The organism is Zongyangia hominis, from assembly GCF_014385095.1.
Lineage (GTDB): Bacteria > Bacillota > Clostridia > Oscillospirales > Ruminococcaceae > Zongyangia > Zongyangia hominis.
In genome coordinates, this window is sequence record NZ_JACRTC010000001.1 from 461,372 (window position 1) to 519,042 (window position 57,671).

Consider the following 57,671-nt stretch of genomic DNA (forward strand, 5'->3'; position numbering starts at 1 on the left):
GGCGAAGACCGGAATCATGCCGCCGGCGGCCAGTCCCCCCGCGAAGGTGAGGGCGTAGCCCTCGGCGATACCCACATCAAAGAAGCGGCTGGGAAACTTGGCGGCGAATTTGTGGAGCCCTGTGCCGTATTTCATGGCGGCGGTGATGGCGCAAATGCGCTCATCCTTATCCGCCAGCCGGGTAAGGCTCTCCCCAAAGGCGCTCGAAAAATTCATGCTGGGAGCGGCGTCGGGGTTGCCGGTGGAGACGTCGAATTTGGAGACGCCGTGATAGGCGCCGGGATTTTTCTCCGCGAAGAGGTAGCCCTTCCCCTTTTTGGTCTCCACATGGATGAGGACGGGTCGGGCCAAATCCTTGGCTCGCTGGAGGACCTCGCAGAGATTTTTGATGTTGTGTCCATTGACAGGACCCAAATAAGTAAAACCGAAATATTCGAAGAGGGTCGTTTTATAAAGGGCGCGTTTGAGGGCCTCTTTGGAGTGGAAAACCGCGTCGCGCAGCGGGGTACCCACCACGGGAATGGCCTTGAGACCCCGTTCCACCCGGTCCTTGGCCCTGAAATATTTGGGATTGGAGCGGATGGTCGACAGATACCGGGCCAGCGCCCCCACGTTTTTGGAGATCGACATTTCGTTGTCGTTGAGGATGACGATAATGCGGTCGTTACCGCGGGCGGCGTTGTTGAGCCCTTCGTAGGCCAGTCCCCCGGTCATGGCGCCGTCGCCGATGACGGCTAGCACATAGTCGTCATTACCCTTGAGGGTATTGGCCTTAGCGAGCCCCGTGGCTACGGCGATGGAGGTGCTGCTGTGGCCCGCGATAAAGCTGTCGCAATCGCTCTCGCACCGCTTGGGGAAGCCGGAGATACCGCCCTCTTTGCGGATGGTGTCGAACCGCTCGTTGCGGTGGGTGAGGATTTTGTGGGTGTAGCACTGATGCCCCACGTCCCAGACAAACTGATCCTTGGGGCAATCGAAGACCTTGTGCATGGCAACAGTCAGTTCCACAACGCCCAGGTTGGAGGCCAGATGGCCACCATTTTGTGAAATGACCTCGATGAGCCTGGCGCGAAGCTCGGCGCAAAGAAGATCCAGCTCGGAAAAACTCAGCTTTTTCAAATCCTCCGGGCCATGGATTCGACTGAGATACTCGTAATTTGGCATTGGGTTACAGTCCTTTTATAGAAGTTAAGAAAGGGGCATGAGGATGGCAATCAGGATACCGAGCAGAGCGCCCGCCAGAACTTGGAGCGGCGTATGCCCGATAAACTCCTTGAGAAGTTTGTCCTCATCCTCCAGCTCAGACTCCTCGTCGGCGATGTCGTCCGCCACCTCTTTGGTAAATTGTATGGCGTCGCCGTTTCCTAATTTCTTAAAATCGAAGACAATTTTGTTAATGACCTTGGCCTGTTCCCCGGCGGCCCGGCGCACGCCCATGGCGTCGTACATAACAATGGCCGCCAGCACAAAGGCCACGGCAAACATGGGGGAAGAAAATCCAAATTTCCGGGCCATGGCCACCGTCAGCCCCGCCACTGTCGCCGAGTGGGAACTTGGCATCCCTCCCGAGCCCACCAACCGCTCCAACACCAATTCCCGGGTGCGAATCATGGTGAAGATGGTTTTGAGAAGCTGGGCGGCAAACCAGGACAAAAGCGCTACATTTAAAGAATAGTTGCTGAAGAGCTGTTGCAGGACTCTCATGGTTCTCTCCTTACTATTTTTGTCTGTTTGCCAGCATGTCGGTCACTTCGTACAAGAAACGGTCGGAGGTTCCCCACGCGTCGAGGATGCCCTTGGCCTGGGATGACAGACGCTTTACTTCCGCCTGTGCCTCGGAGAGTCCAAGGAGAGTAACGAAGGTGGTCTTTTCATTTTCCCGATCGCTGCCCACCGGTTTGCCCAAGACTTCCGGAGAGCTAGTGACATCCAGCATATCGTCCACAATCTGAAATGCCAGTCCTATTTTTTCCGCGTACTGTTGTGCGAGCGCGAGCTGATCCTCGCTTCCCCGTCCGGCCAGCACGCCAAGCTGGGTGCTCGCTTTGATGAGCGCCCCGGTTTTGAGGGCGTGCATCTGCCGGATATGATCGAGGTCCACCGGCTGTCCCTCGCTCTCCAAGTCGATGACCTGGCCGCCGATCATGCCGCACACCCCCGCCGCCTCGGCTAGGACGCCGACAGCGCGCGCGATCTGTTCGCTGCCCACTTTTTTAGCGTCGGCCTTCGCGAGGGTCCCAAAGGCGAGGGTTAAGAGGCCGTCGCCCGCTAAAAGAGCCATGGCCTCCCCAAACTGGACGTGGCAGGAGGGCTTGCCCCGGCGCATATCGTCGTCGTCCATGCAGGGCAGGTCGTCATGGATGAGGGAGTAGGAATGAATCATCTCCACCGCGCAGGCAAAGGGAAGGGCGTCCTCCGCTTCCCCGCCGCACTGACGGCAAAACTCCATAGTAAGCACCGGTCGGATACGCTTCCCCCCGGCCATAGCGCTGTATTTCATCGCCTGCATCACACTCTTTTGCAGGCAGTCCTCCCCAGGCAGATAGGAAATAAGCGCCTGGTCGATTTGTGTACCGTATTCTTTTAGCCGTTCCTCCAAGAAATTCATGGAACGCTCCCATCCGCCGCGATCTGCGGCAATCTTATAAATTTTCCTGTTCTTCTTCTCCGCCATCCATGGGGAGAGCCTCTTTATCCGCAATACCGGCGGGAATCGTCAGCTTTTCTACCCGAAGCCTAGCATTTTCCAGCGTCTCATTGCAATAGGAAATGAGGGAAACGCCCTCCTCAAAGAGCTTGAGTGAGTCGTCTAAGGAAGCGTTATTTTGTTCGAGCAGCGCAACGATTTCTTCGAGACGCTGCATGGCGCTTTCAAAAGTCTGTTTCTTTTTCGGCACGTCACTTACTCCTTCTCTTGGCTTACCTGGATGATCCGAGCATCTACGCTCCCCTCACCCAGGCGGATCAGGACCTCATCGCCGTCGTACAGTTCTTTACTATGTTTGACGATTTGCCCCTGTTTATATACCACACTGTACCCCCGGGACAAAATCCCCAGGGGATTATAAGAATTGAGCAGCGCCGCCTGGTGGCTGAGCGCTGTCTCATGATTATTCATCTTGGACTGCATATTTTTACATATTGATTGTACCAAAAAATCCAGCCGCTGTCTATTTTTATCCACCAAAAATGTGGGAGACTTTATGCATTCTTTTTGTGAAAGTTGTTCGAGCCGGTGGATGCCGCCTTCAATTTTGGCGTCCATGGCCGCATAGAGCCGCACTTCGCCACCCGCCAATTGATAGGTCAAATCCACCTGGCTGGGTGAGACGAGCTCGGCAGCGGCCGACGGCGTCGGAGCACGCAGATCCGAAACAAAGTCGGCGATGGTGAAGTCCGTCTCGTGGCCCACGGCCGACACCACCGGCACCCGGCAGGCAAAGATGGCCCGGGCGAGCCGCTCGTCGTTAAACGCCCAAAGGTCCTCAATACTGCCGCCGCCCCGTCCGATGATGATGACGTCGGCCTGGCCGTACCGCTCCATAAGCTGTAAGGAGGCGATAAGATTCTCCGCCGCGTCTTCCCCTTGCACCTTGGAGGGGCAAAGCACCAAGCGGCACAGCGGATAGCGGCGGCCCAGGACGTTGCGGATGTCCTGGAGTACCGCGCCGGTCTCGGAGGTGATGACGCCCACCCGTTTGGGATAGGCGGGCAGCGGCTTTTTATACCGCTCGTCAAAGAGCCCCTCCGCCGCCAGCTTCGCTTTGAGCTGTTCATAGGCTAAATACAGCGCGCCCTTGCCCATGGGCTGCATGTCGTAGACATAAAGCTGATAGACGCCGTCCCGCTCAAATACGTCCACATCCCCCTTGACCACCACCTTCATGCCGTTTTGGGGGGCAAAACGGATGGAAGACGCGTAGCCGCGGAACATGACCGCCTTGACGGCGCACTTGCCGTCCTTGAGGGTGAAGTAAAAATGTCCGGATTTGACGTGGTTGACGAAGTTGGAAATCTCCCCTTCCACCAAAAGCCCGGAAAGTTGGGGATCTTCGACGAATTTGCCCTTGATGTAGTGGTTGAGCATGGAGACGGTCAAGACATTCATGGTTTCACCGCTTTCATGGAGGTTAAAATTGCCGTGCCGCAGGCGTTGTCGCTGGAAAAGGCGGGTGCTGCAAAGAAGGCGCCGTATCTTTTTTGCATGGCGTCCCGGATGATGGAATTGGACATGACGCCGCCGGCGCACAGGATGGGCAATTGCCCCACCTGGGAGAGGACGGCGTCCGCCATCCCCATGACGGCGGTTCCCACCGCCTCGATGCAGTATCGGGCCACCTGCTCGGGCGGCGCACCCTTGGAAAGAAGCTGCCTGCACTGATTTTCCACCCCCGAAAGGCAGCAGTCTGCCCCCTTCATGGTGGATCGCACCCGCACAGGCTCCCGCCAGCGAAGAGCCAGTTCCTCGAGCTGAGGGCCCGCCGGAAAGGAGAGGCCCAGCAGATGGCCCACCCGGTCCACGGCCTGCCCGGCCTTGAGATCCAGACTGGTGGCCATCAGCGTGATGTCAAAAATCCGCTCGGGATCCGGACGAATTAGCAGACACTCGGTGGTGCCCCCCGAAATGTGAAAAGCGAGGAAGGGGCGTTCGATGAGCGTCTTCTGTCCGGACGAAAAAACAGCGGCCATGATATGGCCGGCCTGATGGGAGAAAGAATAGAGCGGCACATGAAGGGCGCTCGCCACCGAGGTGGCCGACAGCTCCCCCACCAGGAAGCAGGGCATGTAAGATCCCTCCACATCCCGGGGACGGGCGGACACCCCCACCGCGCCAATTTTTTCGCACTCACGCGCAAAAAGCCGGGCAATGATGTCCGGCAGTTGCTTGACGTGGTGAAAGACCGCGTCGCTTTGTCTGAGCCCCACCTCGCCCTCTCGGACGGGAAGCAGCTTTTTTTCACTGAGGACCTCCCCGGTTTCCGCCCGGTAGAGAGCCGCCGAGGTGGTATAATTGCTGGTATCAATTCCTAAAAAACAGCTCATTCCTGTGATAGTTCCTCTTTGATTTTTTCTAGGTCTTTGGCCACAGCGCCCAGAACGCCGTTACAAAAAGAGGCGTCGTCCTCGGTGGCGTATTTTTTCGCAATCTCCACCGCTTCGTTGATGGAGACGCTCACCGGTACCTCTTCCATATAAAGCATTTCACTGATGGACATGCGCAGGATGGCCAAGGACACCTTGACAATCCGCTCCAGCTTCCACTTGGTGGAATATTTGTCGATGAGCGCGTCTACAGCCTCCAAATGGCCATAGACGGCCTCGGCGAGACGGTAGGAAAACTTGTCCACATTAAGGTCTCGGCCCGCCTGGGCGTTTTCGATGATGGTGTCAAGAGAGTCCTGCTGGTTGAAGGACTTTTCAAATACCAGGATAAAAGCCTGTTCTCTGGCTTCACTTCTCGTCATAATGCTACTCCATTCTGCCTCACAGCCGGAAAGGACAAGATAAGCTTGCCGGTTTCCGGAAGGGCATGGGATTTCCAGATGAATGTAAAGGATATATAGATTATTTTACCATAAAAACTACGGTGATTCCACTTGTTTTTCTCATCTTTTCTTCATTGCCTTCTTGCGGCGAAAAAAGCCCCCCGTCAAAAAAGACGGAGGGCAAAATAAGCTTACTGGGCGGCGGCTTCCTCAAAGACGATGCCGGCCACGGTGACATTGACCTTGGACACGGTGATGCCGGTCATGTTTTGGACCGACTCTTTGACGCCGGACTGAATCTGCTCCGCAACCTGGGGAACTTTGGCGCCAAACTTCAGATTAACGTTGAGGTCGATGACGGCGATGTCGTCGTTGAGCTCAATGCGGATGGCCTTTCCCTTGGCCGGATGAAATCCCTTGATGGGTGCCACAAAGGGCGCCAGGGACGCGACGCCTTCCACCTCGGTGGCGGCGAACTTTGCGATGGTGGCAAGTACGTCTTCCGATATTTTCAGGCTTCCGATCGCCTCTTTGTTTGGTCTTTGTTCCATAGTTGCGGCCTCCTTTGGTGTTGCGCCGGCACTGTGGCCCATCCGCACACCATCATGAAATTCCTTGTGGTGAAATTAGTACTATTATACCACAAAAAATGGATTTCACAACTATTTGACTTCGACTATCGAGATATTTTCTACCGGCACATCGGTCTCCTGCAACAGGATTTCCTTGATCTGCGCCGCTTCGTTTTCTAATAAGCCGTCGGTTTTGACGATGACGTTGGCCTTGTCGTCGTCAATGTAGGCGATGCAATCGGCAAAGCCTTTGGCTTTGATCAGGTTTTCAATCCGGCTTTCGGTTTCGATGGCGCTGGCGATCTGGGAAGCCTGGGCGGAGAGCGTCTCCTTCTGGTCCTCTTCGATGCTGGTGTCGGAAATCATGGTCTGGATGGTTTCCACCGCTTCATCTCTCGTCTTCTGGCGGCTGAGCTTGGCTTCGGCAAAATAGGTTTCCGCATCCTTTTCTTCCACGCCGTTTTGGTTGTCGACATACTGGGCGTCGCCATAGTTTTTCACATTGGACTCGGTCTGGCCGGTGACGGCCAAATCATTGCCGCTGGAAAACTGCCAATTGAGATAGATGGCGATGCCCAGCACCAGGATGAGGGATGCTAAGATGATCTGTCTTTTTCCAATAATCATATTCATGGTTGTTCCTCCTGAAGTCAGTTTGATTTTTCTATCATGCTCGCGGCGGAAAGGAGCTGCTTCCCGCCGCGCTAAGCCATGGAAACTCATCCGCCCAGCTTGGTGACGCACACTTTGCTGGCCGAGATGTCGAGGGCGACGGTGACCGCATCAATGACCCGCTGCTGTACGGCGATGCTGTCCCCGCCCTCACAGACCACCACCACGCCTTTGACCTTGGGTTCAATCTGCTTTTGAATCAGCGCTTGTTTTTGTCCATTTTCATCTTCTACCAAAATCAGATTGCTTTCCTTCACGTCCTTGGTCTGGGTCTTTTTCGACTCCCCGGAACCCACGTCCTCCGTACGGTCCCGGCTGTCCTTGGTTTCGCTGGCGTAGACATACTCCTCCGAGCTTGCCAGGGTCACCATGACCTTATTCTCCCCCACCCCCTCGATGGAGGAAACGATCTGGTCGATTTTCTCTTCCAGGGTTTCGGTGTAATTTGCCATCACCTGCTTGGAATCTATGTCGGCCGTCTGCGGTTTCTTTTGTGTCTTGGAGCCGCATTCGGAAAGAAGAATCATGAGAATGCCCGCGATGCCGATGAGCACTATCACTTTGACCTTGGTGTCCTTGCCAAAGAGCTTGGCGGCCCCGGCTTTAATTATCTGCCACGTGCTTTTAAAGTCCACCTCAATACACCTCCTTCACATAGGTGATCTCCGGCTTTTTCCCCAGATCCTTTTCGATTTGTCGGCTGATGGCCTGGTCTTGTGAAAGAAAGGCATCTGGGAGGGTAAGTTCTATTTGATTAATTACTATGCCGGACTTGTCGTCTACATTCATGTTTATGTTGATTTTGGACTGCTCAATGCCAAAACTTTTGAGGATGCTTTCGATGTGGGACTCGATGGTATCGGTCACGGTTTTGATCAGCTGTCCATTGATCGTCTCGTTTAAATCCGACGCGTGGTCCTGGGTTTTCTGCTCGAGTTCATCGGTGAGGACATCGTCAAAGCGCAGATTGCCAAAGGCAAAGGGGGTGATGATACAGCAGAGCATAAACAGAGACAGGGTAATCTTGAAGACCTTGGCGAGATTCTTTGACGGCGTGAGCATATAGATGAGGGACCCCGCCACCATGCAGCAGCAAAGGGAAAAGGCCCATTCTCTGATGACTTCCATATGTTATCCCCCCGTTCCCAGCATCATCATGATGGTGGTGGTAATGATGATGAGCATCATGAAGCAAAGGATGATGGAGAGAATGATGCTGATGACGCTGGAGGTGGCCTTGAGTACCGGCGCGATCCCCTCCACCCCGAGAAAGTCCGCCACGATCTGGGAGACCTTGGTCACCAGCAGCCAGGAGACGCTCTCGATGAGCAGCGGAAGGAAGGTAAGCACGGCGATGATAATGCCGTAGGCCCCCACCGAGGTCTTGAGGAGCTTGACGCAGCTTTGCACCGAGCCCAGCGCGTCGGAGAGAGCCCCGCCCACCACGGGGATCACGCTGCTGATGAGGAACTTGGTGGCCTTGAGGGACACGGTGTCCGCGCTGGAAGCGACGATGCCTTGGATGGAGAGAATGCCCACGAAGACGGTGAGTAGCCCGCCCAATGCCCAGCAGACAAAGGACTTGATGCTGTCTGCGATCTTATAAAGCTGAAATTCGGGGTTGATGGACGCGACGATGGCGATGGCTAGATAGATACCCAAGAAGGGTACGAGCGTCCGGGAAACGAGGACCGAGACAATCTCCGCCGCCCAGAAGAGAAAGATCTGGTAGGAGGTGGAGGTGACGATCTGTCCCCCGGCGGTCATCACCCCGGAAAGAACGGGGACAAAGCTGATGAGAAAATTGGAGCAGTCGAAGATGGTTTTCCCGGTCTTGGAGATGCAGTCGATGACCGGGGTGATGACCGCTGCGCAGATGCACAGGATGGACACCACGTGGAAAACTTCGTTGAGCCGGTTTTTGGCGATGGACTGCTTGAGGGTATTCATCAAAGCGCATAAAACAATGATGCCCACCACGATGGCCAGCAGCTTGATGGGGCGTACGACGATCCCCTTGATCTGGTCGACAAAGAAAGGGAGGAACTCTTTGGGCGATAAGGAGAGAATTTTCTGAAAGGAAATGGTGTCGAGCCCCAGGTCATAGAGGGACTCCTTGACCTCCTCCGGCGCGTTTTCGATGAGCTCATCGGCGCCTGACGACTGGAGCTGTTCGTCAAACTGCTCCTGGATGTCGGGACTTTGAGACTGACTTTCTCCCGAGGAAGCCGCGTGCACCGGGACGGTGAGAAGCACGAGCACCAATAGAAACAGCAGTATTTTTTTCATGGGCCATCCTCTTTTTTACACATCCGCCCTTTAGGCGTTAATCAGTTTGGAGGCGATGGAGAGCAGCACGTTAAACAGCGGCAGACTGACTAACAGCACGGCGACTCTGCCTGCGATCTCGATTTTGGAGGCGATGGCTGTCTGCCCGGCGTCCACGCAGGCGTCACTAGCCAGCTGGGTGACAAAGCAGATGCCCAGCGATTTAAATAGGATGCCGGTATACTCAAACTCCATGTTGATATTGGAAAAAAGGTCGCGGATCTGTTCAAAAATCGGAAGGGACTGTACCAGAACAACCAAAAATACGGTGACTCCCACCGCCAGGCTGACACCGATGGCATATTCGGGCTTGTACTGCTTGAGCAGCACCGCCAGCACCATGCCCACAATGCCGATGCCGATGATGGTGATGATATTCATAATCCGAAGACCGATTTGACCACAGTGAAGAGATTGCTGATTTCATAGACAATCATCATGAGCACCACAATGAGACCGGCAAGCGTCGTCATCATCGCCTGCTCTTCCCTGCCGGAGCGGATGAGCACCTGGTTGAGCACAGCCACTATAATTCCGATTGCCGCAATTTTAAAGATCAAATCCACATCCATAATTTTTCATCGTCCTTTCCTCCAAACTTGTCCTTTGCATTATAGATATGCCTGTCCTCTTCACTTCAGAACCACTTTTTGTCCGAAGTCCCCTTCCGCGGCAAAACGGGGCCTTTGTGTGCGACGCCTGCCGGGCCTGGGTGTATAGCACAAGAGGCATGTGCGCAAGCACCTCTTACCATAGACCCGAGTCTGAGCTCCTCCGTCGCTGCCTCGGTGGATTGATATATAAAAATCCGGGAAGGAAATCTTCTCGCTTTCCTTCCCGGATTTTTTTGGTTAAACGGTGAGCAGGATCAAAAAGACGCCGCTAAGCACTCCCAGGGTCCGATAGAGGCCGCCGTTTTGCCTTTTATACTCCTGGGCCTCGTTTAAGGTCTGACGCATCCTCTGCAGCGCCAGGGCGATGATGGCAAGCTGGCCCTCCACGTCGGTGCATCCGAGCTGCTCCCCCAGCTCATAGAGGGGGGCGAGGTCCTGTTTTTTAACCGCCAGCATGGGGAGGGCGTGGTCCAGCGACAGTTTCCAAGCCTCCGGAAAGGGGACATCCCGCCCCAGCAGCCCGGCGCACTCCTCTGGAAAGAGGAGATTCTGGCACGCGGTGTTCCCTTGTAGTTCCAAAAAGAGGGTGGGAAGGGGCGGCATGGTGTACCGAATTTGGGTGGACATCAGCTGCAGAAAGGTCATCACATCCTCAAGCTGAGCGACCCGCCGGGTCAGGGACTGGGAGGCCCTGTGTCCAGCATAGGCGCCAGCGGCGATCATACAAATCATTCCTAAGATTTTCAGCATCCTTTTCACCTGCCTGATAGATAGAATGGACCCGGCCCGGCTGGGAGGCATCCCCCAGGAAGCACAGGGTGGAAAAAGCGCCGGAATCGACGAGGGGTCGGATGGCGGTCCGGGAGAACAGCTCCTCCATGGAACCGGCGTGGACGGTGGCGATCATGGTGACGCCGGCATAGACGCTGGCCATGAGCCCCGCGGCATCCCGCTCGTCCCCAATCTCGTCGCAGAGGATATAATCAGGAGAGAGGGTGCGTATGGCCTGGAGGATGGCATCCCCTTTGGGATAGCCGCTGAGAACGTCGCAGCAGTAGCCCAGATTATTTTGCGGCACGCCGCCGCTCATGGCCGCCAGCTCCCCCCGCTCGTCGATAACGGTGGTTTTGAATATTTGCCCCAGTGAGCCGTCCCCCAGCTGACGGGCCAAATCCCGCAGGACGGTGGTCTTGCCGCACCCGGGAACCCCGGCGAGCAGCGTTCCGCCCACCCTGCCCCCCAGCGCCTGGACGAGAGGCCCCGCGGCGCCGGTTACCTCCCTGGCGACGCGAATATTGAGGGAGGAGATGTCTCTTACCCCGGCGATCTCCCCCGCCTCGCAGACACAGGTACCGCAGATACCCACCCGATGTCCGCCGGGCAGGGTGATGAAGCCCCGGCGCAAATCCTCCTGGTGGGCGTGGACGCTGTATCCGCACACGGTGCGAAAGCATTCGGTGAGCAGTGGGCGGTCCACCACCAGCGCGTCGTCAGAGGGTTGTCCCGTGAGAAGGCCCGAAGCGGCGAGAAAGAAATGTCCTTTTCCAGTGCACAGATGTATGGGAAGTCCCGCTCGGATGCGGATTTCCCGGATTTGCCGCTTCTCCTGTGGGGGGAGGGCGAGGAGCAGCGCTCGTATGCGCGCGGGCAGCACGGCGGCCGCCTGGTCGAACTTTTTGTCTGTGGGAAGAAATGCCATACTGTCACCTTCTTTTTTCTATCTCTATGCGCTGGGTGGACAAGATATGTCCGCGGACAATAGAAAAGGCGCCGTCCCTTTTGGGACGACGCCATCAACAGTAAGATTACGCAATCATATTTAAAAATTCAGTTTCTGTAAGAATGGTCACACCCAGCTCCTGGGCTTTCACGAGCTTGCTGCCCGCCTCCTCGCCAGCCACCACATAGGTGGTCTTTTTGGAGACGCTGGAGGAGACCTTGCCGCCCAGCTTTTCGATGGCGGCCTTGGCCTCGCTGCGGGTCATCTGGGAGAGAGTGCCGGTCAAAACGAAGGTGGACCCCGCCAAGCGGGATTCGGTGACCACCTTGGTGTTTTCCATGAGGACTCCGGCTTCTTTGAGCTTGGAGATTTCCTCCATTGTGGTATCCATCGCAAAAAAGCGGATGAGGCTCTCGGCCATGATCATGCCGAAGCCGTCGATGGCGGCCACCTCCTCCGCTGTGGCGACCATCACAGCATCCAGGGTGCCGAATTTTATAGCCAGCAGATCGGCGGCCTTTTGTCCGATGTTGCGGATGCCAAAGGCAAAGAGCAGCCGGGCAAGCCCCGCCTTCTTCGATTTTTCCAGGGAGTTCATCAGATTCTGGGCCGACTTTTCCCCCATCCGTTCCATATCCTTGACGTCGTCCTTTTTTAAGGAGTAGAGGTCGCAGGCGCCTTTGATTAACCCTTTGTCGATGAGGGCTTCAATGATGGCGGGGCCCAGGCCCTCGATGTCCATGGCGTCCCGGGAAGCGAAGTGGATCACGGTCCGAAGGAGCTGGGCCGGACATTCGGGGTTAATACAGCGCAGGGCCGCTTCGTCCTCCTCCCGTACCGCTGTACTGCCGCAGGAGGGGCAGACGATAGGTATCTGATAAACCTGGGAACCCTCGCAGTGGCGGGCTACGGCCACCACCTCCGGGATGATATCCCCGGCCTTGCGCACCACAATGGTGTCCCCGATCCCGATTTCCTTCTCATCAATGAAGTCCTGGTTGTGGAGGACGGCCCGGCTGACGGTGGTCCCCGCCAGAGGGATGGGGTCAAAGATGGCGGTGGGGGTCAGCACGCCGGTGCGCCCCACCTTGATCTGGATTTCCTTAAGGGTGGTCTCCTTTTCCTCGGGTGGGAACTTGAAGGCCACCGCCCAGCGCGGATATTTGGCCGTGGAACCCAAGAGTTCCCGCTGGGAAAAGTCGTTGACCTTGATGACCGCGCCGTCGATGTCATAGGGGTAGTTCCCCCGCATGGAGCCGATGTGCTCCACCTCTCGGATGGCGTCCTCGATGTTGTCAAACATCTGGAAGGTGGGTATCACCTTGAAGCCAAGCTCGGAGAGCAGGACCAGGGAATCATAGTGGTTCTGGATGTCGATGCCCTCGATCTGCTGGACGTTGAAGACAAAGATGTCCAGCCGCCGTTTGGCGGTGATCTTGGGGTCCTTCTGCCGCAGGCTCCCGGCGGCCGCGTTGCGGGGATTTTTAAAGGGCTGTTCCCCGCCCACTTCCTGCTGGGCCACCAGCTCCAAGAAGTTCTGGCGGGGCATATAGACTTCCCCCCGCACTTCCAGCCGCGCCACCTCCCGGCGCAGCCGCATGGGGATGGAGGGCACCGTCTTTAGATTCTGGGTCACGTCTTCCCCCACCAGACCGTCCCCACGGGTGGAGCCGCGGACAAATTTGGATTTTTCATATTCCAGCGAGACGGAGAGCCCGTCAATTTTGGGCTCTACCACATAGAGGGGGTTTTCGATGCTCTCCCGCACCTTTTCGTCAAAGGCGGTGAGCTCCGCCGTATCAAAAACGTCCCGCAGGCTCCCCATCTGCACGGTATGGGTCACGCTTTCAAAGGTGTTGAGCGCCATGCCCCCCACCCGCACGGTGGGGGAATCGTCGGTCCGGTATGCGGGGAACTGCTCCTCCAAGTCCATCAGCTCATGGAGCATCTGGTCGTATTGATAGTCCTCCACCGTGGGCCGGTCCAGTACATAATATTGATAGCTGAGCTCCTCCAAAACGGCGCGCAGTTCTTCGATTCTTTTTTTCGCCTCAGATTGTTCCATCAAAAACTATAACCTCTTCCCTTTTGCGTCCTGCCGGGAAACATCTTCCCGGCGGCCTCCCTCATTCCCGACGAAGGAGGAAGATGACATTATTATACCATAAATTAGTCCAAAATATCATCCATAGAATGTTTAATGCGGTTGTCGTTGGCATTATAGTCATTGATGTCGGACATGTTGACATTGCTCCCGTCCTCCACATTGGTGTAGGCTTCGGGGATGGGGCCGACAATGATGGTCTCCGCGATGCAAAAGTTGGTGGACGCCGAAAACTCGGTGGAAAAGCCGGGAATGACGGCGGTAAACTGTACGTCGATATCCAGCATGATCTGGTGGCGGGTCTGGTTGATGCCGGCGCTGTCAAACTGGTTTTGGAGGCTCGTATGGACGCTTCCCACCGGGATCAGCCGGAAATTGATATTGGGCCCATAGCCGGAAATCCACTTACTCCCCAGCACGGTACCAAGCGGTATCCCTATGGCCTGGAAGCCTGGCGTCTGGAGCTGCTCATCCACCGCATCGGAAATGCGGGCCTTGAGACGGCTGATGGCCAGCGCATCCGTTTCAATGGCGCTGACCTGGCTGTCCTCCCCCTTTTGCAGGGTCACCAAATCGTCGTAGGAAAGGTCCTGCTGTTCCAGCTCTTCCAATACGGCGGCATTGAGAGCCCGGCTGGCATAGATCTTCATTTGATAGTTAACGACGGTGGAGATGGTCTGCTGGAGCTTCCCATCCAAGTACCAGCAGATGGCCCCCAAAATGACGGCAACCGTCAGACATTTGACGGCGATTCCCTTTTTGGCTCTCCGTCGCCGCAGCTTTGTCATCGCCATCTCCCCTTTCTTCCATCTCAGCATTTTATGCGTTTTGGAAGGAAAACGTTCTCCTATCACAGAAAAAAGATAAGAAAACACGCAGTTTTGACGATTGCTTAAAGTCTGCACACCATGCTCTTTCAAATGGAAAGCGGCCGAAAGAAGGCTTAAGAAAAAAAGCCCGCCAGGCCGATGGGCCAGGCGGGCAAAGAAAATGCCGATCTTCGGAATGTAGCGAAGGGCGCGGTAAAACCTCCCCCATAAAAAACAGCCGCGTAAAAGCGGCTGTTTTACTTTAATGATTGTCGTTATTGCGGATATCAACACGCTTGATCTTGCCGCTGATGGTCTTGGGCAGATCGTCGACAAATTCCACGATACGGGGATATTTATAAGGGGCGGTCTGTTTCTTGACGTACTGCTGCAGCTCCTTGACCAGCTCATCGGAGGGCTGGTGATTCTTTGTCAGCACGATGGTGGCCTTAACCACCTGGCCGCGGACGGGATCGGGCGCGCCGGTGACGGCACATTCCAGCACTGCGGGGTGCTCCATCAGGACGCTTTCGATCTCGAAAGGCCCGATGCGGTAACCGGAAGCCTTGATGACGTCGTCGGTGCGGCCGACATACCAATAGAAGCCGTCCTCGTCCTTCCACGCCGTGTCGCCGGTGTGATAGAGGCCGTCGTGCCAGGCCTCCCGGGTCTTATCCTCATTGCGGTAGTAGCTGCAGAAAAGGCCCGGCTGTTTTTTGCCTTCCTCGGTGCGGACACAGATTTCTCCCACCTCGCCGGGGGCCACCGTGTTGCCGTCCTCGTCAAAGAGGTCCACATTATAAAGCGGCGACGGCTTGCCCATGGAGCCGGGTTTGGGCTCGGTGCCGTGGAGGTTTGCCAGAAGTAGGGTGGTTTCGGTCTGGCCGAAGCCCTCCATCAGCTTGAGGCCGGTGTATTCATAGAAGCGGTTGTAGACCTCGGGGTTGAGTGCCTCGCCCGCCGTGGTGGCATAGCGCAGGCTGGACAGGTCGTAGTTGCCCATGCCCTCCTTGATGAAGAAGCGGTAGATGGTGGGCGGCGCGCAGAAGGTGGTGATGCGGTGCTCCTCGATCATGTGCAGCAGGTCCGCGGGGACGAATTTCCCGGCAAAATCATAGACAAAGATGCAGCTGGCCGCAAACCATTGGCCGTAGAGCTTGCCCCAGACCGCTTTGCCCCATCCAGTCTCGGAGACGGTGAGATGGACGTCGTCGGCGTGAATATTATGCCAGTGCTTGGCGGTGATGATGTGGCCCAGCGCATAGTAGTGGTCGTGGATGACCATCTTGGGGTAGCCGGTGGTGCCGGAAGTGAAGTAAAGGAGCATGTAATCGGTGACCTTGGTCTCCACCCGTTCCAGATGCTCGTCGGCCTTCTCCACCTCTGCGTCGAAGTTAAACCAGCCCTCCCGCTCGCCGTTGGCTACGAATTTGGCCTGCATGCCGTGATATTTTTCGCAGGCTTCGTCAGTGTATTTGGTCACGTCGCCGGCGCCGGTTGCTACGATGGCCTTGATGTCAGCCGCCTCAAAGCGATAGACCAAATCCTTGGTGGTCAGCAGATTGGTGGCCGGGATGGTGACGGCGCCGATTTTGTGCAGGGCCAGGATGGCGATCCAAAACTGATAGTGGCGTTTGAGGATGAGCATGACCATGTCGCCCTTGCCAATGCCGTGGCTGAGAAACATATTGGCCGCTTTATCGCTCAGGCGCTTGAGATCGGAGAAGGTGAAGACTCTCTCCGCTCCGGAGTCGTCGCACCAAATCATGGCGCGGCGGTCGGGTTCCAGCCGGGCAATCTCGTCGATGACGTCATAACCGAAGTTAAAATTGTCGGCGCAGGTAATTTCAAACTGGTCCAAAACGCCGTGTTCATCAAAATGCTCCTTGCAAAAACGCTGATAAAAATGTTCCATATTATCCATAGGTCTATTCCTCCGAAGTATCAGTTTTATTCTTGATCACCTTTTTTGAGCACCACCGCCAGGAAGACGCACTCCTTGCCGCCGGTGGCTATCATGCCGTGGCCGTGGCCGGAATCGTAGTAGATGGCGTCCCCTTCGTGTAAAACCTCGATGTGGTCCTCCATGGCAACCTTTAAGCTGCCGCTGATGATATAGTCAAATTCCTGTCCCTCGTGGGTGGAGAGCTTGATGGGAGCCGTCTGCTCCTCCTCAAAGTAGGGCGCTGTAACAAGGAAGGGTTCGGCTACCTTGCTACGGAATCTCGATGCCATGTGCTGGTAGTTAAAGCCCTTTCTGCGCTTGATGGGAAGACCCTTGCCGCTGCGGGTGATGGAGTAGAAGGAGAGCTTCGGGCGGTCGCCGGTGAGAATCTCCACAATGTCCACACCGAACATTTCCGCACATTTATAGAGGAAAGTGAAGGAGAAATCGGACTTTCCCGCTTCCATATCGGCGTATTCTTCCGCCGTTACCCCTGTGCCCTCGGCCATCTGTTCCACACTAAAGCCCATAATGTCACGGAGTGTTTTTATTCTCTCTGCGATTTCAAAGATCTGAGTTTCCATGGTATCGTCCCCTTTTCATGGTTTTTGCCTGTTTTTGGCCCAATGATACAGTTTGCTACGGCAAAGAAAAAATAAAAAAGCTCGTCCCAATCATAAAGATTGGGACGAGCTTGTAAACAAAACCCGCGGTACCACCCAAATTGCATTGCTGCCGCTTTAGCAGGATTCCAACAAATCCCCGACCTTAACGCGGTCCAACGGGAGAACCCTACTCGCATTCCGCTTTCAGGACCCGGCTCAGAAGTGATATCCTTGTCTCCACCTTTTCCGGTTCACACCAACCACCGGCTCTCTGCAAAAGGCTGCGGATACAGGACGCCTTCATCGACGCTTTTGACTTTGTGGCTTTTATGATAGTCCAATTGGAACACTTTGTCAATAGGTTCTTTTTGATTTTTTTGAAAGAATTTTTATGAGCCTACCGCTCTTCTCGAGTTTCCTCTTGTCTATCCCTACAAAAACGGAACGTTTTCCCCGTCAAAACGACGACGAATTCTCCATTTTTAAAGTAGACCAAGGATTTCTTGCGGCGTGCCGACGATGGCGTCGGCGCCATTTTCTCTGAGCTCCTCCGGCGCGCGGAATCCCCAGGACACGCCGATGGTGTAGCAGCCGGCGTTCTTTCCCGTCTGCATATCCACGCCGGAATCCCCCACATAGATGCTTTCTTTGGCGCTCACCCCCACCCGGTCGAGCGCTTCAAACACGGCGGTGGGATCTGGCTTTTTGGGCACGTCGTCCCGCTGGCCCAAAATCACGTCGAAGACGCCGGGGAAGATGCTCTCGATGAGCTGTACCACAAAGTTGTGGGCTTTGTTGGAGACAACAATCATTTTGATGCCCTTTTCCCTGCACCGTCCCAGCATATCCTCAATGCCGTCATAGGGCTTCGTATAGTCCACGGTGTGCGCGGCATAGTAGGCGTCGAATTCGGCCTTGATTTTGGCTCTGATTTCTTCGTCCTGGGCGTCGGCGGGTAAGATGCGCTTGACCAGGTTATAGACTCCATTGCCCACAAAGAGCTTGTAGGCCTCCACCTCATGGGTGGGATAGCCGTAGACTTCCAGCGCGTGGTTACAGCTGACGGCCAAGTCGGTCAGCGTATTGAGGAGCGTCCCATCTAAATCGAATATCGCAGCTTTTTTCAAAAATACTTCCTCCCCCGGTTTCTGAGTTACTAGCATAAAAAACTGATGCGCAGGAGTATCCGCGCTATGCGCTTCACTCCTCACGCGTGAAGATAACCAATAGCTATTTTTAGTCCATACAGACTATTTTCATTATAGTGACTCCCCCACTCTTGTCAAGCAGAAGGGCCCCAAAACCCAACAGAATTACCAAAGAACCGGTCGGATTTTATCGAACCGGTCCTATTTTCTTTTGCGGGTGGGTAGGGTATAATAAAGTGAGAAAATGGGAGAATGGAGGCAGGAGCATTGCGTCAGGATTTCACGGAGCTGTTGGAGGGCTCCCCCATCATCGCCGCGGTCAAGGACTTTCACGGACTAGAAGTGTGCATGACATCGGAGTGCCGGGTGGTCTTTGTCCTCTTTGGGGACATCTGCAACATCGCCCAGATCGTCCACACCATCAAAGCCGGGGGCAAGACCGCCATCGTCCATATCGACCTCATCGACGGGCTTTCTTCCAAGGATGTGGCGGTACGCTTCCTCAGGGAAAACACCGAGGCGGACGGCATCATCAGCACCCGGACCAATCTGATCAAGCTCGCCCATGAGCAGGGATTTCTCACCATCCAGCGCTTCTTCCTCATCGATTCCATCGCCCTTGCCAACGTGCGCAAGACCATGGACGGAGGCGTAGCCGACTTTGTGGAGATCCTGCCCGGCGTTATGCCCAAGATCGTCCGCCGCATCGCCTCTTATAGCGCCGCCCCCCTCATCGCGGGCGGGCTCATCTCCGACAAGGAGGATGTCATTTCCATCCTGCAGGCGGGGGCCACGGCCATATCCACCACCTGTGCGGATTGTTGGTTTATGTAAGATTTCCAGAAAGAAGGAGAGAAAATGAAGCAGTACGTCATCGCTTTAGACCAGGGTACCACCAGCTCCCGCGCTATCATCTTTGACAAGGAGCAGAATATCATCGGCATGGCCCAGAAGGAGTTTACCCAGCATTATCCCAAGGAAGGCTGGGTGGAGCACGACCCCATGGAGATCTATGCTTCCCAGTACGGCGTCCTCATCGAGGTCCTGGTCAAAAGCGGCGTCAAGCCCGAGGAAATCGCCGCCATCGGCATCACCAACCAGCGGGAAACCGCCATCGTCTGGGACAAGAACACCGGTCGACCGGTCTGCAACGCCATCGTCTGGCAGTGCCGCCGCACCGCGGATATTTGCGAGGACTTAAAGGCCAGGGGCCTGACCGATTACATACGGGAGACCACGGGACTGGTGGTGGACGCCTATTTCTCCGGCACCAAGATCAAATGGATTCTCGACAACGTGCCCGGCGCCCGGGAAAAGGCGGAGCGGGGCGATTTACTTTTCGGCACGGTGGACACCTGGCTCATCTGGAAGCTGACGGAGGGAAAAGTCCACGTCACCGATTACACCAACGCCTCCCGCACCATGATCTATAATATCAAGGATCTGTGCTGGGACGAAAGGATGCTCAAAGAGCTGGACATTCCGGCCTCCATGCTCCCCGAGGTTCACGATTGCAGCGAGGTCTACGGCACCGTCAACATCTCCGGCGTCCCGGTCCCCATCGCGGGCATTGCGGGCGACCAGCAGGCGGCCCTCTTCGGCCAAACCTGCTTTGAGAAGGGCGACGCCAAGAACACCTACGGCACCGGCTGCTTTTTGCTGATGAACACCGGCGAGGAAATGTACTTAAGCAAAAACGGGATGCTCACCACCATCGCCATCGGACTAGACGGCAAGGTAAGCTATGCCATCGAGGGCAGCGTCTTTGTTGGCGGCGCCGTCATCCAGTGGCTGCGGGATGAGCTGCGTTTCATCGTGGAGTCCAAGGACTCCGAATATTTCGCGGAAAAGGTCCCCGACAACGGCGGGGTCTATGTGGTGCCCGCCTTCACCGGCCTCGGCGCGCCTCACTGGGATATGTACGCCCGCGGCTCCATCTTCGGACTGACCCGCGGCTCCAACCGCAACCACATTATCCGCGCTTCTTTGGAGTCCATCGCCTATCAATCCCGGGATCTGCTGACGGCCATCATCGCGGACACCGGCATTGACGTGAGCGAACTCAAGGTGGACGGCGGGGCCTCAGCCAATAACTTCCTCATGCAGTTTCAGGCCGACATCATCGGCAAGCGGGTCCGCCGCCCCATGATCCGGGAGACCACCGCCCTGGGAGCCGCCTATCTGGCGGGGCTAGCCGTGGGGCTCTGGAAGGACTTGGACGAGATCAAAAACAACTGGACCCTCGACAAGGTCTATGAGCCCGAGATGGGCGCCGCCACCCGGGAGCGGCTGGTGGCCGGCTGGGACAAAGCCATCGGACGCAGCAAAGACTGGGCCAGATAGGATAAATATTTTGGAATCGTAATTGCAAAAACCAAGCGAATTTGCTATAATAAAACTGTACTAAAATGTCGGAGTGAAAGAGTCGATACATTTTAGGCGTGCTTTTGCATGACCTAATGTGGATCGGCTCTTTTTGTTTTGCTCCCAGTGCGAGGAAGACGCCAAGAAACGGCATCATCCCATCTTCGTCAAGAAAGGATGTCATTATGGTTGATGTAGTCATCATCGGCGCAGGCATCGTGGGCTGCAGCCTGGCTTATGAGCTGTCCAAATACCAGCTCTCCACCTTAGTCTTAGAAAAGGAAAACGACGTGGCCTGCGGCACCACCAAGGCAAACAGCGCCATTGTCCACGCGGGATACGATCCCCACCCCGGAACCAAGATGGCAAAATACAATGTGGAAGGAAACCGGCTTATCGAGGAGCTGGCAAAAAAGCTGAGCGTACCCTACAAAAAGGTGGGCTCCTTTGTGTTGGCCTTTGACGATGCCGATATGGACACCGTCCGGGACCTTTATGACCGGGGCGTCAAAAACGGCGTGCCCGATCTGCAGATTCTTTCCGCTGCGGAGACGCTCGCCCTGGAGCCCAATCTCAACCCCCAGATCAAGGGCGCCCTCTACGCCCCCTCCGCGGGCATCGTCTCCCCTTGGGAGCTGGCCATCGCCATGATGGACACGGCCATGAAAAACGGCGTGCAGCTGCGCAAGAGCTGTGAGGTCACCGGCATGGAGAAGACGGAGGAAGGTTTCCTCCTCCACACCGGCACCGGCGACATCGCCGCCCGGTATGTGGTCAACGCCGCCGGGCTTTATTCCGACGAGGTCCACAACATGGTTTCCGCCCCCAGCTTCACCATCACCGCCAACAGAGGGCAATACTATCTCCTCGACAAAAACCAGGGTGATGTTGTCCATCACGTCATCTTCCAGTGCCCCTCCAAGGTGGGAAAAGGGGTGCTTGTCTCCCCCACCGTCCACGGCAACCTGATTGTGGGGCCCGACGCCAACGACGTCAGCGGCCGGGACGACGTGAGCACCACCCGGGAGGGCCTCGACTTTGTTATGCAGGCGGCTTCCCGCTCCTGCGACAAGGTCAACTACCGCCAGTCCATCCGCAACTTCGCGGGCAACCGGGCGCTGAGTGAAATCGACGACTTTATCATCGGGGAGGCCCCCGACGCCAAGGGCTTCTTCGACATCGCGGGCATCAAGTCCCCCGGCCTCACCTCCGCCCCCGCCATCGCGGTGGACGTGGTGCGGATGCTGGGCGGCGCAGGGCTTCCCCTCACCCCCCGGGACCAGGTGGTGGACCGTCGGGAAAAGATCACCTTCCGGGAGCTTTCCCCCAAGGAGCGGGCGGCGCTCATCGCCAAGGACCCCCGGTACGGCACCATCATCTGCCGGTGTGAGACGGTGACGGAGGGCGAAATCATTGACGCCATCCACACCCCCACCGCGCCCCGCTCGGTGGACGCCGTCAAACGGCGCTGCAACGCCGGTATGGGACGGTGTCAGGGCGGCTTCTGCGGCCCCAGGGTGCTGGAAATTCTCAGCCGGGAACTGCAGCTCGACCCCCGGGAGATTCCCCAGGACAAGGCCGGCTCCGCCATCGTCATCGGCGAGACAAAAGTGAGGGAGGACATCCACTGATGAAATACGATCTGGTAGTGGTCGGCGGCGGACCTGCCGGCCTGGCGGCGGCGCTGTCCGCCCATGAAAACGGCGCGCAAAAAATTCTGATCATCGAGCGAGACCGGGAGCTGGGCGGCATCCTCAACCAGTGCATCCACAACGGCTTCGGCCTGCACTATTTTAAAGAGGAGCTCACCGGCCCCGAATATGCCCTGCGTTTTATCAAGATGCTCAAAGACACCGGCATCGAGATAAAGCTCGGCACCATGGTTCTAGATATCTCCGAGGATCGTGTCATCCAGGCCATGAACAGCGCCGACGGCTATATGGTCATCGAGGCGGGCGCTATCATTCTGGCCATGGGCTGCCGGGAGCGGACCCGGGGCGCCATCGCCATTCCCGGCGACCGCCCCGCCGGCATCTTTACAGCCGGGGCGGCCCAGCGGTATCTCAACATGGAAGGCTATATGGTGGGCAAACGGGTGCTGATTTTAGGCTCCGGCGACATCGGCCTCATCATGGCCCGCCGGATGACGTTAGAGGGCGCCAAGGTCCTGGCTGTGGTGGAACTCATGCCCTATTCCAACGGCCTCAACCGCAACATTGTCCAGTGCCTCCACGACTATGACATCCCCCTCTATCTCTCCCACACCATTACCGATATCAAAGGCCATGAACGGGTGGAAAAGGTCATTGTCTCCAAGGTGGACGAAAAGAGGCGTCCCATCCCCGGCAGTGAAATTGAGTTTGACTGCGACACCATTCTCCTCTCGGTGGGACTCATCCCGGAAAATGAGCTCTCCCGTGGCGTGGGCCTCCAAATCGACCCGCGCACCAGCGGTCCGGTGGTCTATGAGAACATGGAGACCTCTATGGAGGGCATCTTCGCCTGCGGCAATGTGGTCCATGTCCACGATCTGGTGGACTTTGTCACCCAGGAAAGCACCCGTGCCGGACGGGCCGCCGCCCGCTACCTCAAGGAGGGCGCGGCTGGCAAGGAACAGGTGCTGCCTGTCAAAAACGGCTCTCACGTCAACTACACGGTGCCCCAGCACATCCGTCCCGCCAATGTGGAAAAATTCGTGGAGGTCTTCTTCCGGGTGGACAATGTCTACCGCGATATGAAAATTGTAGTCACGTCCGGGGACAAGGAGCTCTGCTCCTTCAAACGGGAGCACATGGCCCCCGGCGAGATGGAAAAGATCGTCCTGCCCAAGAAATTTTTGGATGCGGCGGGACAGGAACCCATCACCATTGCAGTCGTCAGTCAGGAGGGAGAACATTGAAAGAACTTATTTGCATTGTCTGCCCCAAGGGCTGCCACCTGCGGGTGGACGAGGAAAATGGCTACGCAGTGACGGGTCACAGCTGCCCCAAGGGACAGGACTACGGCTACAAGGAGCTGACCAACCCCACCCGCGTCATCACTTCCACCGTCAAAATTGACGGCGGCATCCATCGGAGGCTTCCGGTCAAAACCAACCGGGACATTCCCAAGGGCAAAATCTTCGATGTGGTCAAAGCCCTGGACGCGGTGGAGGTCTCCTCCCCTATCCAGGTGGGCGACGTCATCGTCAAAAATATACTGGACACAGGCGCCGATATAGTTGCAACTCGGGATATGTAAAGACATAATAAACGGATTTTATGTCGAATTAAGGTGATTGTTCCTGATCCATTCCATGATTTGTTGTTTTTGCTACTTTTAATCCGAAAAATTACCCATATTTTGTGACGTGTTACACCAAAATTTCTTAAAAAACACTTGTATTTTACTAGTGTCTGGACTATAATAATGATGGTACTTGTTTCAGAATAAAAAGCAAGTCCGTTTACAATTGATTACTTCTTATTTCTTCTTCTCATTAAAAGGAGCCGGGTGTATATAATCACTGCGGCTCCTTTTAATTTTGCATGATTTTGATTCTTTTTGCTTTATTATCAAAGTAAAGCAAAATCAGGGATGACGTCACAAAACCCAGCCGCATGAGTGCGGCTGGGTTTTGTGATGATGGGAACCTCTTTCCCCGATGGCGTTATTTGGCGCCCCAAATGGACAATCCGAAGAAGTCGGACTTGACGTAGGCCGTTTTGAGCGTAGACTTTTGCAAAAGCACCTGTACCTCTTGGATGGTATAGGAGGCATGGAGGGAAGTAAGAAGCCCCGGGCGCATCGCTTTGGGCTTTGTGGATAGGTAGACGAACCACTTTTTCCACAGCGCCGCGTCCCGCCGCAGGTCGGTGATGCAGTAGCGTCCGCCGGGCCGCAACACCCGGTCGATTTCGTCGAAGACTCGAACCGGATCCTCCCACTCGTGGAGGGAACCGTTGGAGATGACATTGTCAAAGCTCTCATCCGGCAGGGGCATGTCCATGGCGTTTCCCTCCACATAGGTGGCGGGGATGCGGTAACTTTCGGCGTTGTTACGGGCCAAGCGTATCATGGCGGGGCTAATTTCACACCCGGTCAGTGTGACGTTTCCCAGCTGCTTGGCCACCTCCAGGCCGACATAGCCAGGACCCGGCCCAATTTCCAGCAATTCGCCGCCGTTGATGCCCGTGGCAATCATGTCCTCCACCCCGTTCCAGCCTTTATCCCGCATATCACGCGCGAACTGATCAAACACTGCGACGGTCATCTCTTCTTGGATTCCAACATTAGTCTCAGTGACTCTCGGCTTCGTCATCGTTTCTTCCCTCCTTCATTTGTTCGATGGCCTGTTCCGCCCAGCTGCGCTCCGCCTGATAGTGGAGCTCATGGTGGGCAAAAATGAGGGCCGCCGCCCCGCGCATGTTCTCTGGGATGGCGGAGAGCACCTGCTCCCGGTGGACCGCGATGCGCTCCAGCGACTCTGTTTGATTGGCCGCGTGGCACTGGAGGGCCGCGATAAAATCTCCCCGATCCACATAGTCGGAAAAGAAGAGGGCGGCGTCCACGTCAAAGGTGGGCCGGTATTCCATCTCCAGAGTCTGGCGGAGCAGTTCTAAGAACCTTTCATTCCCCTGGTTGGTGACATGATAGACCCGCTTCTCCGGCCGTACTCCCTCTTTGACGTGCTGCGCCGCAATGATTCCGGTGGCCTCCATCTTTTCCAGGTGGTAGTAGATAGTGGGCAGCTTGATGTCCGTAAAGTCCGCCATCTGCTCCATGAGCATCTTCTTGATCTGATAGCCGTGCTGGGGTCCAAACCGCGTGAGTATTCCCAAGATATACAGTGGAATCATAGAATTGCCCTCCTTTTCATTACTCAGCACTGACTATAATTATAGTCAGCACTGAGTAATTGTCAAGTGCCATATACAAAAAAGCCCCAGGGGAATTTCCCCTGGGGCTTTTCATGTTCCATGCGATGAAAGACATCCACGTCCTCATCAAAGCGAATATGTTATTTTTTCTGTCCGTAGTAAGCGTTTTTGCCGTGCTTTCTCAGATAGTGTTTATCTAACAGTGTTTGCTGCATGGCGGGATACCCTTCTCCTGCCAGCATCTGGGTGTGCCAAGCCATCATTGCCACCTGCTCGAGCACCACGGCATTGTGAACCGCTTCCACCGGCGTTTTGCCCCAGGTAAAGGGTCCGTGGCTGTGCACCAGCACCGCCGGCACCATGTTGGGGTCGATGCCCCGGGTCCTAAAGGACTCCACAATGATTTTTCCGGTTTCCAGCTCATATTCCCCCTGAATTTCCTGGTCGCTCATCCGGTCCGTGCAGGGAACCGCGCCGTAGATATAATCGCCGTGGGTGGTACCATAGGCGGGAATGTCCTTCCCCGCCTGGGCCCAGATCGTCGCCCAGGGAGAATGGGTGTGGACAATGGCGCCGATATCGGGAAACTGGCGGTACAGTTCCAGATGGGTCGGCGTATCCGACGAGGGGTTGAGTTCCCCCTCCACAACATTGCCTTTGAGATCCAGCACCACCATGTCCTCCGGCTTCATGACGTCGTACTCCACACCGGAGGGCTTGATGACCACCAGTCCCTTTTTGCGGTTGATGGCGGATACATTGCCCCAGGTGAAGGTGATGAGGTTGTAGGCGGGCAGCAGCATATTGGCTTCATACACTTGTTTTTTCAGCGTTTTGAGCATAATTGCCTCTTTTCTACCGGTCCACAGATTTTTTGATGTTTTTGAGCCGCTTCATCACATCGTTGCCACCCTTGCCGAAGTAGTCGTGCAGGATGGAATATTCGGCGTACAGTTTGTCGTAGACAGCCACATTTTCCGGGATGGGGGTATACACCACGTCCTTGAGCTTGCCCATGACTTTGGCCGCGTCAAAGATGCTGTCGTAGCCGCCGTTATCCTTGCCAGCCGCCACGGCTCCAAAGATGGCGGAACCCAGCGCCGGACCCTGGGTGCTGCCCGCGATTTTGATGGGCATATTGATGATATCGGCGTAAATCTGCATGACCATGGGGCTCTTCTGGGCGATGCCGCCGGAAGCATAAAATTCGTTGACCGCGACACCGCTCTCCCGGAAGGTCTCGATGATCTTGCGGGTGCCGTAGGCGGTGGCCTCCACCAGCGCCCGGTAGATTTCCTCGGCGGTGGTGGCGAGCGTCATGCCCACCATCATGCCGGTCAGGTCCACGTCCACGAGGCAGGAGCGGTTGCCATTCCACCAGTCCAGGGCCACCAGGCCGCTCTGGCCGGGCTTGAGGGCGCTTGCCTTCTCTTCCACAAAGTTATAGATATTCTTGCCTTCTGCCTTGGCCTGGGTGTAGTAATCGGCGGGCAGGCAGTTCTCCATAAACCAGGCAAAGTGGTCGCCCACACAGGACTGTCCCGCCTCATAGCCATAGTATCCGGGCAGGATACCGTCCTCGACGACACCGCACATGCCGGGGACCTCCTTCTCCACCTCGGAGAGGAGCATGTGGCAGGTAGAGGTGCCCATGATGGCCAACATCTTGTCAGGGCCATCTATTTTGACCGCAGGGACGCAGACATGGGCGTCCACGTTACCGACGGCTACCGCTGTCCCCACCTGGAGACCGGTGAGTTTTGCGGCGGCTTCGGTGATCTCCCCCGCCTTCTGTCCCAGCGGTGTGATGTCACAGCCCAACTTCTCTTCCACAAAGTTTTCCAAGCGCGGGTCCAGAGCCTTAAAGAACTCCTTGGAAGGATAACCCTTCTGTTTGTGCCAGATTGCCTTGTAGCCGGCGGTACAGGAGTTTCTGGTCTGCACCCCGGTCAGCTGCCAAATGACCCAGTCGGCCGCCTCCACGATGAAATCGGTGGCCGCATACACTTCCGGCGCCTCGTCCAAAATCTGCCAGACTTTGGGTACCACCCACTCGGAGGAAATTTTGCCGCCGTAACGTGGAAGCCAGTCCTCACCGCGCTGCGCGGCTATTTCATTGAGTTTGTTGGCCTTATCCTGAGCCGCGTGATGCTTCCACAGCTTGATGTAGGCATTGGGATTGGATTTGAATTCCTCTAAAAAGCATAGCGGCGTCCCATCCGCCTTAACCGGCAGAATGGTGCAGGCGGTAAAATCGATGCCGACGCCGATGACGTCCTCCGCTTTGACCCCGGTTTCTTTTAAAACCGCGGGTATCGCGTTTGCAAAGACGTCCAGATAGTCCTGAGGATGCTGAAGCGCCCAGTCCACGCCCAGCTTGGTTCCATCGGGCAGGGTTTCGTCCATCACCGCGTGGGGATATTCGTAGACACTGCTGCCCAGTTCATCGCCGGTGGCAACATCCACCAGCACTGCCCGTCCGGAAAGAGTGCCGAAATCAACGCCGATTGTATACTTGCCCATAGTAGCCTCCTTTGGCGGCAGCGCCGCCCTTTTCTCTGTCATAACTACAATGTTGTACGTACAACTATTGATATCTACTATTTTATAGAAAAGAATGAGAAATAGCAATCGGGAGAATAGATAAAATTCATACCTGTTTTTTGAAGTCTTAAATGATCTTGACCGTATCTCTCTCGACAAGCTGTGGTTTGATGATGAGAGTCTGGTCCTCTTCCGGGTTTTCAATGAGTTTGATGATACGGTCGGCCGCCTGTTCCCCCAGATGGGAACCCGCATGGGCTACCGAAGTAATGCCCACCGATTGGAGGGTGGCTAAGTTAGAGTCGTCAAAGCTGACAAGGGACATATCCTCCGGCACGCTCTTTTCATTGCGGGAGAGCATGTCCATAAACTTGAGCGCGATCTGGTCGTTGTAGCACACGACGCCGGTGCAGCGACTGAGGCGATTGAGGATGATGCGGTCATACTCCCCGGAGAAAAAGCTCTCGATGTCCTCGGTGGTATACCATACCACCGAGCTGTCGTTGAGGATGATACCCGAATTTTTCAGCGCCTTGGCAAACCCCGCGTACCGGCTGTGGCCCTGGATGTCGTCGGACTTAAAGATGCCGCCGATTTTCCGGTGCCCGGCGTTAATTAGGGCCGTCGCAGCGGTGTATCCGCCGAAATCATCGTCCATGACGACCTTGTTGCAGCTGAGCGCCGGATAATAACCGTTAATAAAGATATAGGGGATGCCCTGGGCGTCAAATTCCTTGTAGATGTCCAGGTTGGGATTGGGCAGGGCGCTTTTGGTGGCCTCCACTATAAGCCCATCAATGCCCTTGTCCAGCAGGGAGCGCAGCAGCTTTCCCTCGTTTTCCACCTTGTTGTAGGTGATACCCAGCGACATGCCGTAGCCGTAGTGGGAAAGGACCGTATCAATTCCCTTAATAATGCCGGGAAAGATATAATCATCCACATAGGTGGTGACAACGCCGATGTTCATGGTTTTGGGATGGCTTTGAATACTGGACGAGCAAATATAGGTGCCGCTGCCCCGCCGCCGCTCCAGCAGCCCTTCCGCCTCCAGAGCGCCGATCGCCTGCCGAACCGTCTGGCGGCTGATGCCAAACTTCTCTGCCAATATATTTTCAGAAAGCAGTTTCTCTCCGTTGGCAAATGTCTTGTCCACGATGTTTTTTCGAATCCATTCTCTGAGATAGACGTGTTTTGGAACGTTTTTAATATCCATGATACAACCCACCTCCTGATTGTATTTACATCTTTTTTATTATTGTAAATGTTCTGTACAGTGAAAACAATTGACAAATCTGATATTTTTTCATCCACTTTTTATATTTTTATGATAAACGGGGCGTTTCTTTCCTCATTTTCGTCTGTTTCCAAAGTTAATTGAGGGATAATCTTCGGGTTTTCCCGTCCAATTGATTTCCAAAGTTGTTAGTAGTAAAAATTTCATGTATGCTTTTGGTTACAAATTGTATGCAGCATTTTGGGCGATCTAGCTAAAAAGATCAGGGGATATTTTGGATCAAAATATCATATGGATACGATAAAAACGTTTTTTGGAGGAGGACAACAAGGGAAAAAAAGACTTGGATGGCTGCATACGTCAATCGCTCATTCACACGATTTTTCGCCCTTTCTGGAGAAGGAAATTACCGAAAAATCGCCATTTTTCGTCCTTTCTGCCCATAAATAAAAAACGCAGCCATTTTGTCGGCTGCGTTTTTACTTTGTTTCCCTCGTCCTTCCAAGCAGGACAACCCCACGAATTCCCATTGGGTTTACGTGCTTGCCACTAGCTATTCTAAAACGATGTAAGGCCGGATATTTTCCAGCGTCTTCTCTCCGATGCCGGAGACGTTGACCAACTCCTCGACGGAGCGGATGACGCCCACCGCCTCCCGATAGTCCAAAATGGCCTGGGCTTTCACCGGCCCAATGCCGGGAATTTGGTCCAGTTCCTCCTTGGTGGCCGCATTAATATTGATGGGAAAATGAACCGATACGCTTTCCGAGGTTGACGCGCTGGAAAAGACATCGCCGTTTCCAGAAGCGCTCAGTGATTCCTGCTGATAATAGTGGATTTCCGGTTCAACCACGGAGGGAATGGTGGCGGCATTAAAGGCCACCAGAAAAATGGACATGAGAAGCACGATGATGAGTAGAATTTGAATGTCGCGGCGATTGCCCATGGATGTCACTCCCTTCCCCAGTTGTCCTATCTAGTATAGCATATTATATGACAAATTTCGACATCTATGCTAAAAAAAGGAGCCGCACTGTAAGGTACGACTCCTTTTTATTTGTTCAATTACAGGGACGCTTTGATCGTTTGGGCGATATCTTCGCCGGTGAGATGAAACTGCCGGAGCAATTCCACCGCCGGTCCGGAGTAGCCAAAGCGGTCCTGGACGCCGATGCGGTGTACCTTGACCGGGCACTGCTCCGCCACCACAGCGGCAACAGCTTCGCCCAGGCCGCCGATAACGCTGTGCTCTTCGGCGGTAAAGAGAAGTCCGGTCTCCCTTGCCGCCTTGACGACGATCTCCTCGTCCAGGGGCTTGATGGTGTGGATGTTGATGACCCGCACGTCGATGCCGTCGGCCGCCAGCAGCTCGGCGGCTTTGAGGGACTGCTGTACCATGAGGCCGGTGGCGATAATGGTAGCGTCCTTGCCGTCCCGCAGCTGGATGCCCTTGCCCAGCTCAAAATGATAATCGGGAGCATTGTTGACATTCTCCACCGCCAGTCTGCCGAAGCGCAGATAGACAGGTCCATCGTGCTGAATGGCCGCTTCCACCGCCGCCCTGGCCTCGGTGTCGTCGCAGGGATTGAGGATCACCATGCCGGGGATGGCGCGCATCAGCGCGATGTCCTCCAGACACTGGTGGGTGGCGCCGTCTTCGCCCACCGTGATGCCCGCGTGAGTGGCGCCGATCTTGACGTTGAGGTGGGGATAAGCGATGGAATTGCGGATGATCTCATAAGCTCTGCCCGCCGCGAACATGGCGAAGGAACTGGCAAAGGGAATCTTGCCGCAGGTGGCCATACCGGCGGCCACGCCCATCATGTTGGCCTCCGAAATGCCGCACTCATAAAAACGCTCGGGGAACTTTTTGAGGAATACTTCGGTTTTGGTGGCCTTGGCGAGGTCCGCGTCCAGAACCACCAGATTTTCATATTTGGAACCCAGTTCGGCCAAAGCCGCGCCGTAGCTTTCCCGGGTTGCTTTTTTGATGACGTCCGCCATTTATTCCACCTCCAATTTATTGAGAACGGCGTGCAGTTCTTCCATGGCTTGCTTAAACTGCTCGTCGTTGGGAGCCGCGCCGTGCCACGCGCCGTTATTTTCCATGAAGGATACGCCTTTGCCCTTGATGGATTTGGCGATGATGGCGGTGGGCTTGCCTTTGGTTTGCTCCGCCGTATCCAGCGCCTGCATGATGGCGTCCAAATCATGGGCGTCAATCATCTCCACCGCGAAGCCGAAGGAGGTGAATTTCTCTTGTAAAGATGCGGGAGAATTGGAATAAGCAACATTGCCGTCGATCTGCAGTCCGTTGCAGTCGACAATGGCGCAGAGATTATCGAGCTTGTAATTGGCCGCAAACATGGCGGCCTCCCAGATCTGGCCCTCCTGGGTCTCGCCGTCGCCGAGGATGGAATAGACCCGGTAGTCCTTCTCCGCCGCTTTTCCGGCCGCTGCCATGCCGCAGGCTGCGGAAAAGCCCTGTCCCAGGGAGCCAGTGGACATATCGATGCCTGGGGTGCCTTTCATGTCGGGGTGCCCCTGGAGCATGGCGCCCGGCTGGCGCAGCTTCAAAAGCTCCTCCACAGGGAAATATCCCTTGAGCGCCAGCGCAGCGTAGACCGCCGGCGCGCAATGGCCCTTGGAAAGAACGAACCGGTCCCGGTCCTCCCACTTGGGATTTTTCGGGTCCAGGCGCATCTTGTTAAAATAGAGACAGGCGAGAATGTCCGCGATAGACAGCGAACCGCCGGGATGCCCCGATTTTGCAGCGTGGACCGCTTCCACCGCGTGGATTCTGATCTGGCACGCCGTCTTTTCCAGTTGTGTCTGTAACTTCATTTCCATAAACGTACTCCGTTCCGCCGCTTCCGGCATTTGATCGTCCTAGGAAAAACCGGGCGCTCCCAGCTTTTCTCAGGACGTGTGAGTATATGCAAAAGCGCTCCTTCATCGGGGCCCTTTATGCTTCGTAGTGATCCTCCAAATAGGAGATGAGCTCCGCCACCGCGCCGTCAAGGCAGTTGCAGAATTGCATTTCGCAGATCTCCTTGATTTGCGGTTTGGAGTCGGCGGGACAAACGGGATGTCCCACACACTGGAGCATCTCCACGTCGTTGTCGTAGTCGCCAATGGCGTAGACGTTTTCCATCGGGATGCCGTAAAGATCCGCTAGCTTAGGCATAGCGGTTCCCTTGGTGACGCCGGAGGGAAGCATCTCCATATAGAATGGCCCGGTTTGAACAAAATAGACCCCCTCCACCTGCATATGGAAGGCGTGCTCCATGATTTTGGGCATCACTTCCCCTTCGGAGCCGAACATGACCTTGAAAGTGTGGGGCGACATGGGAGAGATGCTCTCCAGAGGATGGTAGGTGAGGAACTCATTGGACAGGTGCTGCTTGGTGACGCTGTTAAGCCGTGGGACGTAGATGTCCCGGTCAATATAAATTTCGATGCCCGTGTTGGGGAACAGGTCATACAGCTCCTGGATATACTGGGCCGCATGGATCGGGAGGAAGCTGGTTTCGCTGATGCTGCCCGTCTTGTAGTCGTAGATGCCGCCGCCGTTAAAGACGATGGAAGAGCCGATGGGCGGCAGTTGGTCCACGTAATACTGGGCGGACACGATGGCCCGGCCGGTGGCGATGGCGAAGTTTCCGCCCTTGTGTGTAAAGCGCTCAATGGCCTCGATGTTCTGCTTGGGGATGCCGGCCTTGGCCGTCATCAGGGTCCCGTCCATGTCGGTGACGAGAAGGATGTCGGAGAGTTTGGTCATGAAATGCCTTCCTTTCCCAAATGGTTAATCTCACACAGATACGCTGTGAACAAAGCTGACAAATGAATCGGGCGGCGGAGCCGTAAATTCCAGATACTCCCCCGTCCGGGGATGGACAAAGCCCAGCGTCTGGGCGTGGAGGCACTGCCCTCCCAAGCTTCGGATGACCTTCTTGGGCCCGTAGACCGGGTCCCCCGCTACCGGATGGCCCAGATAAGCCATATGAACCCGGATTTGATGGGTCCGGCCGGTTTCCAGCCGGACTTTGAGCTGGGTGAAGCCCCGCAGGCGCTCCACCACTTCGAAGTGGGTCACCGCTTCCCTGCTGTTTTTCTCAGTGACGCACATCTTCTTGCGGTCGGTGGGGTGCCGGCCGATGGGCGCGTTCACTGTGCCCGATTCCTCCTTGATATTGCCGTAGACCACCGCCGCGTAGATGCGGGTAAAGGAGTGATCCTTGATCTGCTGGGCGAGGGATAGGTGGGCAAAGTCGTTTTTGGCCACCATGAGCAGGCCGCTGGTGTCCTTGTCGATGCGGTGGACGATACCGGGGCGCAGAACCCCGCCAATGCCGGAAAGGGAGTCCTTGCAGTGGTAGAGCAGGGCGTTAACCAATGTCCCATCCGGATTTCCCGCCGCCGGGTGGACCACCATGCCCTTGGGCTTATTGACCACGAGCAGATCGTCATCCTCATAGACGATGTCCAGCGGTATATCCTGCGCCTCCACATCCAGGGAAGCCGGCGGCGGAATGAGCACTTCCACCCAGTCCCCCGTCTGGACCTTGGCATTTTTAGCGGCTGGTTTTCCAGAGAGGAACACATGGCCCTCCTCCATCAGCCGCTGTACGCCCGACCGGGACTGGCCCTCCAGGACGTCCGCCAAATACTTGTCCAGCCGGACGTTCCCCTCCGTTTCCACCGTGAGGCTCACCTTTTCACCGCTCATGCGGCTGCCTCTGGCTTGGACTTCTTTTTGCCGTCAAAGAAGAGAATATAAACCACAATGGCGATCATGCCCAGCACCACACAGCAGTCGGCGAAATTGAAGACGGGAAACTCGATGAAGGAAAAGTTGAGATAGTCGACCACAAAATGCCGCCCCACCGCGTCCACCCGGAAGATGCGGTCGATGAGGTTGCCAAGTCCTCCCGCGATGACCACACTGATGGACCAGATGAGGAAGGTGGATTTGACCTTTTTCATGAGAAGCGCCACGATGGCCGCCACGATGGCGAGGCCCGTGACCCCCACCAGCAGCCAGGTCTTCCCGGCGAAGAGGCCCCAGGCGGCGCCGTTATTCTGCACATAGACAAGCTCCATCACGCCGGGAATCATCGTGACGGTTCCCGCCCCCTGGAGGGCCATGACCGCCCACCATTTGATGAGCTGATCAATTGCCACCAGTCCCACGGCGGACAACAAAGCGATTGTAACCATCCGCTGTACCATCCTTTTTTATAATGTTAGACAGAAAAAATTTGCGGTGCATCGTCTAGGACGCACCGCAAATGAATTATTCTTTGATGATTGCGGCGCAGCGGCTGCACAAGGTGGGATGCTCCCCGTCCTTGCCGACCGTATCGCTATAGGTCCAGCAGCGTTCACACTTTTCGCCGCCGGCTTTGGAGACGGTGACCTTCAGGCCCTCCACATCCCCGGCGAAATCGCCCTCTGCGGCGTTTTTCACTTCCACAGCGGAAACAATGAGAGCTGTCGTCAGTTCGCTCTGAACGCCCTGTAAGAAGTCGTAGAGCTCGCCCTCACAGCCGAGGGTCACCTTGGCTTCCAGGGACTTACCGATGACCTTCTCCTTCCGGGCCAGTTCCAGCGCCTTGTTGACGTCCTCGCGGATGGCCTGGATGCGGTCCCATTTGGCCATGAAAGCGGCATCCTCTTTGAGCCCGGAGGTGGACGGCATATCGTTAAACATGACGCACTCGGCGTCGTCGCTCTCCAGATGGGGCAGGTACTGCCAGATCTCATCGGCGGTGAAGGCAAGAATCGGCGCCAGCATCCGTGTCAAGGCACTGAGAATCCGATAGATGGCGCTCTGTGCCGCCCGGCGGGACAAGGAATCCGGCTTCTCCACATAGAGGCGGTCCTTGAGAATATCCAGATAGAAGTTCGACATATCGATGACGCAGAAGTTGCGCACCGCGTGATAGATCATATGGAATTCAAAGTGATCGTAGGCGTCTCTGACTTTGTTAATCAGGGCGTCCAGCTTCATCAGCGCCCAGCGGTCCAGCTCGAAGAGCTGATCGTCGGACACCATGTCCTTGTTGGGATCGAAGTCGTAGAGGTTGCCCAGGATGTAGCGGGCGGTATTTCTGATTTTGCGGTAGACTTCGGAGAGCTGCTTGAGGATGTCGGGAGACACCCGGATGTCGGCGTGATAATCGGAGGAAGCGACCCACAGACGGAGCACGTCAGCGCCGTACTGCTTGATGATGTCCTCGGGCACAATGCCGTTTCCAAGGGACTTGGACATCTTTTTGCCCTCGCCGTCCACCACCCAGCCGTGGGTGCACACCGCCTTATAGGGCGCTTGTCCCAGGGCCGCCACGGAAGTCAGCAGCGACGACTGGAACCAGCCGCGGTACTGGTCGGCGCCTTCCAGATACAGGTCGGCGGGCCAGCGCAGCTCGTCTCTCTCCTTGAGCACGGCCGCGTGGGTGCAGCCGGAATCGAACCACACGTCCATGATGTCGTTTTCTTTGGTAAAGTGGGTGCCGCCACAGTGGGGGCATACAAAGCCCTCGGGCAGGATTTCTTCCGCCTCATGGGTGTACCAGGCGTCGGAACCCTCCTTGCGGAAGAGGTCGGACACCGCTTGGATGCTGTCGTCCGTGACCACGAACTTACCGCAGTCCTTGCAGTAGAAGATGGGAATGGGCACACCCCAGGTTCTCTGACGGGAGATGCACCAGTCGCTACGGTCTCTCACCATGCCGGTGATGCGGTCCTCGCCCCAAGCGGGGATCCATTCCACGCCCTGGATGGCCTTGTAGACATCCTCCTTAAAGCCGTCAATGGAACAGAACCACTGTTCGGTGGCACGGAAGATGACCGGCTTTTTGCAGCGCCAGCAATGGGGGTACTGATGGATGATCTTTTCGATGGCGAAGAGGCTCCCCGTCTCGTCCAGATGCTTGGCGATGGCCTTGTTGGCCTCGTCGGTGGTCAGTCCCGCGAACTCCCCGGCAAGCTCGGTCAGCTTACCGCGGTCGTCCACCGGCACCACAATGGGAATCTCCGGGTAGTGGTTGACGCACACCTCGAAGTCCTCGATGCCGTGTCCAGGCGCGGTGTGGACGCAGCCGGTACCGCTTTCCAGCGTGACATGGTCGCCCAAAATGACCACGGAATCCCGGTCGATAAAGGGGTGCTGACACAGCACATATTCGAGTTCACGGCCCTCGATGGAGCCGACAATTTCATAGGTTTCAATGTTGGCCGCCTTCATGGTGGAGTCGACCAGCTCTCTGGCGATGATGTAGTATTCCTCGCCTGCCTTGACCGCACAGTATTCAAAGTCAGGACCCAGACAGATGGCCACGTTACCCGGCAGCGTCCAGGTAGTGGTGGTCCAGATCACGAAATAGGTCTTGTCCAGATCGACGCCCAGAGACGCCATCTTCCCCTTGTCGTCCTTCACCTTAAACTTGACATAGATGGAGTGGCAGGGGTCCTCCGCGTACTCGATCTCCGCTTCCGCCAGCGCGGTGACGCACTCGGGGCACCAGTAGACCGGTTTGAGGCCCTTATAGATATAGCCCTTCTTGGCCATCTCGCCGAAAATCTCGATTTGTCTGGCCTCGAACTCAGGTTTGAGTGTCAAATAGGGGTCGTCAAAATCGCCCCAGACGCCCAAACGCTGGAACTGCTCCTTCTGATTGTCCACAAAGGACAGCGCGAACTCACGACAGTGTTTACGCAAATCCACGGCGGATTTGATATTTTTGACGCCAATGCTCTTCATGGCTTTGAGCTCAATGGGAAGTCCGTGGGTATCCCAGCCCGGCACATAGGGGGACTGGTAGCCAGACATATTTTTATAGCGGACAATGAAGTCCTTGAGCACCTTGTTGAGCGCCGTGCCCAGATGGATGTCGCCGTTGGCATAAGGAGGTCCATCGTGGAGAACATAGAGGGGCTTGCCCTCGTTTTTCTCGATCAGCTTTTCATAGAGCTTGTTCTCTTCCCAGGCTTTGCGCATGCCGGGCTCCCGCTGAGGCAGGGCCGCCCGCATCTGAAAGTCGGTCTTGGGAAGATTGAGTGTTTGGTTATAGTCCTGAGGCATTGGGTCTTCTCTCCTTGTATTTTAGGTATCGAATGGTACCTTATTTGTCTGAATCCCTGGTCAGATCAAAACCGGCGCCGAATTTGAGCGGTCCGAATTTTGATTCGCCCTTGCCGGGCTGCTGACTCAACTCCTGGATTCCCTGCGCGAGGTCGGCGTGATAGTCGGGTTTGAAGGTGGAGCCGGTCTTTTTGATGATGAACTCATCCTCTTCCGCCTCTTCTTCCATGGCGGGAACCGTTTCCATCACAGGCTCTGCCTGCGGCGCCTGCTCCTTATCCTCCGGGACGGCGGATTTGTCCGCTTCCGGGGCCTCCGTCTCGGTCTGGGGCTCGCCCAAATTGATCGCGACCTCCGGCTTTTCATCATCAAAATCCGGCAGCGCGGTAATGAGCTCCAAGTGCGCTTTATAAAGGGAGAGCAGCTTCTCCTTGAAATTCTTGACCTCCGTCTGCATCAGATGCAGGGAGTACTGCTCTTTTTCCGTCTTGTGCTGCGCGGCCTCCACAATGCGCTCGGCCTTGATCTGGGCGTCCCGCATGATGAGCTCCGCTTTGTTTTTGGACTCCTTGACAATGCTGTCGCCCAGCTTCTGGGCGCCGATGAGCGCCGCGCGCAGGCTGTCCTCGTCGCTGCGGTATTCTTCCACCTTGTCGGCCAAGACCTCGATCTTTGCCTCCAGCTCGTTTTTCTCCGCCTGCAACGCCGCCATAGCGGAAGCGGCTTCCTGCATAAAAATATCCACATCCTCCGGCCGGTAACCAGAGAATTTTACTTTCTCAAAGGTCTTGTTGGCAATTTCATTCGGAGTAAGCATTCCCGTCCTCCCCCTTGTCAAATAAATTTTTTGATACGGATAAAGGTTCTGCCCTTGCGGGTTGTCCCACCGATGCTGTCAATCTGATAGCGTCCATATCCGCGAAGGGAGAGCTGATCGCCCGCCTCCACGGTTCGGTCCTTGTCTTCGCAGGGGAGAAAATTGAGGTTCACGAGCCCCCCAGTAATGAGTCCCACCGCTTTTTCGCGGCTGAGATTGAGGGAAAGCGCTACGACACAGTCAAGCCGCATAGAGCTGACCGTGCCCTCCTTTTCCTCAAACTGGTGCAGTTCCGGCAAGGGCAGCGAAAAGCCGTCCTCCAGCTTGACGCCCTCCCGGCCCACTTTGCTCAGCTCATTTTTCGCGAGCTTAACCGCCGGCTCCTTGAGGAAGATCACACACCGCCCCGGTTCCACCAGGATGTCCCCCACGCTCTCCCGGGTGATGCTCAGATGCATCAGCGCTCCCAGCACGTCCCGGTGGGAGACGGACGCCTCCCGGCGAAAGTTGAGAGTCAGCGGATGGATGGGGTATTCCCCCTCCTCCGGCTCGCTGTAAGGCGGAAAAAAGCCCGCCATCACCCGCTCGCTGTCCGGATATCCGCCAAAGAAATGGAGGGTCACGTCGGACATGGCGGGAAGGGTGCGGAGCACCGCCTGCTGGTGCAGGTCGAGAAAGCCCAAAAACTTGGGGGTATAGTGATCTGCGGCAAACATGAAACAATCTTCGGCCCGGGACAAAAGCAATTTGTCCTCGGGCGAAGATAGTGTCGTTTTCATCGATAATCTCCAGTTCTACGCGTTAAAAGAATACGCCGTTGCTTTCCAGCTCATCCAAAAGCTCGCCCTTGATGTCCACATTGTAGGGCGTGATGATGTAGGTGCTGTTGGCAACACGCTGGAGGTGTCCATTGTTGGCATAGGCCACGCCGCTCAAAAAGTCGAGCAGTCTTCTGGCCACGTCACGGTTGGTGGACTCAAGATTGAGGACCACGGTGTGCTTGGAGTTGAGATGATCGGCCACAGAGCTGGCGTCGTCAAAGCGCTCGGGCTTGACCAGCACGACCTGCAGCTGGGTGGTTGCGTGGATATTGACTACCTTGTTGCGCTGTTTGCCGATGGCTTCCTCTGCGGGAGCCTCCACCTCGTCGTCAAATTTGGAAGAGATAATGTCCATGTCGTCATCCTCGTAGTTTTCGTCGGGTATGCCCATAAAATTCTTGAACTTGTCCATCATTCCCATGACAGTTCCCCCTTAATAGTTTCTTCTGCCGAATATTGCAGTGCCAAGCCTCACCATATTGGACCCATGGCGGATCGCGGGCAGATAATCGCCTGACATTCCCATAGATAATAAATCCATAGAAACATTATCTATTTTTTTTGTGCTAATGTCAAGAAATAGGTTGTACATTCTGTCAAAATAGTCTTCCAAATCTGAAATTTTATCACAAATTGGAGGAATTGCCATCAAACCGGACACCTGAATGTGGGAAAAGCCCGCCGCTTGCTCCACAAAATCCACAACCGCGTCGGGGTCGAGTCCCGATTTGCTCTCTTCCCTGCCAATATTTACCTCACAAAGGATTTTCATCTTTTTGCCGGCCTTCGCCGACTCCTTGTCGATTTCGCTGAGAAGTTTGACGCTATCCACCGACTGGATACAGTCCACCTTGTCCACGATGAATTTGACCTTGTTGCTTTGCAAATGCCCGATCATATGGACCGAACAGCCGTCTAAGCGGTAATCGTCCCGCTTGGAGAGATACTCCTGGACCCGGTTTTCACCCAGCACCCGGACGCCGCAGCCGATGGCGGTGTTGACATAGATGGGGTCCACCGTCTTGGTCACGGCCATCAGAGTGATGTCCTCCGGTTTGCGCCCGCATCGGACAGCCTCTCCGGCAATCTCCTCCCGGATGCGGGCGACGCGCTCCTGGATCTGCCGCTGCCTTTCATCATTTGAGAAGTTTTCCGTCATACAAATCCGTCCCTTCCACAATGATTTCATCAAAGAGTTGTAACGAGCCGTCCTCGTCCAGCGTATCCACGGCACTGAGGATAAATCCCTTACCCACATAGATGGGATCAATTTTTTTAAAGATGACCCGGTCTCCCAGCCGCACAAACACGCCCCGGACGTCGTCCTGGATGCGGATGGCCTTGTCCGGCACCCGAAGACCGGTATAGGTTTCAAACTGAATCTGGGCCTCGGCGGTGCGAAGCTGCGCCAGGTCCGAGGACATCCGGTTGCAGCGGATGATGACGATGTTGTTTTTAGAGGTGTCGTCGCTGATGATCTTCATAATTTTGCCCGGCATTACCTCGCCGTCTGTCCCGGCAAAGGTGAGCTTCACCAAAGAGCCCTCCACAAACTTAGTAGTCTCGTCTGGGGACACTTGGGCGGCGTAAAACCAGTTGAATTCACTGATAATCTTGCCGACGGAACCGCTTTTCCCCTCCACCGTCTGACTGATGAAGGACTCATATTCTTTGACGGTCATTTTGTCCATCGCTTCAAAATTGAGGGAGTCCTCCAACCCGTCCACCGAGCCGACGAAGATGCCCGCCAACGGCGACGTGATGGTCTGCTCGGCGCCTGCCGCCACCCTCTCCTCCAGCTGGGCCTTCTCATTGCTCAGCTGTTCAATGGTAGCGGTGTAGTCGGCAGAACTGCCGGTTGACACCTGTTTTTTATTGATAAGGGACACCAAGTTCTTCTTGGCTTCATCAATCTCCCCCACCTGGCCGGTAGAGGCTTGATCGATGTAGTGGCCCAGCTGGTCGGCGATCTGCCGGGTGATGGAATCGGAGTTGGCGTAATAGCCGGTCCCCGCGTTCTGGGCTTCCTCCAACACACCGATCTGATAGTCGAGTTCCTCAATGCGCACCTTGTCCGCCGCGTACTGCTCGGACGGATATATTTCGGCGATGACGCTGCCCTGGGACACCTTGGTACCGTCGGCGTTAACGTAGCTGACGACGCCGCTTTGCTGCTGCCCTTCAATGACCGCCTCATCCCGGATAATGATACCCTGAGAGGTCACGCTATCGGCGACGGTGAAGTTAAAGGCCGTCTCGGTGCGGCAGGGCGCATAAAAATAGCGCACCGCCTGATAACCGGCATAGACAATCAAAAACAGCGAAAAAACAAAGATGAGTACTTTTCCGGTTCGATTATTCATCAGAAGACTCCAATGTTAATGAATTTCCTGGTCTTCCCGCTCGCTCTGGTCCAGAATGCTGATGGCCCGGGAAGGCGTGATGGTAGAAATCGCGTGTTTATAGACGAGATTCTGTTTGCCTTCGGTGTCGAGAATGACCGTGAAACTGTCAAAGCCTTTGACAACGCCCTTAAACTGGAAGCCATTGGTCAGATAAATGGTCACTGTTATCTTTTCTTTGCGTGCCTGATTGAGAAAAACGTCCTGCAAATTCATGTTCTTGTTCATCGTAACCACCATTTCTCCAGCGACTGCCTGTCAGGACAAAAGAATCGCCCCGCCGCTGGATGGGGCCGCGGCTTCTTTTGCCATGTTTCGTGCTTGTCCCATATCCCGCGCCCCCTCCCCCCAAGGAAAGGCGGCCACAAGACACAGAAGTACATTTTTATGCTATCACAAGATTATGTCAGATCTATAGTAGAGATCTTAAAACTATCTTATCACAAGATGCCACTTTTTTCCAATATTTTTTGCGCTGACAAAAAAACTTCGTCATATCCGTGCAAAAGATCGGGATAGATCCACTGGATTCTGGGGTCTCTCCGAAACCAAGTCAGCTGCCGTTTGGCATAGCGGCGGGTTTCCCGTTTGAGGTTTTCCACCGCCTCCTCCAAGGGGATTTCGCCGTTGAGGTATCCGATCAGTTCCTTATAACCGATGGCCTGTCGGGCAGTGCGGACCGCATCACGGGAGAGAATGTCCCGCGCCTCCTCCAAAAGCCCCGCTTCCAGCATCTGGTCCACCCGCAGGTTGACCCGGTCGTAGAGCTTTTGCCGGTCGTCATAGGCGATGCCGATCATGCACAGCGCATAGGGGCTCTCCCGGCCTTTCGCCTTACGCTGAAGCTCCGACATAGGAACACCGGTGGTGTGGTATACCTCAATGGCGCGGATGACCCGGTAAAGGTTATTGGGATGGAGCTTTTCACAGAGCGCCGGGTCGATTTCTTTGAGACGGGAAAAGAGGGCCTCGTTGCCGTTTTCTTGGGCGTAAAGGCAAAGTTCTTTACGGAGCGGTTCGTTGGTTTTGATTTGATCAAAGTCCACATTGTCGATGAGGGAATGGATGTAAAGACCGGTCCCCCCCACCAGCATGGGGAGTTTTCCCCGTCCAGCGATGTGGGCAATAGCCTCTTTGGCCCGGCGGCAGTACTGGGCGACGCTGAATTCTTCATCCAGGTCCAGAAAGTCAAAGAGATGGTGGGGCACGCCCCCCATTTCCTCCGGCGTGGGTTTGGCCGTAGCAATCTGCATCTCCTTATAAATCTGCATGGAGTCGGCACAGACGATTTCGCCGCCACGGCAGCGGGCCAAATCGATGGATAGCCGGGTCTTTCCCGAGGCCGTGGGTCCGGTGACGACCAAAAGCGGCGTCTTTTCTTCCATCGATTTTCCCTCCCTTTACCTCGGTTGTGGACCACTCGGGTTTCGCTGATTATTTTGGGCGGCCCGGCCCATTCTCTTTTTGGTCAGATCAAAACAGACGAGCCCGGAAGAAAGGCTACTGCCTTCCAAAGCGCTTTTCCAAATCCTTTTCGCTCACGCGCACCGAAACAGGCCGTCCATGGGGACAGAATTTGGCATCTTCGTCCTGGTCTAACAGGGTAACAAGCTCTCTGAGTTCCAGCTCATCCCGCTGGTCATGGGCCTTCATGGCCGCCTTGCAGGCGATGGAATGATAGAGCTCATCCATAACGGCGGGGGTCAGGTCCTTCTTGTTTTGCAAGATGGAAGAGGCGATTTCGCAGACACAGCTTTCAATCTCCCCCGCGTCGAGGAGCATGGGGGCGCTGCGAATGAGCACCGTCTGATCCCCGAAGTCCTCCGCGTCGAAGCCGAAGGCGGCAAAGGTGTCGATGTGGCCGCAAACCGCTTCATGCTCCTGCCGGCTGAGCGTCACCATCACGGGGGAAAGCAAAAACTGCCGGTCCATCTCGGTGAGTCCTGCTTTAAGCCGGTTATAGAGCAGCCGCTCGTGGGCCGCGTGCTTGTCGATAAAGACCACGTCGCCGCCCCGCTCCAAAATGACATAGGTGTGAAACACTTCCCCTACCAGCCGCCAGCCCGGCTTTTCCTCCAGCAGGGCAGCTGTCGGGGAAGCGTCCTTCTCCGCATCCGATGGCCCTGCCCCATCGCCTGGCGCTTCTTCCGCAGCGGAAGCCGCAGCAGATACCCAAGCAGCCTTGGGAAGGGGCTGGCGCAAGGACGGTTCCTCCTTGCCTTCCTTTTCGGGCCGAACCGAATAGGTCACCGCCGTCATATCCCGGATGGGACGGGCGGGCTCGACGGCAGAGTTGGGTTGTGAGAGGACGCGGGGTCTCATCGGTTCTTCTTCCCCCGCGGGCGTGGCCAATGGAGCCCGAGCGGGAGAAATGGTCTTCTCTTCACCCCGCACATGCGCAAGCGCGCTCAGACGGAGCTGATCCTTTTCCCCGTCCCCTAAGCTCACGCCTTTGATGGCGGACACCGCCTTGCCGCTCCCCGCCAGATGCATTTCCGGTTGGGCGCCCGATTTCATGATGGCGGACTTGACCCCGTAATAGACCAGGTCAAAGATTCTCTTTTCGTTTTCAAAGCGCACCTCGATCTTGGCCGGGTGCACGTTGACATCCACGGTGTCCTCGGGGATGGCGATATGCAGCACACAGGCCGGAAACTTCCCGGTCATGATGCTGTGCTTATATCCTTCTTCCAGTGCCACCATGCAAGTCCGGGACTTGACAAAGCGTTTGTTGACAAAGAAGTTCTGCATGGTGCGGTTAGCTCTCGCCGCGAAGGGCTTGGAGATGTACCCCATCAGCCGCAGTCCGCCACTTTCGTAGCTAACGGGAATCAGATCGTCGGCAAACTTTTTGCCCAAGACCGAATAGATGGCGGATTTGAGGCTGTTGTCGCCCGGCGTGTAAAGCCGCTCCTGGTTGTCCCGCAGAAACCGGACCGACACGTCCGGCCGGGACAGGGCCGCCTTTTCCACCACATTGGCCACGGCGTTGCCCTCGGAGACGTCCTTTTTGAGGAACTTCATTCGCGCCGGGGTGTTAAAAAATAGGTCCCGGACAATGATGGTGGTCCCCTTGGGGCAGCCCGCGTCGTCGAAGCTCTCGATCTCCCCGCCGTTTAGTACAATCCGGGTGCCAAGCTCCTCCTCCTGGGTGCGGGTAAGCATCTCCACATGGGAGACCGCCGCAATGGAGGCCAGCGCCTCGCCCCGAAATCCCAGGGTGCCGATGCGTTCCAGGTCGTTTTCATTTTGAATTTTGCTGGTGGCGTGGCGCAAAAATGCGTTTTTGACGTCGCTCCGGGCGATGCCGCAGCCATCGTCGGTGATGCGCAGATAGGAGATGCCCCCGTTTTGGATCTCCACCGTAATGGAGGACGCGCCGGCGTCGATGGCGTTTTCCATCAGTTCCTTGACAGCGGAGGCGGGACGTTCCACCACCTCTCCCGCCGCGATGAGTTCCGCGACGTGTTTGTCCAGCACGTGAATAACCGGCATACGGGCACCTCCCTTTTGTTAGAGTATCGGTCAGGCCGTCCGAAATGACGGACCGCCCATTTATTGCACTAAGTTTTTCAGTTCATACAGCTTATTGAGGGCCTCGATGGGGGTGATGGTGTTAAGATCCACCGTTTTGATCGCCTCCGCCAGCTGGTCGTTGGCCGACTGGGCGAAGGAAACCTGCATGTTTTCCTCCTGCTTGACTGCCTTGCGGTTGCGTTTGGGTTCCGACGGCGTCTTCCCCGTCTCCAAGGCCCGGAGCACCTCGTGGGCCCGTTTGATCACCGGGTCGGGGATGCCCGCCAGCTTGGATACCTCGATGCCGTAGCTGTCGTCGGCGCCGCCCCGGACAATCCGCCGCAGGAAGATGATGTCGTCCCCCCGCTTCTTGGCGGCGATGTTGTAGTTTTTTACTCCGCCGATGGCGTCCTCCAGCTCGGTCAGCTCGTGGTAGTGGGTGGCAAAGAGGGTCTTGGCCCCCAGCTTCTTTTTGTCGGCGATATATTCGATGACCGCCCGGGCGATGCTCATGCCGTCGTAGGTCGAGGTGCCCCGGCCGATTTCATCGAGGATGAGCAGACTGTTGTCGGTGGCGTTTTTGAGAATGTAGGCCACCTCGCTCATCTCCACCATGAAGGTGGACTGGCCCGCCGACAGGTCGTCCGACGCCCCCACCCGGGTAAAGATGCCGTCCACAATGCCGATGTCCGCGCTCTGGGCCGGGACAAAGCTGCCCATTTGGGCCATGAGGGCGATGAGGGCCACCTGGCGCATATAGGTGGATTTTCCGGCCATATTGGGGCCGGTAATGATAGCGATGCGGTTTTCATTCTTGTCGAGAATCACGTCGTTGGGGACAAAGGGACCGCTGCCCAAGGCCTCCACCACCGGATGGCGGCCGTCCCTAATTTCAATGCGGCCGTCCAGGTTGATGTTGGGACGGACATAGTGGTTTTTGACGGCCACCTGTCCAAGGGAGCAGAAGACGTCCAATTTCGCCACCGCCGCCGCCGTGGCCTGGATGCGGTGGAGCGCCGACGCCACCGTCATGCGGATGCTCTCGAAGAGGTCGGTTTCCAGCGCGATAATCTTGTCCTTGGACCCCAGAATCAGCTCTTCCAGCTCCTTGAGCTCTTGGGTGATATATCGCTCGCAGTTGGTGAGGGTCTGTCTGCGTATGTATGCTTCGGGCACCTGGCTTAAGAAGGATTTGGTCACTTCGATGTAATAGCCGAATACCCGGTTAAATCCGATTTTTAAATTTTTGATGCCGGTTTTCTCCCGCTCGGTGGCCTCGATGTTGGCCAGATACTTCTTGGAGTTTTGGACCACGTCCCGCAGGGCGTCCAGTTCCTCGCTGTAGCCGTCCCGGATGACGCCGCCCTCCTTGAGGTTGACCGGCGGGTCGTCGATGATGGACGCCTCAATGAGCGCCGCGATGTCACTGAGCGGGTCGATGCTCTCCCGCACCTGTTCCAGGTAGGTGGCGTGAAATGGGGCGAGGAGTTCCTTGATTTTCGGCAGTTTTTCCGCTGTAAAGGCAAGAGCCTTTAATTCCCTTCCGTTGACGCTGCCGTAGACGATGCGCGTCATGAGCCTCTCCATGTCGAAGACGCCCCCCAAAAGCTCCATCAGGTCCTGTCGGGCCACGTTATTCTGGGTCAGCTCGTCCACCGCGCCCAGGCGTTTGGTGATGATGGTGGGGTTGACCACCGGCTGTTCGATGTAGCTTTTGATGAGCCGTTTGCCCATGGCCGTCTTTGTTTTGTCCAATACCCACAGCAGGGTTCCCCGCTTGTCCCCGGAGCGCAGCGTCTGGGTCAGTTCCAGATTCCGCCGGGCCACCAGGTCCAGATTCATGAACTGGGCCTCGTTATAGAGGTTGATGGTCATGAGCCGCTCCACGCCGTTTTTCTGCGTGTCGTAGAGATAGGCGATGAGACCGCCCAAACTCTTAAGGGCGGCGGGCTGGTCGATGAGCCCCAGCTTTTCCAAATCGGTGCCGGCAAACTGGTGCCGCACCCGGTCGATGCAAGCTTCACTTTCAAAATAGCCGTCGTCCAGCACGTCGAAGAGGCAGTTTAGTTTCTCTTTAAAAAACTGCATCACCTGTCTGCGTCCCGACAAAGCGGAATTGGCCACCACCTCACTGGGAGAAAAGCGGCCCGCTTCGTTCATGATTTTATACTCCACCTCTTCCATGCCAAGCTCGGTGACATAGACTTCGCCGGTGGAAATGTCGGCAAAGCTCAGCCCACAAGCATGTTCATCCAGGTAGGAGCAGCAGATAAAGTTGTTAGTGGATTCATCCAGCATACTGTTTTCAATGATGGTGCCGGGGGTGACGACGCGGATGACTTCCCGCTTGACCACGCCCTTGGCCGTGGCCGGGTTCTCCATCTGTTCACAGATCGCGACCTTATAGCCCTTTTTGACCAGCCTTGCGATATATGCCTCGCAGCTATGATAAGGGATACCGCACATGGGAGCCCGTTCCTCCTGGCCGCAGTCCCGGCCGGTGAGGGTCAGCTCCAGTTCTTTGGACGCCGTGATGGCGTCGTCATAGAACATCTCATAGAAGTCCCCAAGGCGGAAAAACAGAAGCTGATCTTCATGTTCGCTCTTAATTTTAAAATATTGCTTCATCATGGGTGAAAGTTCGGCCACTGTCGTTTCCTCCTTGAATCCTTCTGTCAATTTCTATGAATATAAAGCTAGTGGCAGCCGGAGCAGCTCGAGCAGCTTCCCGAGCAGGAGCTCAGTTCCGTGTCGGGGTCCTGGCCGTTGACGCTGAGCATCAGGATCTGGCTGACCTGGTTCATCATGGTGTCGATGGCCTGTTTGGCCTCGTTAAACGCGATCATCTGCTCGTTGCCGATGATGGACTGATAGAGCTCTTTGATCTCCCGGTCCAAGGAGGTCAGCTTGTCTTGGTCCTTGTCCTCTTTTCCCAGCTCCTGGTTGAGGTCCATCTTTTTCAGATTAAACTCAGAAATCTGCTTTTGTAAAACCTCGTCATTGTCGATGACGTCCTTGGCCTTCATCAGTGCCAGATAGTTTTCGTCCTGCTGGATGGCCTTGCCCATCTCTCTTGCCATTTTAATAATATCCATGATTTTTTCCTCCTGTATTTTGATCGTCAAATTTTTTGCCGCGTTTGGCGGCGGTACTTTTATTTTGCCAAAAGACATACCTAAAATGATCGCTGTGCGATTATTTTTGCGCGTGAGGAGCGAACACGAAAGCGCGTATGTCCCCCGTGCATCACTTTGGTTGCATCAGGGGCGAAGTGATGGCTCACTCTTCCCGCGTTCCAAAGACCGCCCAGTTGGCGGCCCGCTCGATCTTAACATTCGCAAAGGAGCCGAAAAGGCTTTCCTCCCCAGGGAATTCCACGATGATATTTTGATCGCTGCGCCCCTGCACGGTGCCGGGATGCTTGCCCGCCCCCTCCACCAGCACCCGGAGGGTCTCCCCGACGAGGGCCTCGTGGCGGCGGGACGCGATGTCCTCCTGGGCGGCGATAATCTGCCGCAGCCAGGCCGACTTCTCCGCGTAAGGAACCGGGTCCTCCATCTGCGCCGCCCGGGTTCCCTCCCGCTTGGAATAGATGAAGGTGAACAGGCTGTCGTATTCGATTTCTTGGACCAGCGACAGGGTTTCAAGAAATTCCTCATAGGTTTCCCCGGGAAATCCCACCAGAATGTCGCTGGTAAAGGAGACGCCGGGAATTTTCTCCCGTGCGTACCGGATGAGGTCCACATACTGCTCCCTGGTGTAATGGCGGTTCATAGCCGAGAGGACCCGGCTGCTCCCCGACTGGACGGGGAGATGGATGTGCCGGCACACCTTTTGACACCGGGCAATGGCGTCGATGAGCTCCCGGGTACAGTCCTTGGGGTGGGACGTCATGAAACGGATGCGAAAGTCCCCGGGCAGGGCGTCGATCTGTTCGAGCAGTCCCGCAAAGGAGAGGGGCCGCTCCAAATTCTTGCCGTAGGAATTGACATTCTGCCCGAGGAGGGTGATCTCCTTGACGCCATTTGCCGTGAGCTGTTTAATTTCCTCCAGGATGGCTTCCGGCTCCCGGCTGCGCTCCCGCCCTCTGACATAGGGGACGATGCAGTAAGTGCAGAAGTTATTGCATCCATACATGATGGGCACCCAGGCCTTGACCCCGTCCACCCGGCGCACCGGCAGGCCCTCGACGATTTCCCCGTCGCTTTCGTGGATATCGAAGACCCTCCGACGGCTTTGGAGCTTTTGGAATAACAGCTCCGGCAGGCTCGCGAGCGCATGGGTGCCGAAGACCAAATCCACATAGGGAAAGCTCTTTTGAATCCTCTTCGTGATGTGGGGCTGCTGGACCATGCACCCGCACAGGCCGATGATCAGTTCCGGGTTCTTTTCCTTCTGGCGCTTGAGCTCCCCCACATTGCCGAAGACCCGGTCCTCTGCGTTTTCGCGCACCGCGCAGGTGTTAAAGATGATGAGGTCCGCTTCCTCCGGATTGCCGGTGAAGCTGTACCCCATCTGGGAGAGCATCCCCTCGATGCGCTGGCTGTCCGCCTCGTTCTGCTGGCAGCCGAAGGTCCGCACACAGGCCCGCGGCGCCCGGCCCAGACGATCATGCAGCATCGCCTTAACCCGATCCGCGTAGGTTTTCTGCAGGTCCCACAGGGGGCTCATGGCCGCGATGCCGCCGCTTTCCTGCGAAAAGGACAAATCTATCTCTAAATTTTTGCTTTGCGGCAAAATCTGATCTCCTTCCAAAAGAAATTCAAATTATTATACCATTTTTCGCCGTTTTATTCAACTGCATTCCTCAGAAAAGAGATAAGTGCTAGGGGTCCGCGTGTTTTCACGCGGACCCCTGAAATTTATCGTTTCGTCTTCCAATAGGCGACGCTGTACGGCGGCAGGGTGCTCCCCCCGCCGAAGTCGTGGAGGTCGCCGGTAATCAGGTCCACCCCTTGGCCGCACTGGGCGTCGAAGTGGGCGGTGTAGGCCTCGCTGTCGGCGTTGATGGCCACGATGACCCGCTCCTCCTCACACCTGCGCTGGAAAATAATCTGTTTGTTGGTCAGTACCACCGAGGTGTAGTCCCCGTAGCACAGGGCGGGGCTCTCCCGGTGAGCCTTCGCCATGGCCGCGATGCGCCCGGTCAGCTCATTTTCCTGGGGCGCATCAAAGGAGGGGCGCAGGCTCGCGTCGCTTCCCTGCTGCTTGTCGCCAAGCGCGCCCCACTCGCTGCCGTAGTAGACGCAGGGGATGCCCGGCATGGCGAACAAAAGGCCGTAAATGAGGGGCAGATGCTCCTTGTTTTGCAGAATGCTGGCCACTCGGGTGACGTCGTGGTTATCCACAAAGTTGAGCAGATGCTTGCCTTTATAGAGCGTCCAGTTCTCCGGCCCGAACTGGCGCAGGAGAGAGTGGCCGATTTCAAACAGATTCATGCTGTTAAAACTGGAATAAAGCCCCTTATAGCACTCGTAGTTGGTGACGCTGTGGAGCATCCCGTCGTTGACAAGCTGGTTGTAGTCCCCGTGGAGCATCTCCCCCACCAGGAAAAAGTCAGGCTTGAGGGAGTCGCAGAACTGGCGCAGTCGGTGCAAAAAGTCCCGGTCGATCATATAGGCCACGTCCAAGCGCAGGCCGTCGATGTCAAACTCCTCCACCCAGCCCCGGATGCACTCGAACAGGTGGGAGATGACGGCCTCATTGCGCAGGTTGAGCTTCACAAGCTCGTAGTGTCCCTCCCAGCCTTCGTACCAAAGCCCGTCGTTATAGCCGTCATTGCCGTGAAAATTCAGAAAAAACCAGTCCTTATAAGGGGAGTTTTCCCGGTTTTTCAGCACGTCCTGGAAGGCCCAGAATCCACGGCCCACGTGGTTAAAAACCCCATCGAGGACCACCTTGATGCCGTTTGCGTGGAGATCCTTACAGACTTCTTTAAAGTCCGCGTTGGTCCCCAGCCGGCAGTCCAGCACCCGGTAATCCCGGGTATCGTAGCCGTGGGAATCGGACGAAAAGAGAGGGGAAAAATAGATGGCGTCGGCTCCGGTCTTTACAATATGGGGAATCCATTGACTCACCTTATGGATGCGCGCCTGGGTGACGCCGTCGTTTTGTTCCGGGGCCCCGCAGAACCCCAGCGGATATATCTGATAAAATACGCTTTCGTTTGCCCACATAATAATTGCCTCCTCACCGCCCTGCAATTTTGCAGAAGCTAGCCACAGTATAGCATTTTTTCGCCTCAGTGACAACATTCTGCCGTTTCTGGAAGAAAATACCGCGGAAGGAACATTCCTTCCGCGGTATGCTTTTCTCGTTACAGGGCCTTTGCAAAATCGGCGCCGTAGGCTTTGGCCCGGGCGATTTCCTCCTCCGAGGGGACAAAAACGGCCCGGCAGCCGTCGCCGAAGACGTTGAATTTCAGCGCTTTCAGGTAGGTCGTCAGCATGGGGACCGCCTCGCCGCTCCACCCGTAGGAACCGAAGACCAGGCAGGGCTTCTTCTGGTTGTTGATCATATCCAGGTGGCTGAGCAGCTGGAGCACCGGCGGCACCGCCGCCCGGTTGAGAGTGGGCGAACCGATGGCAAAGGCGTCGCTCCCATTGAGCTGCGCCGCAAGCTCGTCCATTTTGTGGTCGTTGATGTCATAGACCGGGACCTTCGCGTCGGGCAGGACGCTCAGGATGCCGTCCCGGATGGCCTCGGCCAAAATGCCGGTGTTGCCGTAGGCGGTGCAGTAGAAGACCGGGATGGTGGTCCCCTCCTTCTTGGCCGGACGGCTCCACAGCTCGTACATCTCCTTGACGTGCTCGATGTTGCCGCCTTTTGTCAGGATCGGGCCGTGGCTCGTGCAGATAAAGTCGGGATCGAGGTCGCGAATCTTATCCATCCCCTTGCGCACATAGGGGGCAAAGGGGGCGAATATTGCGTCGTAATAACCCCTGAGAGCGATTTCATAGGCTTTGGGATAGGCCACGTTGACGTCAAAGCCATAGGGCTCGCAGTAGTGACAGCCGAAAAAGTCGCAGGAGAAGAGCACCTTGTCGTCCTCGCACCAGGTGAACATGGAATCGGGCCAGTGGAGGAAGGGCGCGATGATGAATTTGAGTTTCTTTCCGCCCAAATCGATCTCGTCGCCGTCCTTGACCACCTGCACCTTCATGTCGGGGCAGTTGGTGATATTTTTTAAATACAGCGCGCCGGCCTGGGAGGCCACCACCGTCAGGTTGGGGTTGAGCTCAATGAGCTTGGACAGGACCCCCGAATGGTCGGGCTCGTTGTGGTTCATGATGATGTAATCGATCTTCTCGATGTCCGCCACATCGTTAATATTGTCCTGGTAGGCCCGGAAATAGGTCTTGTGGCAGGTGTCGATGAGAGCGGTCTTTTCTCCGCCTTTGACCACATAGGAATTGTAGGTCGTGCCGTATTCGGTGGCCATCACGATGTCAAAAATACGCATGTTGGGGTTGAGCACCCCCACCGAGTATATCGAATCTGTAATTTTATAGGTTGCCATGTTTTCTATTCCCCTATCTTTAACAAAATGCAAGGAGGCCTTGAAGCCTCCTTGCATCCGAACTTATTCCGCTTCGAACATATCTTTACCAACGCCGCAAAGAGGACAGACAAAATCGTCGGGAACGTCTTCCCATTTGGTTCCAGGCGCAATGCCCGCATCGGGATCGCCTTGCTCCTCGTCATAAACGTAGCCGCAGACAGTGCATACATATTTTGCCATAAGAGAGTCTCCCTTCTCGTTTTGAGTTTGTGAATTTCTTAACTAAATTATACTGATTTAGTGTCGATTTGTAAAGAGGTTTTCGCAATTATTTGAGTATTTTTTTGAGGTATTGGCCGGTATAGGAGTTTTCGCACCGGACCACTTCCTCGGGCGTTCCGCAGACCACCACTTCACCGCCCCGATCGCCTCCCTCCGGGCCCAGATCAATGATGTAGTCGGCTGTTTTGATGACATCCAAGTTGTGCTCGATGACCACTACCGTGTTGCCGGTGTCCACCAGCTTCTGGAGGACCTGAATGAGCTTTTTGACGTCGTCGGCGTGCAAGCCGGTGGTCGGTTCATCCAGGATATAGATGGTGCGGCCGGTGGGACGCCGGGAAAGCTCGGTGGCGAGCTTGACCCGCTGGGCCTCGCCGCCGGAGAGGGTCGTGGCGGGCTGGCCGATCTTGACATAGCCCAGACCCACGTCGTAGAGGGTTTGGAGCTTCCGGCTGATCTTCTGATGGTTGGCGAAGAAGGCGAGCCCCTCCTCCACCGTCATTTCCAGCACGTCGTAGATGGTTTTCCCCTTATATTTTATCTCCAAAGTCTCCCGGTTATACCGTTTGCCCTTACAAACTTCGCAGGGCACGTAAATATCGGGGAGAAAATGCATTTCAATTTTGATGATGCCGTCACCCTCGCAGGCCTCGCAGCGTCCGCCCTTGATATTGAAGGAGAAACGCCCGGAATTGTAGCCCCGCATCTTGGCCTCCGCCGTCTGGGCAAACACATCCCGGATGTCGGTGAAGACGCCGGTGTAGGTGGCGGGATTGGAGCGGGGCGTGCGGCCGATGGGAGACTGGTTGATATCGATGACCTTGTCTAAGAGCTCCACACCCACCATTTCGCCGTGTTTTCCCGCCTTGGTCCGCGCGCCGTTGAGGTCGTGTGCCAACTTCTTATAGAGAATTTCGTTGATGAGGGAGCTCTTACCCGAGCCGGACACGCCGGTGACGGCGGTAAAAACGCCCAACGGGATCTTGACATCAATATTTTTGAGGTTATTTTCCTCCGCGCCACGAATCTCCAAGAATCGCCCGTCTCCGGAACGGCGCTTTTCAGGGATGGGAATCTTCTTTTTGCCGCTGAGATACTGCCCGGTGATGGAGGCGTCACATTTTTTCATGTCCTCCACCGTGCCGGCAAAGACCACCTCGCCGCCGTGGAGTCCCGCGCCGGGGCCGATGTCCACAATGTAGTCAGCGGCCAGCATGGTTTCGTCGTCGTGCTCCACCACGATCAGAGTGTTGCCCAGATCCCGCAGCCGTTTGAGGGTGGCGATGAGCTTGTCGTTATCCCGCTGATGCAGCCCGATACTGGGCTCATCCAGGATGTAGAGGACGCCCACCAAATAGGAACCGATCTGGGTGGCCAGCCGGATGCGCTGGCTCTCGCCGCCCGACAAGGTGCTGGCCGACCGGGATAAGGTCAGATATTCGAGCCCCACGCTCTGCAAAAAGCCCAAGCGCTCGGTAACCTCTTTCAGGACCCGGTCGGCAATCATGTGCTCGCGCTGGCTGAGGTCCAGGTTTTCAATGAAGTTGAGGGCGTCCACCACCGACATTTTGGAAAACTCGCTGATGTTGATGCCGCCCACCGTGACGGCCAGCACCTCTTTTTTAAGCCTCTGGCCGTGGCATTCCGGGCACTCCACCGTGCTCATGTAGGAAGAGATTTCCTCCCGCATCCAGTCGCTGTTGGTCTCCCGGAAGCGGCGCTCCAAGTTATTGACCACGCCCTCAAAATCGGTGAAATAGGTGCCGTGGGAGAGCTCGTTTTCCCGTGTCAGCTTGATCTTCTCCCCCTTGGTGCCATAGAGGAGGATGTCGATGACCTTTTTGGGCAGCTCACGCACCGGCGTGTCCAGAGAGAAGCCGTAGTGCTTGGCCAGCCCCTCAAAGTACATCTGGGCGATGCCGCCCTCGGCGTAGTACCAGCCGCTGACCTTGATAGCCCCCTGGCGGAGGGAGAGCTTCTTGTCCGGGATGACCATGTCCGGGTCCACCTCCAGGAAGGTGCCCAGGCCCGTACACTTCTCGCAGGCGCCAAAGGGGTTATTGAAGGAGAACATCCGGGGGGACAGTTCGTCGATGCTGATGTTGTGCTCGGGGCAGGAATAGTTCTGGGAAAACATGATCTCTTCCCCGCCCACAACGTCGATGACCGCCAGCCCGCCGGTGAGTCCCACCGCCGTCTCAATGGAGTCGGCCAGCCGGGAGCGGACGCCGTCCTTGATGACCAGGCGGTCCACGATGACCTCGATGGTGTGCTTCTTATTCTTTTCCAGTGTGATCTCCTCGGAGAGATCGTAAAGATTGCCGTCGACCCGCACCCGGACATAGCCGCTTCTGCGGGCGGCCTCAAATTCCTTCTGATGGGTGCCCTTTCTCGCGCGGACGACCGGGGCCATGATCTGCACCCGGGTGTTTTCCGGCAGTTCCAGCACCCGGTCCACAATCTGGTCCACCGTCTGCTGCTTGATCTCCCTGCCGCAGACCGGGCAGTGAGGGATGCCGATGCGGGCATAGAGCAGACGGAGATAGTCGTAAATTTCGGTGACCGTTCCCACGGTGGAACGGGGGTTTTTGGACGTGGTCTTCTGGTCGATGGAGATGGCCGGAGAAAGCCCCTCGATGTAATCCACATCCGGCTTTTCCATCTGGCCCAAAAACTGACGGGCGTAGGAGGAGAGGCTCTCCACATACCGCCGCTGTCCGTCCGCGTAAATGGTATCGAAAGCAAGCGAGGATTTTCCCGAGCCGGACAGGCCTGTGAAAACCACCAGCTTGTCCCGTGGAATTTCCAAATCCACATTCTTTAGATTGTGTTCTCTTGCCCCTTTGATGACGATTTTATCTCTTGCCAAATTCTTCCCTCCAGCCTCTAACCCTGTTCCCTGAGCTTATTGATCATATCGCGCAGATAGGCCGCGTGCTCAAATTCCAGAATTTTAGCGGCGTTTCTCATTTCCGCCGTATATTTCTTAATCAGCGCTTCCCGCTCCTCGCGGGAGAGCTTCTTGCCCTTCTTGTTTTTGACCTCTTCCTTCTTGGAGATTTCCAAAATCTCCCGGACGTCCTTTTTGATGGTCTGGGGCACGATGCCGTGCTCCTCGTTGTATCGCGTCTGGATCTCCCGGCGGCGCTGGGTCTCCCGGATGGCCCGCTCCATGGAGCCGGTGACGCTGTCGGCATACATGATGACCTGACCTCCGGCGTTGCGCGCCGCGCGGCCGATGGTCTGCACTAACGATGTTTCGCTGCGCAGGAATCCCTCCTTATCCGCGTCCAAAATGGCGACCAGGGAGACTTCGGGGATGTCCAATCCCTCGCGGAGGAGGTTGATGCCCACCAGCACGTCAAATTCGCCCAGACGCAAGTCACGGATGATCTCCATGCGCTCGATGGTGTCGATGTCGTGGTGCATATAGCGCACCCGCACCCCCATGTTTTCCATATAGGAGGTCAGATCCTCCGCCATTTTTTTGGTCAGGGTGGTGACCAGGACCCGCTCGCCCTTGGGGGTGCGCAGGTTAATTTCACTGAGCAGGTCGTCGATTTGTCCCTCCACCGGCTTGACGGTGACCACAGGGTCCAAAAGTCCGGTGGGACGGATGACCTGTTCCACGATCTGGGTACTGTGCTCCCGTTCCAGGTCGCCGGGGGTGGCGCTGACGTAGATGATCTGGTTGAGCTTGCCGTAAAACTCCTCGAAATTGAGGGGTCTGTTGTCCAGCGCCGAGGGAAGGCGGAAGCCAAACTCGATCAGGTTTTGCTTTCTCGCCCGGTCCCCGGCGAACATGCCCCGCACCTGGGGCAGGGTCACGTGGGACTCATCCACAAAGAGGAGAAAGTCGTCGGGGAAATAGTCGAGGAGAGTAAACGGACAGCTCCCCGGCTCCCGTCCGGACAATACCCTGGAGTAGTTCTCGATGCCCTTGCAAAATCCGATTTCCTGGAGCATCTCGATGTCATAGCAGGTCCGCTCTTTAATTCTCTGGGCCTCGATGAGCTTGTCCTTGGACTTAAAGTAGGCCACCCGTTCCTCCATCTCCCGCTCGATGTCCACGAGGGCCCCTTTCATCTTGTCCTGGGGCACAATATAGTGAGAGGCGGGATAGATGGCCACATGGGAGACCACGCTTTTGACTTGCCCGGTCAGAGGATTGATCTCGCTGATGCGGTCGATTTCATCGCCGAAAAACTCCACCCGGATGGCCGTCTCCCCCGAGTAGGCGGGGAAAATCTCCACCACATCGCCCCGGACGCGGAATTTATTGCGGACAAAGTTAATATCGTTGCGCTCATATTGTATTTCCACCAGCTTTTTGAGCAGGGAGTCCCGGTCTTTCTGCATCCCCTGACGCAGGGAGATAACCATGTTGCGGTAGTCAATGGGGTCGCCCAAGCTGTAAATGCAGGAAACCGAGGCGACGATGATCACATCCCGCCGCTCGGACAGAGACGAGGTGGCGGAATGGCGCAGTTTCTCAATCTCCTCATTGATGGCGCTGTCCTTTTCGATGTAAGTGTCGGTGGAGGCAATATAGGCTTCCGGCTGATAATAGTCATAATAGGAAACGAAGTATTCCACCGCGTTATTGGGGAAAAACTCCTTAAATTCAGAGCACAGCTGGGCTGCTAAGGTTTTATTGTGGGCCAGCACCAGTGTGGGCCGGTTCATCTGGGCGATGATATTGGCCATGGTAAATGTCTTGCCGGAGCCTGTCACGCCCAGCAGGGTCTGTTCCCTGTCTCCCCGCTCAACGCCATTCACCAGCTGGGCGATGGCCTGGGGCTGGTCGCCCGTCGCCTGATAGGGGGAAACCAATTGAAATTTTTCCTGGTGCTCACTCATATTCATTCTCCAAAAGTAATCCGGTTCCGCATTCGTATTATAACGTTATAATTGTTCCGATAACGCCGTCTTTATCAAATAGTTTCGTTAGAACGAATGTTCTGAACCTCATTTTACATCAGTCCATCCTCGATGTCAACCGAATTATTATAGCATTTTTCGACATCTCTTTCAATTTTTTCTTTTACTTTTTAAACTTAATAAAAAAGAAAAGAAAGGGCAGTTTTCACCATTTTTTCGAGGATGAAGACGCCCGTCACCCAGTTTCCAACCGGTCCCAATACCCATGGTGCTCCCAGCTTTCATCATAAAAGGGCGTGCCAAATGGGATTTTTCTGAGTTTGCAGCCGCTGGTTAAAGACATGCGCTTCTTCCAACCTTC

55 protein-coding genes (1 of these 55 cut by a window edge) are annotated in these 57,671 nt (G+C 55.8%); 6 read left to right on the top strand and 49 right to left on the bottom strand.

Annotated features, from left to right (window positions below; all coding sequences use genetic code 11):
• From dxs to H8709_RS02095, 21 genes are all read right to left on the bottom strand, one after another.
• Window positions 1-1,164, bottom strand: partial view of a 1-deoxy-D-xylulose-5-phosphate synthase gene (gene dxs / locus H8709_RS01995; RefSeq protein WP_262396690.1) — the 5' portion only. Its footprint begins 696 nt before the window's first position; the window shows 1,164 of its 1,860 coding nt (coding positions 1-1,164); it begins with the start codon at window positions 1,162-1,164; its stop codon lies off the left edge, out of view.
• A gap of 24 nt (window positions 1,165-1,188) precedes the next feature.
• Window positions 1,189-1,704 (bottom strand): divergent PAP2 family protein, encoded by a 516-nt coding sequence (locus H8709_RS02000; protein WP_262396691.1) that lies wholly within the window; start codon window positions 1,702-1,704, stop codon window positions 1,189-1,191.
• Between the two features lie 13 nt (window positions 1,705-1,717).
• Window positions 1,718-2,608, bottom strand: coding sequence for a polyprenyl synthetase family protein (locus tag H8709_RS02005; RefSeq protein WP_262396692.1), 891 nt, complete (start codon window positions 2,606-2,608; stop codon window positions 1,718-1,720).
• A gap of 34 nt (window positions 2,609-2,642) precedes the next feature.
• Complete coding sequence (xseB, locus tag H8709_RS02010; RefSeq protein ID WP_262396693.1) at window positions 2,643-2,897, bottom strand: exodeoxyribonuclease VII small subunit; 255 nt, start codon at window positions 2,895-2,897, stop codon at window positions 2,643-2,645.
• Between the two features lie 5 nt (window positions 2,898-2,902).
• Window positions 2,903-4,108 carry an exodeoxyribonuclease VII large subunit gene (xseA, locus tag H8709_RS02015; protein ID WP_262396694.1) on the bottom strand — a complete coding sequence of 402 codons (1,206 nt, stop codon included), beginning with the start codon at window positions 4,106-4,108 and terminating at the stop codon, window positions 2,903-2,905.
• Window positions 4,105-5,043: a peptidase M22 gene (locus H8709_RS02020; protein ID WP_262396695.1), complete on the bottom strand. Its 939-nt coding sequence runs from the start codon at window positions 5,041-5,043 to the stop codon at window positions 4,105-4,107. Before H8709_RS02020 ends, xseA begins: the two co-directional genes overlap by 4 nt.
• The gene (nusB, locus tag H8709_RS02025; RefSeq protein WP_262396696.1) at window positions 5,040-5,465 is read right to left on the bottom strand and encodes a transcription antitermination factor NusB; all 426 of its coding nucleotides are present in this window, start codon (window positions 5,463-5,465) and stop codon (window positions 5,040-5,042) included. The genes H8709_RS02020 and nusB overlap by 4 nt, the downstream gene beginning before the upstream one ends.
• A gap of 212 nt (window positions 5,466-5,677) precedes the next feature.
• Entirely contained in the window at window positions 5,678-6,037 is a 360-nt protein-coding gene (locus H8709_RS02030) for an Asp23/Gls24 family envelope stress response protein (protein WP_262396697.1), read from the bottom strand.
• Window positions 6,038-6,148: 111 nt separating this feature from the next.
• Complete coding sequence (locus H8709_RS02035) at window positions 6,149-6,691, bottom strand: SpoIIIAH-like family protein (RefSeq protein ID WP_262396698.1); 543 nt, start codon at window positions 6,689-6,691, stop codon at window positions 6,149-6,151.
• Between the two features lie 86 nt (window positions 6,692-6,777).
• Window positions 6,778-7,365, bottom strand: coding sequence for a stage III sporulation protein AG (locus tag H8709_RS02040; protein ID WP_262396699.1), 588 nt, complete (start codon window positions 7,363-7,365; stop codon window positions 6,778-6,780).
• Between the two features lies 1 nt (window position 7,366).
• Window positions 7,367-7,858: a stage III sporulation protein AF gene (locus tag H8709_RS02045; RefSeq protein WP_262396700.1), complete on the bottom strand. Its 492-nt coding sequence runs from the start codon at window positions 7,856-7,858 to the stop codon at window positions 7,367-7,369.
• A gap of 3 nt (window positions 7,859-7,861) precedes the next feature.
• On the bottom strand, window positions 7,862-9,019 hold the full coding sequence (locus H8709_RS02050; RefSeq protein ID WP_262396701.1) for a stage III sporulation protein AE: 1,158 nt from the start codon (window positions 9,017-9,019) through the stop codon (window positions 7,862-7,864).
• A 30-nt stretch (window positions 9,020-9,049) separates the two neighbouring features.
• The gene (locus tag H8709_RS02055) at window positions 9,050-9,439 is read right to left on the bottom strand and encodes a stage III sporulation AC/AD family protein (RefSeq protein WP_262396702.1); all 390 of its coding nucleotides are present in this window, start codon (window positions 9,437-9,439) and stop codon (window positions 9,050-9,052) included.
• The gene (gene spoIIIAC / locus H8709_RS02060) at window positions 9,436-9,630 is read right to left on the bottom strand and encodes a stage III sporulation protein AC (RefSeq protein WP_262396703.1); all 195 of its coding nucleotides are present in this window, start codon (window positions 9,628-9,630) and stop codon (window positions 9,436-9,438) included. Before spoIIIAC ends, H8709_RS02055 begins: the two co-directional genes overlap by 4 nt.
• A 279-nt stretch (window positions 9,631-9,909) precedes the next feature.
• The gene (locus H8709_RS02065) at window positions 9,910-10,404 is read right to left on the bottom strand and encodes a stage III sporulation protein AB (RefSeq protein WP_262396704.1); all 495 of its coding nucleotides are present in this window, start codon (window positions 10,402-10,404) and stop codon (window positions 9,910-9,912) included.
• Window positions 10,325-11,371 carry a stage III sporulation protein AA gene (locus tag H8709_RS02070; RefSeq protein WP_262396705.1) on the bottom strand — a complete coding sequence of 349 codons (1,047 nt, stop codon included), beginning with the start codon at window positions 11,369-11,371 and terminating at the stop codon, window positions 10,325-10,327. Before H8709_RS02070 ends, H8709_RS02065 begins: the two co-directional genes overlap by 80 nt.
• A gap of 106 nt (window positions 11,372-11,477) precedes the next feature.
• On the bottom strand, window positions 11,478-13,457 hold the full coding sequence (gene ligA, locus H8709_RS02075; RefSeq protein WP_262396706.1) for an NAD-dependent DNA ligase LigA: 1,980 nt from the start codon (window positions 13,455-13,457) through the stop codon (window positions 11,478-11,480).
• Between the two features lie 104 nt (window positions 13,458-13,561).
• Window positions 13,562-14,314, bottom strand: a complete 753-nt coding sequence (gene yunB, locus H8709_RS02080; RefSeq protein ID WP_262396707.1) for a sporulation protein YunB — start codon at window positions 14,312-14,314, stop codon at window positions 13,562-13,564.
• Between the two features lie 253 nt (window positions 14,315-14,567).
• Window positions 14,568-16,229: an AMP-binding protein gene (locus H8709_RS02085; RefSeq protein ID WP_262396708.1), complete on the bottom strand. Its 1,662-nt coding sequence runs from the start codon at window positions 16,227-16,229 to the stop codon at window positions 14,568-14,570.
• A 26-nt stretch (window positions 16,230-16,255) separates the two neighbouring features.
• Window positions 16,256-16,834 carry a helix-turn-helix domain-containing protein gene (locus tag H8709_RS02090; RefSeq protein ID WP_262396709.1) on the bottom strand — a complete coding sequence of 193 codons (579 nt, stop codon included), beginning with the start codon at window positions 16,832-16,834 and terminating at the stop codon, window positions 16,256-16,258.
• A 503-nt stretch (window positions 16,835-17,337) separates the two neighbouring features.
• Window positions 17,338-17,982, bottom strand: a complete 645-nt coding sequence (locus H8709_RS02095; RefSeq protein WP_262396710.1) for an HAD family hydrolase — start codon at window positions 17,980-17,982, stop codon at window positions 17,338-17,340.
• A 288-nt stretch (window positions 17,983-18,270) separates the two neighbouring features.
• On the opposite strand from H8709_RS02095, the gene H8709_RS02100 reads away from it, so the two are divergent.
• The 5 genes from H8709_RS02100 to H8709_RS02120 all read left to right on the top strand — a co-directional run bounded on the left by H8709_RS02100 (window position 18,271) and on the right by H8709_RS02120 (window position 23,607).
• Window positions 18,271-18,837 (top strand): glycerol-3-phosphate responsive antiterminator, encoded by a 567-nt coding sequence (locus H8709_RS02100; protein ID WP_392391641.1) that lies wholly within the window; start codon window positions 18,271-18,273, stop codon window positions 18,835-18,837.
• A gap of 24 nt (window positions 18,838-18,861) precedes the next feature.
• Window positions 18,862-20,346 carry a glycerol kinase GlpK gene (gene glpK, locus H8709_RS02105; RefSeq protein ID WP_262396712.1) on the top strand — a complete coding sequence of 495 codons (1,485 nt, stop codon included), beginning with the start codon at window positions 18,862-18,864 and terminating at the stop codon, window positions 20,344-20,346.
• A gap of 206 nt (window positions 20,347-20,552) precedes the next feature.
• A complete protein-coding gene (locus H8709_RS02110) occupies window positions 20,553-21,998 on the top strand; it encodes an NAD(P)/FAD-dependent oxidoreductase (protein ID WP_262396713.1) in 1,446 nt (481 codons plus the stop codon).
• Window positions 21,998-23,266 (top strand): NAD(P)/FAD-dependent oxidoreductase, encoded by a 1,269-nt coding sequence (locus H8709_RS02115; protein ID WP_262396714.1) that lies wholly within the window; start codon window positions 21,998-22,000, stop codon window positions 23,264-23,266. The genes H8709_RS02110 and H8709_RS02115 overlap by 1 nt, the downstream gene beginning before the upstream one ends.
• Window positions 23,263-23,607, top strand: a complete 345-nt coding sequence (locus tag H8709_RS02120; protein ID WP_262396715.1) for a DUF1667 domain-containing protein — start codon at window positions 23,263-23,265, stop codon at window positions 23,605-23,607. The genes H8709_RS02115 and H8709_RS02120 overlap by 4 nt, the downstream gene beginning before the upstream one ends.
• 409 nt (window positions 23,608-24,016) lie before the next feature.
• On the opposite strand, the gene H8709_RS02125 is transcribed toward H8709_RS02120, so the two are convergent.
• The 5 genes from H8709_RS02125 to H8709_RS02145 all read right to left on the bottom strand — a co-directional run bounded on the left by H8709_RS02125 (window position 24,017) and on the right by H8709_RS02145 (window position 28,983).
• Window positions 24,017-24,667, bottom strand: coding sequence for a class I SAM-dependent methyltransferase (locus H8709_RS02125; protein ID WP_262396716.1), 651 nt, complete (start codon window positions 24,665-24,667; stop codon window positions 24,017-24,019).
• Window positions 24,645-25,205 carry a PadR family transcriptional regulator gene (locus H8709_RS02130; protein ID WP_262396717.1) on the bottom strand — a complete coding sequence of 187 codons (561 nt, stop codon included), beginning with the start codon at window positions 25,203-25,205 and terminating at the stop codon, window positions 24,645-24,647. Before H8709_RS02130 ends, H8709_RS02125 begins: the two co-directional genes overlap by 23 nt.
• 161 nt (window positions 25,206-25,366) lie before the next feature.
• Entirely contained in the window at window positions 25,367-26,068 is a 702-nt protein-coding gene (gene araD / locus H8709_RS02135) for an L-ribulose-5-phosphate 4-epimerase (protein WP_262396718.1), read from the bottom strand.
• 13 nt (window positions 26,069-26,081) lie between these two features.
• Complete coding sequence (gene araB, locus H8709_RS02140; protein WP_262396719.1) at window positions 26,082-27,749, bottom strand: ribulokinase; 1,668 nt, start codon at window positions 27,747-27,749, stop codon at window positions 26,082-26,084.
• 148 nt (window positions 27,750-27,897) lie between these two features.
• Window positions 27,898-28,983 carry a GntR family transcriptional regulator gene (locus H8709_RS02145; RefSeq protein ID WP_262396720.1) on the bottom strand — a complete coding sequence of 362 codons (1,086 nt, stop codon included), beginning with the start codon at window positions 28,981-28,983 and terminating at the stop codon, window positions 27,898-27,900.
• Between the two features lie 312 nt (window positions 28,984-29,295).
• Between H8709_RS02145 and H8709_RS02150 the strand changes: the two genes are divergently transcribed.
• On the top strand, window positions 29,296-29,454 hold the full coding sequence (locus H8709_RS02150; RefSeq protein ID WP_262396721.1) for a hypothetical protein: 159 nt from the start codon (window positions 29,296-29,298) through the stop codon (window positions 29,452-29,454).
• Window positions 29,455-29,557: 103 nt separating this feature from the next.
• Here the strand turns inward: H8709_RS02150 and H8709_RS02155 are convergent, their stop codons facing one another.
• The 23 genes from H8709_RS02155 to uvrB all read right to left on the bottom strand — a co-directional run bounded on the left by H8709_RS02155 (window position 29,558) and on the right by uvrB (window position 57,289).
• Window positions 29,558-29,950, bottom strand: coding sequence for a ComEA family DNA-binding protein (locus H8709_RS02155; RefSeq protein ID WP_262396722.1), 393 nt, complete (start codon window positions 29,948-29,950; stop codon window positions 29,558-29,560).
• Between the two features lie 119 nt (window positions 29,951-30,069).
• Window positions 30,070-31,008: a transketolase family protein gene (locus H8709_RS02160; protein WP_262396723.1), complete on the bottom strand. Its 939-nt coding sequence runs from the start codon at window positions 31,006-31,008 to the stop codon at window positions 30,070-30,072.
• The gene (locus H8709_RS02165) at window positions 31,009-31,854 is read right to left on the bottom strand and encodes a transketolase (RefSeq protein ID WP_262396724.1); all 846 of its coding nucleotides are present in this window, start codon (window positions 31,852-31,854) and stop codon (window positions 31,009-31,011) included.
• A 115-nt stretch (window positions 31,855-31,969) separates the two neighbouring features.
• A complete protein-coding gene (locus H8709_RS02170; protein WP_262396725.1) occupies window positions 31,970-32,785 on the bottom strand; it encodes a Cof-type HAD-IIB family hydrolase in 816 nt (271 codons plus the stop codon).
• 30 nt (window positions 32,786-32,815) lie between these two features.
• Entirely contained in the window at window positions 32,816-33,733 is a 918-nt protein-coding gene (locus tag H8709_RS02175) for an RluA family pseudouridine synthase (RefSeq protein ID WP_262396726.1), read from the bottom strand.
• Entirely contained in the window at window positions 33,730-34,224 is a 495-nt protein-coding gene (lspA, locus tag H8709_RS02180; RefSeq protein WP_262396727.1) for a signal peptidase II, read from the bottom strand. Before lspA ends, H8709_RS02175 begins: the two co-directional genes overlap by 4 nt.
• Before the next feature lie 76 nt (window positions 34,225-34,300).
• On the bottom strand, window positions 34,301-37,090 hold the full coding sequence (gene ileS, locus H8709_RS02185) for an isoleucine--tRNA ligase (RefSeq protein ID WP_262396728.1): 2,790 nt from the start codon (window positions 37,088-37,090) through the stop codon (window positions 34,301-34,303).
• Window positions 37,091-37,130: 40 nt separating this feature from the next.
• Window positions 37,131-37,907 (bottom strand): DivIVA domain-containing protein, encoded by a 777-nt coding sequence (locus H8709_RS02190; RefSeq protein WP_262396729.1) that lies wholly within the window; start codon window positions 37,905-37,907, stop codon window positions 37,131-37,133.
• A gap of 17 nt (window positions 37,908-37,924) precedes the next feature.
• Complete coding sequence (locus H8709_RS02195; protein WP_262396730.1) at window positions 37,925-38,686, bottom strand: YlmH family RNA-binding protein; 762 nt, start codon at window positions 38,684-38,686, stop codon at window positions 37,925-37,927.
• 22 nt (window positions 38,687-38,708) lie between these two features.
• Window positions 38,709-39,149, bottom strand: coding sequence for a cell division protein SepF (locus H8709_RS02200; RefSeq protein WP_262396731.1), 441 nt, complete (start codon window positions 39,147-39,149; stop codon window positions 38,709-38,711).
• 12 nt (window positions 39,150-39,161) lie between these two features.
• Window positions 39,162-39,887: a YggS family pyridoxal phosphate-dependent enzyme gene (locus tag H8709_RS02205; RefSeq protein ID WP_262396732.1), complete on the bottom strand. Its 726-nt coding sequence runs from the start codon at window positions 39,885-39,887 to the stop codon at window positions 39,162-39,164.
• Entirely contained in the window at window positions 39,865-41,091 is a 1,227-nt protein-coding gene (locus H8709_RS02210) for an HlyD family efflux transporter periplasmic adaptor subunit (RefSeq protein WP_262396733.1), read from the bottom strand. Before H8709_RS02210 ends, H8709_RS02205 begins: the two co-directional genes overlap by 23 nt.
• A 15-nt stretch (window positions 41,092-41,106) precedes the next feature.
• The gene (gene hfq, locus H8709_RS02215) at window positions 41,107-41,358 is read right to left on the bottom strand and encodes an RNA chaperone Hfq (RefSeq protein ID WP_262396734.1); all 252 of its coding nucleotides are present in this window, start codon (window positions 41,356-41,358) and stop codon (window positions 41,107-41,109) included.
• Window positions 41,359-41,570: 212 nt separating this feature from the next.
• On the bottom strand, window positions 41,571-42,515 hold the full coding sequence (gene miaA, locus H8709_RS02220) for a tRNA (adenosine(37)-N6)-dimethylallyltransferase MiaA (RefSeq protein WP_262396735.1): 945 nt from the start codon (window positions 42,513-42,515) through the stop codon (window positions 41,571-41,573).
• A gap of 115 nt (window positions 42,516-42,630) precedes the next feature.
• Window positions 42,631-44,625, bottom strand: a complete 1,995-nt coding sequence (mutL, locus tag H8709_RS02225) for a DNA mismatch repair endonuclease MutL (RefSeq protein ID WP_262396736.1) — start codon at window positions 44,623-44,625, stop codon at window positions 42,631-42,633.
• A 60-nt stretch (window positions 44,626-44,685) separates the two neighbouring features.
• Complete coding sequence (gene mutS / locus H8709_RS02230) at window positions 44,686-47,295, bottom strand: DNA mismatch repair protein MutS (protein ID WP_262396737.1); 2,610 nt, start codon at window positions 47,293-47,295, stop codon at window positions 44,686-44,688.
• Between the two features lie 47 nt (window positions 47,296-47,342).
• Window positions 47,343-47,741 (bottom strand): YlbF family regulator, encoded by a 399-nt coding sequence (locus H8709_RS02235; protein WP_262396738.1) that lies wholly within the window; start codon window positions 47,739-47,741, stop codon window positions 47,343-47,345.
• Window positions 47,742-47,925: 184 nt separating this feature from the next.
• Window positions 47,926-49,383: a tRNA (N6-isopentenyl adenosine(37)-C2)-methylthiotransferase MiaB gene (gene miaB / locus H8709_RS02240; RefSeq protein WP_262396739.1), complete on the bottom strand. Its 1,458-nt coding sequence runs from the start codon at window positions 49,381-49,383 to the stop codon at window positions 47,926-47,928.
• Window positions 49,384-49,508: 125 nt separating this feature from the next.
• Window positions 49,509-50,822: an alpha-amylase family glycosyl hydrolase gene (locus tag H8709_RS02245; RefSeq protein ID WP_262396740.1), complete on the bottom strand. Its 1,314-nt coding sequence runs from the start codon at window positions 50,820-50,822 to the stop codon at window positions 49,509-49,511.
• Between the two features lie 140 nt (window positions 50,823-50,962).
• A complete protein-coding gene (locus H8709_RS02250) occupies window positions 50,963-52,165 on the bottom strand; it encodes an FprA family A-type flavoprotein (RefSeq protein WP_262396741.1) in 1,203 nt (400 codons plus the stop codon).
• A 63-nt stretch (window positions 52,166-52,228) separates the two neighbouring features.
• Window positions 52,229-52,387 carry a rubredoxin gene (gene rd, locus H8709_RS02255; RefSeq protein ID WP_262396742.1) on the bottom strand — a complete coding sequence of 53 codons (159 nt, stop codon included), beginning with the start codon at window positions 52,385-52,387 and terminating at the stop codon, window positions 52,229-52,231.
• Window positions 52,388-52,475: 88 nt separating this feature from the next.
• Entirely contained in the window at window positions 52,476-55,298 is a 2,823-nt protein-coding gene (uvrA, locus tag H8709_RS02260; RefSeq protein ID WP_262396743.1) for an excinuclease ABC subunit UvrA, read from the bottom strand.
• A 17-nt stretch (window positions 55,299-55,315) separates the two neighbouring features.
• Window positions 55,316-57,289, bottom strand: coding sequence for an excinuclease ABC subunit UvrB (gene uvrB / locus H8709_RS02265; RefSeq protein WP_262396744.1), 1,974 nt, complete (start codon window positions 57,287-57,289; stop codon window positions 55,316-55,318).
• Between the last annotated feature and the right edge of the window lie 382 nt (window positions 57,290-57,671).

Bases quoted from the DNA above. Each gene is read 5' to 3' on its own strand.
- miaA (WP_262396735.1), bottom strand. From the start codon at position 42,515: ATGGAAGAAAAGACGCCGCTTTTGGTCGTCACCGGACCCACGGCCTCG.
- H8709_RS02115 (WP_262396714.1), top strand. From the start codon at position 21,998: ATGAAATACGATCTGGTAGTGGTCGGCGGCGGACCTGCCGGCCTGGCG.
- H8709_RS02200 (WP_262396731.1), bottom strand. From the start codon at position 39,149: ATGGGAATGATGGACAAGTTCAAGAATTTTATGGGCATACCCGACGAA.
- araB (WP_262396719.1), bottom strand. From the start codon at position 27,749: ATGGGCAAGTATACAATCGGCGTTGATTTCGGCACTCTTTCCGGACGG.
- glpK (WP_262396712.1), top strand. From the start codon at position 18,862: ATGAAGCAGTACGTCATCGCTTTAGACCAGGGTACCACCAGCTCCCGC.
- nusB (WP_262396696.1), bottom strand. From the start codon at position 5,465: ATGACGAGAAGTGAAGCCAGAGAACAGGCTTTTATCCTGGTATTTGAA.
- H8709_RS02190 (WP_262396729.1), bottom strand. From the start codon at position 37,907: ATGCTTACTCCGAATGAAATTGCCAACAAGACCTTTGAGAAAGTAAAA.
- H8709_RS02085 (WP_262396708.1), bottom strand. From the start codon at position 16,229: ATGGATAATATGGAACATTTTTATCAGCGTTTTTGCAAGGAGCATTTT.
- H8709_RS02000 (WP_262396691.1), bottom strand. From the start codon at position 1,704: ATGAGAGTCCTGCAACAGCTCTTCAGCAACTATTCTTTAAATGTAGCG.
- H8709_RS02005 (WP_262396692.1), bottom strand. From the start codon at position 2,608: ATGAATTTCTTGGAGGAACGGCTAAAAGAATACGGTACACAAATCGAC.
- uvrB (WP_262396744.1), bottom strand. From the start codon at position 57,289: ATGAGTGAGCACCAGGAAAAATTTCAATTGGTTTCCCCCTATCAGGCG.
- H8709_RS02070 (WP_262396705.1), bottom strand. From the start codon at position 11,371: ATGGCATTTCTTCCCACAGACAAAAAGTTCGACCAGGCGGCCGCCGTG.
- H8709_RS02050 (WP_262396701.1), bottom strand. From the start codon at position 9,019: ATGAAAAAAATACTGCTGTTTCTATTGGTGCTCGTGCTTCTCACCGTC.
- H8709_RS02210 (WP_262396733.1), bottom strand. From the start codon at position 41,091: ATGAATAATCGAACCGGAAAAGTACTCATCTTTGTTTTTTCGCTGTTT.
- H8709_RS02205 (WP_262396732.1), bottom strand. From the start codon at position 39,887: ATGACGGAAAACTTCTCAAATGATGAAAGGCAGCGGCAGATCCAGGAG.
- ileS (WP_262396728.1), bottom strand. From the start codon at position 37,090: ATGCCTCAGGACTATAACCAAACACTCAATCTTCCCAAGACCGACTTT.
- H8709_RS02035 (WP_262396698.1), bottom strand. From the start codon at position 6,691: ATGAATATGATTATTGGAAAAAGACAGATCATCTTAGCATCCCTCATC.
- lspA (WP_262396727.1), bottom strand. From the start codon at position 34,224: ATGGTTACAATCGCTTTGTTGTCCGCCGTGGGACTGGTGGCAATTGAT.
- H8709_RS02145 (WP_262396720.1), bottom strand. From the start codon at position 28,983: ATGGATATTAAAAACGTTCCAAAACACGTCTATCTCAGAGAATGGATT.
- yunB (WP_262396707.1), bottom strand. From the start codon at position 14,314: ATGCTGAGATGGAAGAAAGGGGAGATGGCGATGACAAAGCTGCGGCGA.
- H8709_RS02045 (WP_262396700.1), bottom strand. From the start codon at position 7,858: ATGGAAGTCATCAGAGAATGGGCCTTTTCCCTTTGCTGCTGCATGGTG.
- H8709_RS02170 (WP_262396725.1), bottom strand. From the start codon at position 32,785: ATGACCAAACTCTCCGACATCCTTCTCGTCACCGACATGGACGGGACC.
- H8709_RS02065 (WP_262396704.1), bottom strand. From the start codon at position 10,404: ATGATTTGTATGATCGCCGCTGGCGCCTATGCTGGACACAGGGCCTCC.
- spoIIIAC (WP_262396703.1), bottom strand. From the start codon at position 9,630: ATGGATGTGGATTTGATCTTTAAAATTGCGGCAATCGGAATTATAGTG.
- H8709_RS02020 (WP_262396695.1), bottom strand. From the start codon at position 5,043: ATGAGCTGTTTTTTAGGAATTGATACCAGCAATTATACCACCTCGGCG.
- H8709_RS02150 (WP_262396721.1), top strand. From the start codon at position 29,296: ATGGATACGATAAAAACGTTTTTTGGAGGAGGACAACAAGGGAAAAAA.
- H8709_RS02155 (WP_262396722.1), bottom strand. From the start codon at position 29,950: ATGGGCAATCGCCGCGACATTCAAATTCTACTCATCATCGTGCTTCTC.
- H8709_RS02160 (WP_262396723.1), bottom strand. From the start codon at position 31,008: ATGGCGGACGTCATCAAAAAAGCAACCCGGGAAAGCTACGGCGCGGCT.
- H8709_RS02090 (WP_262396709.1), bottom strand. From the start codon at position 16,834: ATGGAAACTCAGATCTTTGAAATCGCAGAGAGAATAAAAACACTCCGT.
- hfq (WP_262396734.1), bottom strand. From the start codon at position 41,358: ATGAACAAGAACATGAATTTGCAGGACGTTTTTCTCAATCAGGCACGC.
- H8709_RS02175 (WP_262396726.1), bottom strand. From the start codon at position 33,733: ATGAGCGGTGAAAAGGTGAGCCTCACGGTGGAAACGGAGGGGAACGTC.
- araD (WP_262396718.1), bottom strand. From the start codon at position 26,068: ATGCTCAAAACGCTGAAAAAACAAGTGTATGAAGCCAATATGCTGCTG.
- H8709_RS02165 (WP_262396724.1), bottom strand. From the start codon at position 31,854: ATGGAAATGAAGTTACAGACACAACTGGAAAAGACGGCGTGCCAGATC.
- H8709_RS02125 (WP_262396716.1), bottom strand. From the start codon at position 24,667: ATGACGAAGCCGAGAGTCACTGAGACTAATGTTGGAATCCAAGAAGAG.
- ligA (WP_262396706.1), bottom strand. From the start codon at position 13,457: ATGGAACAATCTGAGGCGAAAAAAAGAATCGAAGAACTGCGCGCCGTT.
- H8709_RS02110 (WP_262396713.1), top strand. From the start codon at position 20,553: ATGGTTGATGTAGTCATCATCGGCGCAGGCATCGTGGGCTGCAGCCTG.
- H8709_RS02030 (WP_262396697.1), bottom strand. From the start codon at position 6,037: ATGGAACAAAGACCAAACAAAGAGGCGATCGGAAGCCTGAAAATATCG.
- xseA (WP_262396694.1), bottom strand. From the start codon at position 4,108: ATGAATGTCTTGACCGTCTCCATGCTCAACCACTACATCAAGGGCAAA.
- H8709_RS02195 (WP_262396730.1), bottom strand. From the start codon at position 38,686: ATGAAAACGACACTATCTTCGCCCGAGGACAAATTGCTTTTGTCCCGG.
- H8709_RS02250 (WP_262396741.1), bottom strand. From the start codon at position 52,165: ATGGCAACCTATAAAATTACAGATTCGATATACTCGGTGGGGGTGCTC.
- H8709_RS02130 (WP_262396717.1), bottom strand. From the start codon at position 25,205: ATGATTCCACTGTATATCTTGGGAATACTCACGCGGTTTGGACCCCAG.
- H8709_RS02055 (WP_262396702.1), bottom strand. From the start codon at position 9,439: ATGAATATCATCACCATCATCGGCATCGGCATTGTGGGCATGGTGCTG.
- rd (WP_262396742.1), bottom strand. From the start codon at position 52,387: ATGGCAAAATATGTATGCACTGTCTGCGGCTACGTTTATGACGAGGAG.
- mutL (WP_262396736.1), bottom strand. From the start codon at position 44,625: ATGCCGGTTATTCACGTGCTGGACAAACACGTCGCGGAACTCATCGCG.
- H8709_RS02245 (WP_262396740.1), bottom strand. From the start codon at position 50,822: ATGTGGGCAAACGAAAGCGTATTTTATCAGATATATCCGCTGGGGTTC.
- H8709_RS02235 (WP_262396738.1), bottom strand. From the start codon at position 47,741: ATGGATATTATTAAAATGGCAAGAGAGATGGGCAAGGCCATCCAGCAG.